This is a genomic window from Mesorhizobium sp. WSM1343, from assembly GCF_055901535.1.
The window spans coordinates 227,556-284,033 of sequence record NZ_JBVVWZ010000002.1; the positions used below are offsets into that span (position 1 = coordinate 227,556).

Below are 56,478 nucleotides of genomic sequence, written 5' to 3' on the forward strand. Positions count from 1 at the left end.
AGTTCCCGCCATTTCAGCAAAAACCAACGGAACACTCTTTGGCGCCCGAGGTTCGATGAGCTGAAAGCATCGTGACTGCATGGACGCTTCCGCCAGCCCATCGACAGCCTCTATGGCACGATCCACGATGCCATCTCCACTACGATCCTGGTTTGACCGGATGATGCTCGCGGCCGCAGGTTCCTCGACGATTGGATCGCGAGCCATCTGCCGTTTCCAGAACCGGCTCCCCCCATGGCTGCCAGCGACCTTGCGGACCAGCCGCCGGTGATGCCGGTACCAAGCCTGACGAGGTCAATGAAGAAGTCAGGAGCGTATCCGAAGTAATGTTCAAACGATGCATACAGCAACGACGCCTCACCGGCTTGACCGGTTTCTTGGCTCGCCCCTTTAGGTGGGCCGTGGGTCAAGTGGATTGCTAATACGAGGCTCAAGGACCTTTATCGTTATGCTTGTCTCTGCCGGCTGCGCCACATTCTATTGGTGGTGGAGAGACTGCTATGCCCTTCAGGGCGGGCTAGCGATGGAGCGCCTTCGAAGGTGAAAGCAATTCCCGCGTCCTCAAACGCCTGACGCATGGCCGCGATCTTGTGGGGACGCGGATTTCGAATACCGTTCTCAAAATCTCTGATCGTCATTTCGCTAACGCTCGCTTTTGCGGCAAGCCGTACTCGCGGCCAGTTCAGCAGGGCGCGTGCTGCTCTCGATTGAGCTGGTGAAAGTTGGGTTCGGTTGTCCATAGGATTTGAACATTCGATACGTCTAAAATGTTCCTTCGATCTATGCGACGATCGAAGGATCGAGCAATTCCCGTCGCGGGGGACGTCACGAGCGATGTCTCAGCAATGCATGCGACAGGCAATAGGCGGGCACCGGGACGGGGGGCAAGCAGTGGGCGCCTGAAGCGAGCGCTGCGGGTTGGCGGGCGTCCGCCGCTATCGCAACCAACCCTGTTGCGGCTCGTTGACCTATGCTGGTTGGTCCCAGCACACTCCAGAACCTGCCCGCCACTTCGCGGTGGCGGGCTTTTTGTGAATCAGCGGAACCTGATATGTCGCGGCAGGTTGGAAAAGCGGCAGCGTCCCCCGCTGCCGGTCGAGGTCCCCAAGCCTCGTCCGGGTCCGCCTCTACCCGCAAGTGGGGCGGACCCACTAAATATGTTGCGGATCAAGGCGACCTGGTTTCCGAAAGCCGTTATTGCTGGTCGTTGACGGGCGTTCAAGCTGGCGCTGCTACACACCTCCTGGCAAGCACTCTATCTTGTCTGGGCCCGACCAAAGCCCGACATGGAATCGCAAAGGTCTGACCTGTGAAACAAGGAAGCCTTTTCCACATTTGGAAATGTGACCGTCGATCATCGTCCCTTCATCGTCGGTTGGTTGATACCCGCCACGGCTCGCTTGGCGTGGCGGGTACTCATTCATGGAGAGCGTATGCAGCCTGGTGAGATCATCGCGAATGTGTTTGCAGCGGGGTTGGTAAGCGTCCTGGTAGCAGTCGTTTTCCTGATTTTCGGGAACCCGCTCTGGCCTGAACGACACGTCCGGATGGTCATCATCCCGCCTGTCCATAGAATGACAACCACCGCTATCAAAAATGCCTGGCCAGACCTGCCGGACAAAATTGATTTGAACGTTTCGCGCCCGAGGCCGGCCACCGATGAGCGGATCTGAAGCGTCCTTCGAAGCGCACTGACCTGGAGCGCTATGGCGCGCGCCCTGTGCTAGGGTGGCCGGTCAGCTTTCCGGTCTAGACTGAAGTGCATTGTGGATATGTGTTGCTGCGGTGGCGGCATGGCCAAACGCAACGGCAATTTGATTGAGGCCCTCAGCCACGTCTCCAATGGCATAGAGACCCGCAGTCGACGTTTCGAGGTGTCGGCTGACCAGAACATATCCTTGCGCGTCACACTCTGCACCGAGTGCGACGGCAAGTTCAGAGCGCACATCAGACCCCATTGCGGGGTACACCACATCCAATTCCCGCATTGGCGCACCGTCGGCCATGACAACGCCGAACCCGGTTGCTCGAGCAACAAGATCCTCGACGGTGTCCCAGATTTCGATGCCGCCTGCCGAGGCCATGCCGCGGGCGGCATCGGAAATATCCTCCGGATAGTTGGCAAGCAAGGTAACCTGACCGCTGTACTCCTTCAAAAACAGGGCTTCCTTGAGCGCCAGATGCTCTGGGCCGACGACGCCGATGCGCTTGCCCACGGCCTCATAGGCGTCGCAGACCGGACACAGTCGGACGGTGCCGGCCGCGACGGCCTCCTCCAGCCCTTCTATTGCCGGGGCCTTGTCCACGATCCCGGTTGCAAGAACCACGCGCCTTGCTCGGATGGTCCCGAAGGTGGTCGTCAGCACAAAGGTCCCGTCGCGCTTCTTGGCGCCCGCTACACGACCGTCCACTACGCCTGCACCGTATCTCTGTGCCTGGGCTTTGAGACGGCCGAGCAACTCTGACCCGCCTACGCCGTCCGGGAAGCCAGGACAGTTATGCGATTTTGGAATGAGCTTGGCTCGTGCGTCGCCAGCGTCGACCACGATCACCGAATGCAGGAATCTGGCCAGATACATGCCTGCCGCAAGTCCTGCGGGGCCGCCGCCGACAATAGCCACGTCGAATTCATGACCGGGGGAAGAAATTGGCATTTCGCCCAACATTGCAAACAGGATCTTGTTCCCTGCTTTGGCAGAGGGGATGAGCGACGGTCAGGCCTCCAAACGTGATTTACGCGGCAACTCGTCGAGGTCCCTTTCACCGGGCGATGGCGCGCGCCTCAATCTGATTTGCGCAGTCTTCGCCATCAAGCGATTCCAGCTTCTGCAAATCAGGCTTCAATTCGAGGTGCCCGAAAATGCCGACATGGCATTTCACAGGCCAACTTGTTAGACCTGCGACCGTGCGCATTTCCCAAGCCGACGCGATTCGAATCGGATCGACCTGCCGGGAAAACCCACCTGATAGCCCCGTCCTTCCGATCCGGAGGGCGCAATGCCGATCGTCTGAAGGGCCGCTCAAATTTACTGACCCAGTCGAGGTGCAGACTATCATAGTTGATTGTTGCTGCCGGTGACCTCGCATAATCAAAGGCTCACGAGGCTTTCCAACAGAGGACGGTATGTTGTATCCAGGTCGATTTTTGGAACCGAGCGATATTGTGATGCTTGCCCGTGTTTGTGCGACGGTCTGCGAACAGCGCGGCGTACCTGTTGCTTCGTGGGCCGGAGAACGGACAGCTGCGCACGTACTCAGGCTGTTTCTGAACGGCTTGACTGGGGAGAATGAGCTGATCGATGCTGAGAAGAACTGGGCTCGCGGGAGTGATCTGGCTTTCGAGGGGGCTCCTGTCAGCTACGAAAACAAAAGAGAGGCCGCGTGATTCAAGCTTCCTGAGAATCGAATGTAGCCAAGAAAACTGCTCGCCCACGGGTCAGGCACCAGAGGCACCTCCCTGCATATCGGGGGTGTTGCTGTGGCACTTCAGGTGAGAAAAAGATCTCCGCACGCCGCCCGATCCGTGGTGTCCGGGCGATTTTCCAGGTGGACTCGACATGAGGCAAGCGCATCCTTTTTGATCCCGGCTCGGCCTTCCTGGTTTGGGGCTGAAGCGTCGGATTGGTCAGAGCACATCGATGTCTGTCAAAGTCCGAAGACCGCTTCGTAAAATCCGTTTCTAAATGCTGCCGATCCGCTCCTGGCCCAACGCCGCCGGACCGCTTTGGCCCAGCAATGAGCGAAGCAACAAAAGGGGCGGTTTGGCCGTTCTCATTAGTCGCACTGGCGGGCCGGGGCATTCGAAGACATGACTACGCCGCAAATTTTGTCATTTGCCGTAACCTTCGTGATGATGGCAGCGTTCGTGTGGGGTCGCTATCGATATGATCTGGTCGCGGCTGTGGCACTGTTGCTTGCTGTCGCGGTTGGCATTGTGCCTTTTGACGAAGCCTTCAGCGGGTTCAGCGACGATATCGTGATTATTGTCGGCAGTGCTCTGCTGGTGAGCGCAGGGATAGCACGCTCGGGTATCATGGAGGCAGCGATCAAGCGCTTTGCTCCGAAATTATCGGGAGTTCGGTCGCAACTGGCGCTGCTGGTGATCGTGGTCACGATCCTCTCTGCCTTTGTAAAGAATATCGGGGCGCTCGCTATCATGATTCCGATCGCCTTCCAGTTCGCGCGCCGGTCTAACATTTCACCCTCGATATTCCTGATGCCCATGGCATTCGGGTCACTGCTCGGCGGACTAATGACGCAGGTGGGAACATCACCCAACATCGTAGTGTCCCGAGTGCGACAGGAGCTGATCGGAACCGCCTTCACAATGTTCGACTTCACACCTGTTGGAGCTGCCATAGCCGCTGCCGGAACGATCTTCCTGCTGTTTTTCTATTGGTTGTTGCCGGTGCGCGAAAAGCATGGCGGGTCACTGAATGAAGCCCTCGACATCAAGAATTACCTTACAGAGGCTCGAATTGTCGCCGACTCCACGGTGCTCGGGAAAACCGTCGCAGACCTCATGAAGCTCGCCGGGGGCGATGCAATCGTGACGTCGATCCTGCGCAATCGCACGATGCGGATGACGCCACTGCCCGACGTGGTCCTCAAGGTGGATGACATCCTGTTGCTCGAGGGCGACCCAGAAGCGCTGGATCGCCTTGTCTCCCAGGGCAGGCTCAGCGTGACCGGGGATAGGGGCGGTGGTGACGACACCACCAACGAGATGGTCGCTATCGAAGCCGTAATCGGTGAAAGCTCCTCTTTGATCGGCTGGACCGCCCAGCGCCTTGCCCTTTACGATCGCTTCAACGTCAACCTCCTGGCCGTCAGCCGTCGTGGGGAGCGCCTCGACCGCAGGCTGGCCGCAGTCGAGCTGAGGCTCGGGGACGTTGTCGTCTTGCGGGGCAGTGCAGCGAGGATGCCCGAGATACTTCGTGAACTCGGCTGCTTACCGCTGGCAGAAAGGGCTATCCTTCTTGGTAGCGTCCGCAAGGGTATCGTGCCGGTAGTGGTCCTTGCTCTCGCCATGGTGGCGACGGCGTTTGGGCTGCTGCCAGTGTCCGTCGCTTTTTTCGCGGCCGCGGTCGCGATTGTGCTTTTCAAGGTCATTCCGCTCCGCGATGTTTACCAATCGCTCGATGGGCCTATCCTCGTCATGCTCGCCGTTCTCATTCCAGTGAGCGATTCACTACGCAGTACAGGAGCTACGGGAGTAGTTGCCGGCGAGCTTGCTAGACTGGGGACCCTCCTTCCGGCGTCCGGCGCACTGACGCTCATCCTTGTCGCCGCCATGGCCGTTACGCCATTCCTCAACAATGCCGCCACCGTCCTTGTCATGGCGCCTATCGCCGCCGAATTTGCTAGTGATCTGGGCTACAGGCCCGAACCGTTTTTGATGGCTGTCGCCATTGGCGCCGGCTGTGATTTTCTCACCCCGATCGGACACCAGTGCAACACGCTTGTCATGGGGCCGGGTGGCTACCGCTTCAGCGACTATCCGCGTCTGGGACTTCCCCTGTCTTTCCTCGTAGTCATTGTTGCTGTGCCGATGCTTATGATCGTCTGGCCAATGAACTGACATCCGAAATTCGGATGCCTTCTTGGAAATCCCACACGACACCACAATCGTGAATGAGGTCGCCGCGCAAGCCTGACGCGGGCTGGCCAACCTGCGGTCAGTGTCGCCAGCAGTTCCCCTCTCGTCCCGCCCGCGGCAACAGAAACTGTGTTCCGGCCGCTCTATCGGGGCAAAGGGAAATCCAGCAAACAAACCTTAGGCCATGGACTATACACCGCAGCGAGATTGTCAGGGGCTTGGCGGAGTATTGACGTCGTTTCTCACCTAGGAAAAGCCGGTTCACCTTCGTGATGACGACAGGCCGATAACTCTTTCTTCGAGAATACGAGGCCCTTTCGGGCTGCGATCAGCATCACAAGTCGTGTGTTGCTCAGCGGCAGGGCCCTGGTGAACTGCAAGTCGTCGCGACGACCATTCGACCTTGGTGCTACCTGAGATACCAGCGTTGCACATCGCGCAGGAAGGACGAGGGCGGCTGTTAGCCGCCCAGTCATTTCATCTCACACGTTGCGACGACCTCTGGCGCTTTCCAGGTCATCACCTGTGTAGACTTCATCCGTTGGATCGAAGCCGGTCCAACCGCCTGCTTCGTATTCGGTTCGCCGATGGGCTATGTCGACGGAATTATATTGCTTCAGTATCTGTTCCGCGTCGGGGACAAGGTCGTCTTCGACCCTGGCTATAACCATTGTTCCCCCGCGCCGAACGCCTTCGGCATAAACATGTGCGTCGCTTTCCGGCACACCGGACTCTGTCATCGCGCCGATGATGCCGCCAGCTGCGCCACCGACCACGGCACCGCCGACAGCGCCGACCGCAGTCGCTGCCAGCCAGCCCGCGGCAACCACGGGGCCGAGACCAGGTATGGCCATCAGGCCAAGGCCGGTGAGCAGACCGCCGGCCCCGCCGACTACGGCGCCGACACCAGCCCCTGCTGCCGCATCCTCGCCAGCCTCCGACGCTTCGCCCGTAAGCCGGCCGCCCGAATTACCCGCCACGATGCTAATATCGTCGTGCGGAACGCCCGTGGCTTCAAGCTCGCCCACAGCGTCGCTTGCTTGATCATAATTGTCGAAGAGGCCTGTTACGGTTTTCATTTGATTTGTCCTTGGTTGGAGATCAATTCTTGCCGGCAACGACGTTGCCTTGAAAGTCGAGGGCGATGGGTGCTGCTTTGCCGTCCTTGCTCGCCGTTCCACGCCAGATGCCCTTGTCATCCTTCGTCAGGGCGGAGACGTCCGAGTAGCCCGCCTTCTCGATGGCGTTCTTGGCCTGGTCCTCGGTGAAGCTGTTGGCGCCAGGCACCGGGGCCACAGAATTTGTGGCGGCCGCATCGGACGCGGCTGGCGCGGAACTGTCGGGGGCAGGAGCGGCAGCCGCGACCTTGCCAACCATCTCCTGATGCATCTTGAGTGTCGGCAACGTCTCGCTTGCAAACGACTTGAGAGCGGAATTGTCGCCGTCCCTGGCGTAGCTTTCAAACATGCTTACAGCATCGGCATGCGCCGTCTTCTGCATGTCGGCATAGGTTGCATCGACTGGCGCCGCAGCTGACTGCAACTTGTCGACGTCGCTCTTGTGGGCAGCGTCGAGGTCGGCGGGCACCTGCAATTTCTGTTCGCCGGCAATACTCTCGAGTTTGGCGTTCGCAGCACCGTGGTCGGAGATCATCTTCTGCGCGAAATCCTTAAGGGTCGGATCCTGGAGCTTGCTTTGAGCGACCTTGCTGGACTGCACTTCGAACATCCCGCCGATCGCGGCCTTCGTGACGAAGTCCTGGGCCGTCTCTGCTGACAAGGCAGGCAGTACAGCGGTCATTGCGGTCGCGATCGACAGCGATGCCATGCGTAGTTTGGTTCTCATGCTTAGGTTCCTTGGTTGAGGAGGACGATGAACTCCAATCTCCCGGCGCCATCTTTGTTCCGGGCCTTGATAAATGTCGGATATTTTCGGGGCGCCATTCCCGCCGTCACGAGCTGGGCGGAGTGACACCGATCCCAGATTGTCCAGGAACCCCAGACCGATCGAAGAGTTGCCATTGCTCGCAGAGGGGACCTGATGGCGGAAAACCAACGGTGAGTTTGGTATGCTTGCCGGCAAAGAGCCTGAAGCAGACGGGACGGCCGACCAGAAGATCACCACACGGCGGAAAGATGTCAGTAGCGCAACAGATTGCGCTTACCCAGGCATCCCGGCGGCGTCAGCAGGTCGACATGCGTGACCTTCGCCAAGTAAAATGCCGGCCAAGGCTCGTTTCTGAGGGTTAGCTTATGAAAGCCCGCCGCCCCATTTGCGAAGCGGCGGGCTTCATCCGCCCCAACTTGTCAAAGCAACTTTGATGCCAAACCTTTTTGGCTCTTTATAGGACAATGGCCCCTCCGACAGCGATCAAACAGACATCCAAAATGCCAGCAGCAGGGCGCATAAGGACGAGACGAGGGCAGCGGTGGCAAAAAACACGCCCTGCCAATCTGGCGGTGGCTCGGATATCAACTTGTCGGGGGGCGGCTGATTGTCATTCATGAAAGCAATTTGCGACGCCAAGTGTAGTTCCCCCTGATCCTTCAGGTTGTCGGCGGAAATGCTCGTCGCCTACCGAAGGCCAAAAAAACTCAAAATCGCCAAGACGACGACCACCGCACCAACGAGCCAAATGAGATTGTTCATGATCTCTCTCCTGTTGCTTTCGAAAGTTCGCGCCTGGCAGCCCCGATCGTTTGGGACGCTTCTTCTTCGAGTTTTACAAGCTTCTCCCTGATCTCGTCCGGCTCGGCATGCTCCAATCCGACAACGTCGTTCCTGGTTTCCTTCAGTGAAACGATGATCTCGTCGAGTTTTGCGTGAATGGCGGCGGTATCGCGATAGCCTTGTAAAAGGACAACACCGGTGATCACGATGGCGGCAACCGACAGGGCATAGGTGACCGCATTTGTCAGTCCAAAAGGCACCAGGGCGGTGCACAAAACCATTGCCATGAGCATGACATAGAAGCCTGGCGGCCGAGATAGGAAGTCGGAGGCCGCGAAAAGGAACCGATTCATATGCTGGCCAAGGTCATCAAGGCGACCAGTGCGGTAATCGCCACACAAACAGGCACCGCCGCCAACAGGCCTGCCTCTAAGATCCGACTCTCCTTGTCGCGCAACATCAGGTCACCTACTGCAGGTTAAAGATACGGGTTCGGCGTCGGAAGGGACGTTTGCCCGCCGATCCACCACATGACAGCCAAGAACGAGTGCCATCACGAGAAAGGGAACAGCCGCGAATAACCAGCGTGCTTGGTCCACACTTTATCCATCTGCATTCTTCCAAATTCGAGAGACAACAGCCGCGGAAGCCAAGCGTTCCAGCCGCTGCCGCTGACAGGACCAATGCGGTTTCCAGAACCAGACTTAGGTCCCAAGGGGACTAGACCTAAGTACCTAGGGCGGAACGTTTAGGGCGGCTCCATGTTCAACTTGCCGGGCGGCGCGGGACGATGATCGTGTTGCGCCCGTCCCTACAGGAGTGCAGATATGAACATGCTTCTAAAGAACACCGCAGCAGCGATGTTGCTATTGGCTGGGATCGGCTCAGCCGCCGCGGACGACATCATCATCCAGCCGGAACAGGACACCGTCATCCGCGAATATGTGAAGAAGCAGCCCCTGGCGTCGGTCAAGCTCCCCGGCGTGGAACTGAATGTCGGGACAGCCCTGCCGGAAACGGTTGAGATCCATGAGGTCCCCAACGTCAAATATCGCTACGTTGTGGTCGACAACCGCACGGTGCTGGTGGACCCGGGCACCCGAAAAATCATCAAGGTTTACGACTGAACGAACCATCCAACCCCGCCGCCATCGCCTGGCGGCGGGGTCGAAGCTTACAAATCTCCACAATCCGGTGACGAGCCTTGAGTCCCGACATCGCAACCTTCCAAAGGTCCGGCTTTATGGATGATGGTCGCCGCCAGGCAGAGTTTTCCGCTCAACAAGCCAGTCCAGGAGCTCAAGGACTTTCAGGGCAAGATCTGTGCACGAGTAATACGCTTTATGGCGCTCCTGCCTCCGGGTGACCAGACCAGATTCTCGCATCATGCCGAGATGCTGGGAGAGTGCTGAGTTGCTAAGCCCCAATCGCGGCGCCAGATCAGAAACGGACATTTCTCCGTCAGCAAGAATCATTAGAGCGAGAAGGCGCTTTTCATTAGCCATGGCAGCGAGCAGCTCGGCGGATGGCGCATAAATGCTGGGCTTTTCGGGATTCATGATGTTCCCCTCGCTCACGCGTCGAGCGCGCCTTGCGCCGGCCTCCTTGACGGCAGCGGCGGGCGCCCCAATGAGGATGTGCCGGGATCGTCGCGTGCCCGGCGCGCTAGAACTATTAGCGTGGTGTATGTTCCATCAGAAGGGCGTCGCTGTCTCACGGCCAGCCTCGGCGGCTAAGCGCCTTAGCTCCTGGATCGGCCTTTCTTCGAAGCCTGGGGACCCTTGGCTTCGGCAGCAAGGCGTTGTTCTCGAAGTCGCGCAGTTTTCAAATAACGCGCCTCTCTCTCGGCCGCGTTAGCAACTTTTGCCTCGCGGTCTGCGCGCTCCAATCGGTCTTTGTCGACGCTTCGCTGGGACACTTTTGCCTCCTACCAGAAGACCGTTGAATTTACTGTTCGCTAAATTGTTCCCGTCAATCGGCGACTGCCTTCCTGACGCATGCCGACCCAGCCGCCGTCCGCAGCACCGATGGCCACGACGATCTCGTCGGCAGCCGGGCCGTCTGCGATCTGAAAATTGGCGGTGATGAAGTGTGAGCGGCGACCGTTCTCACTCTTGTGCATCATCGGAAGCGACAGCAGCGCGCCAGGCGCGCTGCGTGTGTTGCAGAATTCGAGATAGGTCGTGCCGCCCACGAGGTGAAGGAAATTGCTTCTCGCCTCGCGGATAATGGCGTCATTAACATGGGCTAATGCGAGAGACCCTCCGAGAGGGTATTGGAGAGCTTAGCGAAAGGGCTGAACGATGACGATAGTCGAACTGGCTTTCGATTTGCTTGCGAAGAAGCTCGCCGCCCGCACCGGCATTTCCAGCGAAGAAGCTAGTGACCTCGTCGCCACTATGGGAGCTGATTGGTCGTCACTCGTGCGAGCAGCAAGGGTAATGAAAAAATACTCCGGTGTTGCCTGACCCGCTCGGCCTGGAAGGACTTCCTCCTCGCATGAGGGCACAAACGACCAGCTTGATGGGACGAATCGTCAGGCCATAACGGAGGCCGCGTGGCACGCGCATTTCCCAGAACGCACTCGATCACCTGCCAAGAAAACATGGCGGTGCGGGTCGCCCCAAACTCCCGAGACAACGCCCGACCGCTGCCGAATGTTTCGTGGCCCGGCCCGACGGAGGTTCTCACTTCAGTGGCCTAACGATGCTTCTTGCGACTTGCGTCTTGACGCAAGATGCCGCTCTCTCAGTTCCTGTTTTCAATCGGAATGACGCTCCACGCCCGCATGAGGAACTGCCGTCATCAGACCAGGTCGTTTTGTCGTTGCCGCCCAAACAGGACGGTCACCCCCAAGACCGATACGAATATTACCTGGTCAAGGTAGTTGCTATGTGGGCCCGCGCCACGGCGGTCAGCGTGGGCCCGTACGCTGCGCTGACCGGCGCTCACTATCGCCTGCGAGCCACGATCGTAGATCAGCGCTTGGCGTTGTCACTCTCCGAGTCGGCCCGCGCGAGGAACTGCTCGGCTGTCGCTGGAATATGGCTTTTCAACCAGTCCGCCATCGCAACTTCCTCACGCAGATTCTCTTCGCAGAGCTGGGCGACCTCTGCTTCGCCTAGCGATTTGGCGGCGGCGATCAGGATTGTGTAGGAGGCGATTTCCATGTGCTCGAACGTGTAGCTTGCAAGCGATCCCTTCATCACTTCGTCCCCGGCGAACACCCCACTGAGCGACTGCGCCATTGCCGTCAGCTTGCCGCCGGCATCCTTCAGTGTGGAAGATCCTTGTCCGATGCGGTCAAGACAGGTTTCCAGCCGAGCAGCCTGCTGTCTGGTCTCCTGGATGTGCTGGCGAATCCGCTCGCTGAGCTCAGGATAGTTCTCTATCCGGTTCAGTTGCCCATTCAACATGGTTTCGGCCTGCTCCTCCATGGCGTGAGCATCCCTGAGCCATTGGACAAGCCATTCGCGTGATTCTGACATTTCATACCTCCTTCATGGGTCGGCCAGAACTTTCAAAGGGAGATATTGTTCCTCATCGGTTGAGCTGCCGAGTCAGCCTGTATTGCAGGCTCCTGGAGGTAGGCGCTGCAAGCGGGCGCTTGGCACCAGGAGAGAGTGGCGGGCGACGGGCATGGTCGCGGTGTCCGCGTTGGCAAAACGCATTCCTGCAGAAATGACGAAGCTGCTGCCTGCCGCGGGTTCCGTGATGGATGATCTCAATGAAGCGTTTCGCGTCGGCTCGCATTCCAATACCCGCACCGCGACGTGTCAGGCTGTGTCTTGCCCGAGCGCCTTGGCCGTTGCTATTCGTCTTGCGAAATCAGCCCGTTGCCGGTGCGCCCCAGCGAGGCAGGTTCAACAACGGAGATCATATCACGATGGAACGTCACGGCCTTTCGCAGGTTGGTATTGGGGTTTTCGCGCTAGGGAAAGAGCCATGACTTCTTCAGACAAGTCTTCAACTGACATATCACACCGCCCCGAGAAATCGAGCGGCAGGACCCCGTCAAAGTCGGCGACACCTTCACCGGCCCCAGAGAAAATATCCGGAGCAGGCCCTGCGGTCGCCGAGCATTCGAAAGACGCCAAGGCGCCCAGAGGCGGGCGTCAACCTGGGGCCTATGTCAAGGATTAGATGGCCGAGCTGGGTGCGTTTGTCTGGCCAACAGGAAGCGACGAGGAGGTTTTTATGCAGATGATGGGAGTTGTCGTCAGCCGAGACCAGGCTCCGGTCGTGGAATTTCGGGGCGAGGGAGGCGAGTGTATTACAGTTACCCTGCAGGCCGGGCATACTCTTCCCGACGATGAACTCATTGCAAAGGCCAGGGCTATGATGGTTCAGGTCGCTCAGTTCGGGACGGACCAGATCAACAATGCGGCGATGTCTGACGGGTCGTCGGCCGATGGGGTGATACAATCCGGAATGTCGGGATAGATAGCTTCGCTCGGTGCGGGCTACAAGGCCACGAGTCGGTAGCGGACGTGCACTCATCAGCCAGAAGATGGCGAGAGCGGCACGCAGGCAAGGCACGCAGATCGCACCCTCCAAAGCAGCGACACCGGCGATCATCGAAAGCCGAGCGTGAGCGTTGGGGCTATCAAAGCTATGGAACAAAGCTGGCGCGCACTGGTTGGGGCCAAATTCAACGCTGTGGGGAGGGGATATGTCGCGCATCTTCAATCTTGGTTTGCCGGTCCTGCTTGGCGCTGCAACGTTCACGCTCAATGTTGCTTCGGACCCGCTGCCGCCGGATCTGACGTATCGACCATTGCCAAGCTTGCCTTTTTCTGCGGTCAAGGAAACTGACGAGGCGCAAAAGCCGGCTGTGACACAACGGCAACGCGGCCTGCTCGAGAGCCGTTACGATCTGGCCGACCGGCCGATGCCCGGCGTCATGATGTCGGGCGGGCGCAAGGCTGTACAAGAAGGCTCGCGAGTGAAACTGCCGGCAGGCGAAACCTGGAGCAGCCTGGCAGCGAAAACCCCTCAGGAAATTCGTGATCGTGGTCTGTTGCCGCAAGGCTTCCTACCGTTGCCGCACGTCAAGCAGGCCGCCGGAGGTCAGGTCTTTCCTGAAAGTGAGATTAGAGAGATCGGCGCTGATGAAGGACGCGATCTGCGCCGCTTCGACGTCGATTTCGATCTACCGGATCACCTTACCCCGGAGTTTCCACCTCCAATATTTCTGACCACGCACCCGGAGCTTGGAGATGTGTCGCGAGGGGATCTGCTGACGATACGCAACTTCTACGAATACATGAACGGCATCATCACGCCCGTGCAGATGGAAGGACTTCGTCTGCTGCTGACGCCATTTCCGCAGGAGGAATTCAACCAGACCGAGGACAGGAAGGTAGCGATGCAAAGCACGGGTGTCGCTTGCCTCGATTGCCATTCCAATTTCCACACCAACGGGGCGTTTCACCTCACCCCGGACGTGCGGCCGCAAGCCGAGCGCTTCCGGCTCGACACAACCAGCCTGCGCGGCTTGTTCAACCAGCAGATCCACGGATCCAAGCGCTCGCTGCGTTCCGTGGAAGACTTTACGGAGTTCGAACAGCGCACCGCCTATTTCAACGGCGATCACGTGAGCGCCACCCGCAAGGGCGTGAACCTGCCGGATCGGCCCAACCAGGTCGCGATGATGGCGCAGATGCAGAACATCATCGATTTTCCTCCGGCACCCAAGCTCGATCCCTTTGGACGACTTGACCCGGCTACCGCCAGTGCGCTGGAGATCAAGGGCGAGCAGGTGTTCATGGGAAAGGGCCGCTGCGGCGAATGTCATGTTCCAGCCCAGTCCTTCATGGACAACAATATGCACGACCTGAAGCTCGAGCGATTCTACAAAGTTGGTCAGACGTTCAACGACCAGGTTGCCATTCCAGATGGACCCATCAAGACCTTCACGTTGCGCGGGATCAAGGATTCTCCGCCCTATCTTCATGACGGCCGTCTGATGACGCTGGGCGATACCGTTGAGTTCTTCAACCTGGTGCTCGGAACGAAGCTCGACCAATCGGAAAAGGAAGCATTGGTGGCCTATTTGCTCACGCTCTAGACATCACCCGGGAAAAACCGTGGCCGACAATTAACTAGGTATTGAATGGAGGACAGTTCATGCGTGCCGCCATAATGACAGTAGTCCTGGCAGTGTCGCCCTGCTGTGCGCTGGCGCAAATCGGCAATCCAGCCGGTCTTGCCCCCGATACCAGTATGGAGAAGCCTGGAGTTCCAGCACCGCACCAGACGAATTATCAGGATCGGCTTTTCGTACAGCTAATTACGGCAGGCGGCAGGGCCGAGATAGAGTTCGGGCGACTCGCGGCTGGAAAGACAAGCCACGAAGACCTCCGTGAATTTGCAAATCGGATGGTCGATGATCACAACAAGGCCAATGAGCAGCTGAAATCCGTGGCCGATAAAAGCAAGATTCCACTTCCCGAAGGGCTCGATCCAGATCACAAGAAAATCCGTTCCGATCTCGAAAAGCTCGACGGCGCCGCGTTTGAGCTGGCGTACCTGAGGGCGCAGATCGTCGATCACCAAAGGACGGCGCAGCTCCTGGCTTGGGAGATAGGCTCGGGCGAGGATGCAGCGCTTCAGCGCTTCGCCTCCGAAAAGCTGCCGACGGTGCTTGAACATCTTGACCTGGCCCGCACGTTGCACGCGAAGCTGGCAGGCCAAGCCCTGTTCGCGCCGGATACGCAAAAGGCCAAATGAAGCGGCGGTCATGTGGCACCTGAAAGTTCAGCTGCCTTCCGTGAATGTCAGCGCACGCGCTTCTGTTCGTCTGATTGAGAAAGTGACGCCATGGCGGAACTTCGGATCGCCGCCGCGCTTAATCCGGTGGAGGAGTTATCCGATGAACGCGACCAAAGAGTTTTTTGAAAGCTGGTTGCAGGAGAATGTCGGCACTCTTGCCGGCCAAGAGGAAGTGAGCTTCGCCGTGCTGGCTCAGCAATTCGAGCAGGATGCCGAAGCGGCCGGTTATGGTCGCGAGGTGCGTGAGGACGAGCTCGGAAACATTGAAGATGCGATCGAGCAAGCGCTCAAGAAAGCGCGAACTGGCGTGCATGGTGACGCCGCTGGCGAACCCAGCGATGTGGCAGCCCTCATGGATGCGCTGGAGGTCGAAGATGCCAAAAGCGGGCCGTAGGCCATACCAGATCAGCTCTTTTCGTTTGTCGAAGTTGCCGGGGTAGCCCCATGGAGCAGTTTCGCAAGGACATGGCCGCCTTGGCAGAGCCGGCTTTCTGGGTGACGATAGGTTTGCTTCTGGTCCCTTATGCGCTTGGAACGGTGCTGCTCGTTTGGACCTGCGGCTGCCTGTAAGGTGCTACTGACACACCCCGGTGGTGGTTCAACGGCCCTAACGCCATACAATACCCAGCTAATGCGCTCGCGGGGGAATCCTGCGCTGCAGCAATGTCCGAACGATCTCGTCGCCAGGAAGTTCATCGTCGACACCAAGCTCCTTTGCTGCCGGTAATCGCACCGCCGCGGCTGACAGCTTTTGGGAGAGGGCCGCCGTGTGCAGGCGCCGACGCTATCTGCGCTCTCAAAGTTCCAGCTACGGCCCCCTGTCACGGTTCCCCGATCACGCGCCTGAAGCGCGTTTCCTTGCCTCGAAAATAGCCCAGCAGCTTGCGCGTTGCCTTGGAACACTTGTGTCATATCGAAGTTCGGCCCGCATAGGAGAACCGAGATGGCCATCCCACAAGCGGACAACGACAACCACCTGCGCATGAAGCCGGCTCATCGAGGCAAAATCTCGCCCAAGGGGGCGATACACCAGGTTAGAGCACGACCCAGGTACAAAATGGCTCTGCGGGCGACAAGAATTAAGGCGAGGCGCTGAGATGCCGCGGACCAATAATGACGCTCGCAACGAGAAGACCACATCAGCTGCAGCAATCATTGTCGACAAGGAACGTGCTGAGCGCGCCGCCAAGACGGCGCGGTTAAAGGAAGCGCGCCTCGCACAGGCCATCACGCCGTCTCCCATAGAACGCAAGCAGCGTGTCACCAAAAAGGTTCGCAGGATTTTTGTTGCTGGCTAGGAGGTGTCCGTGACGCGCAATCATGACAAGGAAAGATACGACCGCGCCAAACGCATCAGCCAAGAGACGCTGGACGCTGAACGCGCACAACGCGCCGAGAAGACGGCGCGGCTGAGACAAGCAAGGCTTGCACAGCGTCCGGTGGAGTCGTCGCCGGCGCAGCCGCAAACTCGCCGCAAACCCATCCAGGCTCTCAAAAAGAGAAGCCGTAAGGTGATCGAAGTCTTTTAGGCTCTCCACATCCGTGCGGAACACTGGGAGAGTCCAGCGGCGAGCGCGGCTGGGAGGGAGGGCTTCCGCGACCTGATCCAGCAAGGCTGCGAAATACCTGGCGAGCAATCGCGGGGACTTTGGATCTCCGCCTCCTCGCCATTATCAGAGCTGGGAGCGAAACCTGCTCGCAAAGTAGTCGGTGACCTTTTCGCTTAGCGGACGCGCTTGCCATTCTTCCAGACTGACCTGCCTTGATCGCTTCAGGTCCTCGTTGAAAACGTCTATTTGCGTCCGCGCGAATTCCAAGCCGTAGACGTTCAGACTGGCCTCATCGTTGAGGCGCAAGGATCGCTCATCCAGATTAGCCGAGCCAAAGCTCACCCAGGCATCGTCGACGATCAAAAGCTTGGGATGGTACATTGTGGGTTGAAACTCAAAGATGCGCACACCGGCCTTGAGCAATTCGCCCCAGAAAAAGCGCGAGCCCTTTCGCACCACAGGCACATCCGTGAGCCAATTGGGAACGATGACATCGACCGAGACGCCTCGCTTCCTTGCATCAAGAATCTGCTGCAGCGCGATGTCGTCCGGCACGAAGTAGGCCATGCCGATGCGCAGATGATCCTTGGCCGCGGCTATTGCCGCCAACATCATCAACTCCATGTTCTCCGAGCCGTTTGGCTGCGAAGAAAGTATCAACTGCGCATCGAGACCGCCAGCGGCCGCAACTGCAGGGTAGAACTTCCCGCCCTGCAATGTCTCGCCGGTCGTCTCAAGCCAGTTTTCGGCGAACGCCGCCTGGAATGCGGGCACGGCTGGTCCTTCGATCCGGTAATGCGTGTCGCGCCATTCATTTGAGTTGCGTGCGTTCCCGCGCCAATCATCGGCAATGCCGACCCCGCCAGTGAAAGCGATCCGGCCATCAACGATCAGCAGCTTGCGATGAGTTCGGTTGTTTACACGGTCCAACGTATACCAGCGTAGCGGCCGATAGCGTTCGAACCGCACACCTGCCGTCGTCATGATGCGGATCAGGTCCTCGTCGAAGGGAAGGCTGCCAACCCAGTCGACGTTCACGCGGACTTCCACGCCTTCGCGGGCCTTCGTCGCCAATGCGATCGCGAACTCGTAGCCGATGGCTCCTGACCAATAAATATACGTTTCCATGTTGACGCTGGATCGAGCCGCCCCGATTGCTTGCAGCATTGAGGGAAATATTTCGTCTCCGTTGACGAGAGTTTGGACCGCGTTGGAACCGAACATCTGCCCTTGCGAATAGCTGCTCATCGTCTTGGGAAATTGGGGATCCGTAGCGTCGAACCGGTGGGGGACGATAGATCGTAGAACGCGCGGCTGTGGAGTGAGGTTTATGATCAACACCGTGAGCAGGCTGCCGATGGCGGCAATGGCCAGATAGATGAGCACCTTTCGCCAAGGCGCAATGCGGGAGGTCTTCTTGCGGGCGCCTGACGCAACGGAACCGAAAGGCTGCACGTCAATCGCCCTGTTGCTGGCGATGGCGATGTTTTTCGATCTCCTCAGGCTCTTCATCGTCGATCCGGGTGATGTTTGAAGCCGCGTGATCTGACCGCAGGATCTCGTCCAGCTTGGCGTGGCTCGCTTGAGTGTCGCGGTGCTCCGCGCGCTGGATGAACAGCGTCATCGCCCACGTGAACAATGTTGCGGCTCCATGCCAATCCAAGCTCTGTCGCTCGAAAATCATCCAAAGAATTGCGTAGGCCAACAAGACCAGGAACGCAGCGGGACGGGAAGTCAGTGTGCCGATTGTGGTAAGGGCGCTGGTGATCGGATGATTTGCCATTCCAGAGAACTCGCGGCAGTCCCCCCTGGTTCCGGCGAGACATCATACCGCCCCGCCGTGCCTGCAGTGGATTTGGGTCGGCCGCTTGAGTACATCGCCTCTGGCCGATCGTTACTTTCGATCGAGCACCTTTCGGACCTTCTCGGCCAGCTCGTCGATCGTGTAGGGTTTGGTCAAAAGCTCCGTTCCAAAATCGAGCGTGCCATTGTGAACAATCGCGTTTCGCGTGTAGCCGGTGGTGTAGAGCACCTTTAGTGACGGGTGCGATGTCCTGACCTTGTCCACCAGTTCGCGGCCTGACATTTCCGGCATGACCACATCGGTGAACAGAAGCGAAGGCACATGCCCGCTCTCCACGGCGGCAAGTGCATCTCGTGGCCCCGACATTTCCAGGACGGAATAGCCCAGTTCTCGCAGCGCTTCTGCGGCCATCAGGCGTACACGATCTTCATCCTCGACGATCATGATGACCTCGTCTGAATGTCCCGGATGCTCGCCCGCCAAGGCGGCGGCCGGGCTGTCGGGAATGCCGCCATGCGACCGCGGTAGATAGATCTTCAAGGTGGTTCCGACACCGAGTTCGGAATAGATCTTGACGCTGCCGCCGGACTGACGAACAAACCCATACACTTGGCTAAGTCCCAATCCGGTACCCTTGCCGACTCCCTTTGTGGTGAAGAACGGATCGAAGGCTCTTGCCAGCACGTCCGCAGTCATGCCCGTTCCGGAATCGGTGACCGCTATCATCACATACTGGCCCGAGGAGATCGCGTTTTCTCTCGCATACCGATCGTCAATATGGGCGTTAGACGTTTCAATCGTGAGCTTTCCGCCGCCGGGCATGGCATCGCGTGCGTTGACGCAAAGGTTGAGCAATGCGCTTTCCAATTGCCCTGCATCGGCCTCCACATGCCACAGCCCAGCGGCGAGCACCGTCTCGATTGCTATGGTCTCTCCAAGCGTTCGGCTCAGCAGTTCGCTCATGCCGGAGACGAGTCGATTAGGATTCAGGCGCGTCGGTGCCAAGGGCTGCTGGCGAGAGAAGGCAAGCAGCCGCTTGGTAAGTTCCGCAGCGCGTTGTGCCCCATCGATTGCACCGGTGACGAAGTGGTTCACGTTCGTGTCGCCGTTTCGGAGCTTGCGCTGCACGAGATTCAAACCGCCAATGATGACAGCCAGCATATTGTTGAAGTCGTGGGCGATGCCACCGGTAAGCTGTCCCACGGCCTCCATCTTCTGCGCCTGGCGCAGGTGCTCTTCTGCTCGGACGCGTTCGGCAACTTCCTCAGCCACACGCTGCTCAAGAGTGGCGTTGAGCGTCTGCAGCGCTTTGAACAGTCGGGAGTTGTCGATTGCCGTGGCGGCATGACCGGCCAGCCCCAGCAAGGCTGTCTCATGCTCTGCGGCAAAGACACCGCAACCGGAATGTCCGAAGAACAGCCCACCCAGCACTTCGCCCGATCGCGAAATGACCGGCACGGCAAGATAGGATCGCACGGGAAGATGGCCTTCCGGCATTCCCTTCCTCGGCGAATTTTTTCCATAGCGCACATCCATGAGGATATCATCGGAACGCACCACGCCCGTCCCGCGAAAAGTAGGCTCGAACACGGCCGTGTTGCGTGGCATGGGAAAATTTTCGAAAGCAGAGCGTGGCGCTCCCGACAGGGCGTAGAGCACATAGCTGTCCCCCGTGTCATCGAGGACATTGTAGAAAAAAGCTCCGAATTGCGCGCCTGACAGCGCGACGCCAGCGTCGGTGACAATCTGGACAATGCGCTCCACGTCCAGCTCGGCTGCCACGGCGGCGGCAGTCGCATTCATCATCTGAAGCTGGTTCTCCACCCGCTTTCGCGCGGTAATATCCATGACGGTGCCGATGAAACGCACCGCGCGTCCGGACCGGAAAAGAGATTCGCCCGTTGCAGCTATCCAACGCTCCTTTCCGTCGCGCAGCCCGATCGTCCGATATTCGATGTCGTAGCGGGAAGACTCGCCCGGCGCGAGCGCCCGGCGTACGGCCTCATCCGCCCGTTCACGGTCTTCTGGATGGAGACCGGCCAGGAACGCGCTCTCATATGTCACCTCCGCCTCAGGTGGCAGACCGAAGAGAGCTTTGCATCGGTCGTCCCAACGCAGCACCCTTGTGATGGGATCATAGTCCCACGTTCCGATAGCGGCTGCATCGGTCGCTAGCCTTAGCCGCTCCTCGCTCGCTCGGGCAGCCTGTTCCGAGCGGACGCGCTCGATGTGAGCCCATGACCGCTCTGTCACCTCCGCCAGCAAGGACAGTTCGCGCTGCGACCAGACGCGGCGCTGCGTGTCGTGAACGGCCATTAGCGCAGCCAGCCGGCCTTGCTTGACCAAGGGCATGCAGATCGTTGCCGTTATGCCGATATCCTGAAAGGTCTTTGCTTCCTCGGGCGCAATTTCCTCGAGATTGTCGTTGATGACGAGCGGCCGATTGGCGGTCAGATTGCCAACAGCGAGGCGACCGAAATCGGCAAGACTGTAGTATCCCCTGATGCTAGGCGAGCCAGGAGCGCTCCAGTCGCCGCGAATGGTGAAGTGGTCCTGGTCCGGCTCCATGTCAGCGTAGGCGCAAATCGAAACGCCTAGATGTTCGCCAAGTAGACGGGTGGTGACCTCCATGACAGCGTCGGCATCTGTCGCCGGGGATATCTCTCTGCCGAGGCGATCCAGAAAGGCCAGGCGCTCGGCATTTTCACGCAGGGCCTTCTCCGCACGAAGCCGTTCAATTGCGGTGCGCGTCCGGTCAGCCACTTCCGAAACCAGAGCAACCTCGGCCGGCGTCCAGTGTCTTGGCTCGGAGTGATTGAGGTACAATAACGCAACCAACCCGCCGCGCTCCGTAACCGGCATGTTGATGACGGATTGGGCGCTGATTGCTTTGAGAGCCTCGGCATGGTCGTGGGTTCGCGGGTCTGTCTCGGCATTCTCGAAGACGACCGTCTCGCCTCGTTTCAAATCATCGACATAGGAGCCGTAGTCCCTGAAGTTCAGAGTTCCGGCCAGACTTCGGATTCCCGGCGCGTTCCAGTCTCTGTCGATGACTATCGTTTCTTTCTCGAGATCGATCGTGCCATATCCGGCTCGACTGATGCCAAAATGCTTCCCAAGCAATTCCGCTGCCGCAAATGCCAGTTCGGCAGGATCATCGATCTCCCGAATCCTGTCACCCAACCCCGCCAGAAGCTGGAAGCGCTGCACTTCAGACGAACGTTCGCGTGACGTGACTCCCATTTCGCCCCCGGTTGGTCGGACTAGATAATGCCGTCAGTCGCGAAGAGTTCCAGGCGCCGGACAACAGGTCGGGGCTAGGCCGCCGACGCATTGCGAAGAAACTTGCGTCACGACAGCCAAGGACAACTCCATATGCGCCCTCAACGGGCGAACGACGCGCCGTGCATCATAGTTTAATGACACCTGCTGGGCTGTGCCGCATAAAGCCATTGTCAGCGGCTGTGTAACGGGCGCCGCTGCTTGGGAGCAATCCCACTGTAGCCGAATAGGAGCGCCTGATGCTTAGCCGACCAACCCGCACGAATACGGAAGCTCTCTACCCCAGTGACCTGAACATCCTTCGCGACGCGTTCGACGCGCTGTGCCAGGAATTTGCTATCTTGCCCGACACGGCGGCGGCCAACGCCGTAGCGAGAGAGCTGATCAGGTTGTTTGAAACAGGAATGACGGAAGCGGCCACACTGATGATCGCCGTGCGCGCACGTTGGCAAGGCGACTGGGAGATGGGAGGCAGCAATGCTGCCTGAGGTTTGATGATCAAGCGCAATCAACCCGCTGCATCCTTTTCGACACCGCCGCGTTGAGCGTCAAACCTGCCAGAAATGTCCGATGCGCTGGCACAATGACTGGAGCGACCGATGCCGAAATTCCGCTTCGAGTTTATCGAAGGCATGGCCCAGCCTGCAATCTTTGCCGATATGGCTGATCGAGATGAGGCTGTCAGAGAGGCGAAGCGTGCAGCCAAGGAGGCCATGCTCGACGGAATTGTCGATGGCGTGGACCCGACCAGTTGGGTGACGAAGGTTTACGACGAAGCAGGCTATCTCGTCGCCACTCTCGGATTCCAGGATCTGGTCGCCGCGCCCAGGGATACGGAAGAGTTCAAGGAAACAGAGGAGCCAGGCGTCTTGCGATCGGGTTGAAGCCGGTTTCTCCGCTGTCGCCCTCGAGCCAGATGTTGCGGCCGCCGGGCAGATCACGCCGTGAACCCGAAAAAGACCGTTTCTGGCTGGTGCGGACAGCCTTTTTGTTTAATCTCCGAAAGACGCGCAGAGGCTGCAACACGGCTTCAGCCCACCTCGACGCTCTCGAGACGGGCGCGCGGGAGTTGAGATGCGATGCATAGAGACGCCTTCACCCCATCAGAACTTGCCCTGCTCAGTCGCGTCTTCGCACGCAGCAAAATCAAAAACGAAACCGCAACCGAGAAGGAGCGGCGCGCATCACGTATTCTGGCTTACTACCAGGCTGGGGTCACGGATGAGGATGAGCTAGAACTGCTTTCTCGCCAACCGCTCGGAAGGTGACGATTAGTCTTCCTTCTTCAGAGCTTCCGCCTCGTCTTTGAGCTTCGGCCAATCGGAGCCATGCCTGCGAAGCAGCGTTCGTGCCTGCTTGGGGTCAATTTCCGTGAGCTCGACCAGATGTTCGACCTCAAGGTCCTGGCCTTTCGCAACCCGGCTTGCCTCGTTCGCTTTTCGTTGCATCTCGACGACCCTCTGCTGAGACAACATGAACGAGCGCTGAGAGTGCGCGTTCCAGAACTTCATACAAAAATCGCGACATCGATTAAATCAGTCGGATTGCGCCACTGAGGCGGGCATGCCCTTCTGCTGCGGCTTTCCGATTTGTCCAATGTGGAGAACCCGAGCTGGTCGCAAATGGCGGCGGCATCTTCGTGCGTCAGTCCGGCCACGCGGCATTCGGTTTCGTCGCCGCTCCGTTTGGTGTGCCGGCGTTCGGCAGCATTCTGTCGCAGCAAGTCCTATCGCACGTTATCTCATCAGCTTGATCTGAAGCGAGATGCTCAGCCTCAGAATCCTGTCGCCATTTTCGTTCCGCACTTCAACAAATACTTGCTGCCCGTCCACCTCGGTCAGTGCATCTCTCGTAAGGTCGATAAGGCCTTCGAAGCCTACGCGGCGCACCTCCTCCAGACCGGCACATTCGATGCCGATTTCGTCCTGGATGACCACATCGTGATCGCCACTATCAAAGAAAAATCGTGCCATCCGAAAGCTTCCGTCACCACTAAGCTGCGGGGTTCCTTTGGTGCAGGTAGGTCGTTTCGAAATCACCTGCACGAGTGAGGCCGGGCCAATCAAGAGCCTGCACCCTTGGGCCTGTGGTGGCGATGAGGCCTCTACGTCGAAGTTCCTGAAGCATTCGGTTGACGTGGACTGTAGACAAGCCCAATGCATCGCCAAGTGCTGCCTGGGTAATGGGAAGATCCGCGACGTGATCCTGGATGCGTCCAACCGAGCGCAAGCGAAAGATCAGTTCGCACAAGATGTGAGCCATGCGCGTATAGGCCTCTCGTCGTCCCACATTCGTTACCCATTCCCTGTAAATCGCTGCATCGATCAGCGTCGAGCGCCAAAAAGCCGTCGCGATTCGGGGATGCTGTTCGCAAATGGCTCGAAGAGCGTCATGTCGCATGAAGCCCAGTCTGGCTGCTGTCAGGGTCGTGAAATTGCAATCCATGACCGACAGATGCAGTCCATGCAGATCGGGAATGTCCCCAGCCACAAAGAAGGATGTAATCTGCCGTTTGCCATCGCCGGTAAGTTTGGTGGAACCGAGCAGGCCATCCAAAACCACGAACGAATTGACAGGGCGGTCACCCTCACGCACCAGGTCGTAATTGGCAAGAAAATCCTTCTCCTGAATTTGGATGTCTTTCAAAACATCAATATCGCCCTCTCGGAGATCCGAGATGCTCTGGAGCTTGCGGATAAGTACATCCGAGGATGAAGTGGGTGACAAAGTGGCTACCTAGCTGATGTTGGTTATCGAACTTGCATCCGCGTCAAAAGTTCCGGATAGCCGTAACGAGGCGCCGGACTGCTGGTCGGGAACTGGGAATTCAGGATGCCGAGGCAGGTCCTTGGCCGGGACTTCATTGCACGGGGCACAGGAGTGCTGCACACCCATAATCGAGCCCCTCGAGCAGCGCATTAACCTATGACATAGGCTGCGCTCGCAATGGTCGCTGCGACATCACATGAGGTGGTTGATCCGCCAAGGCCTGACGCTGCAACCTCACCTATGAGGGCCAGATGGCTCCGGCCAGGCATCAGGCAAAAGGCGTCTCACCTGAAGCGAGAAATCCGGCCTTGCAAATGGGCATCTCAACGAGCCCGCTTGAGGTGCGGCCGCGCAATGTCGCTACACGGTTGACGAGCGGCTATCTATTGGGGTCACTCATGGTTCATCAGGCGTCTCCAAAATCCGGCCTGGTGGGGAATGGAACTTTCTGCCGATCAGTGGGCTTTCGGATATGTCCTTCGGAAACGATGTGGAGAAATTGATGCGGAACCTTATACTGGCCTTCGCAGCACTTGCCCTACCCGCGTGCCAATCGGCTCCTGAACCGCTGCAATCCGCCGCTATCGAACCTGCTGCCATTCCCTCCCAATCCGCCTTGGATCCTGCCGTTGTTCCCCCCGGCCCGGCAATAATGGATCAATCCGTGGCAATCATTCCTCCTTCAAAGGGCGTTCCAACAAAGTACGCCGCTTTTTCGGGCAATTGGGTCGGGCGATTGGAAGGCACATATGAAGGTAAACTGTCTGTTCAATCTGTTTCTTCAAACGGAAAGGTGACCGTAACCTACGCATGGGGAATTCTGAGCGATGACAATCCGGGTGAGGCCGCGGGCGAAGGAAAAATTGTAGGGAATACGTTGAAGCTGGGGCGCCTCCCGAATGGCGCGGACGTCAGTTTTAGGATGATGCCCGACGGCACGCTGTCCGCAACCCATACGCTCGCCGGCCAGACCTATACGGGCATGTTCATCAGGCAGTGATCAAAGAAGATACGGCCGCGTTCCCGCGGTTTTTGATCCGAGCATCCCGCGCCCTTGGACCATCTCCCATAGCGGCCCTTGAAATACCAGTCCCTGGCGTCATAGTCGCTACGTTCGAGGACCGTGGCGGCCCCGGACCGAAGCATTTCCTCAACATGGGGGTCAGGAGACCCCCCTGACCGCCCACGTCCCAAAACACACCACCGATGCCAATCCCCATTAATTCTGAGGGGCTGCGGGGCGTTTCGGCGCGGCTTGCATGGGTTTCGCGCAGGTTCTGTTGGGACCGGTTTGCGTACGTTATCGAAGGTGTGTGGTGTTGGATCGCCCCAGGTGGACCTGCTTTGCACCGCCTGCGACAGTCCCTAGCGAATGGCGCTATCCTCGCTGCCGCGAATCGGACGCGGGCTTTTTTCTTGTTTCGTGAAACGAAAGGTCGTGAGCCTTGACCGTGGATTCATCTGCAGTGACTGGCAAAGGTAAGATCATCCGAGCCGGCGCCGTATCCCTCCATACAGCTTGCGGCTTGCTCAACTGCGACTGATTTATGCCGATCGTCGGCGCGTTGCGATGGCACCTCGCAGGAAGGGTCTGCCCGGATAACCGGCTCCAGATCGTGGGGGAAGTTCGGCGCATGGACAGGCAGTGCTTCGGCCGAATTGTCGCCCGTTTGAGCCATCGCTGGAAGGATTTCAGCGATCTCGACCAGGATTTCCTTGAGCAGATGTCTCATCTGCGCGCCCGCCCTGCGGCCCCTTGCTATGGCGATCAAACTTGCTGACGTAGCCAATGTTCCCGCTTGAGCTGAATGGCGCGCGCTCTGCCGGCAAAGATCGACGGAGCGGCTTGACGCGACGGGCCTCGTCCCTCTCGCCTGCATGATCGATATTGGAAAGTCGAAATTTGAACGGACTGTTGCCTGCCTTCGCCGGAGCGTTGGATGATCCGATCACGGCATGTGCCTGACCCCCGACTTGCCTCGCGCAGCTTCTTCCCTGGCTGCTGTCTGCCTCTGACGGGGTCGACGGGAACAAAGGCTCGATCATCCGGTTTGGAACCATCCCGTTAAGCACAGGACGAAAGTGCAGCCTGGCGGATGAGATACGGCAGCCGGATTGCTCATGGCTGCTTCGATCTGCATTCGGCAGCCGAGACTGAGCCCAAATGCCTGCAGGAGACTTCGTATGAGCGAAGCACGACACAGCGAAGGCAATGAGGTGACTTCGATTGCGGGCACGTCGCCCTTCGCCAGTTTTTTCATGGCTGGTTTTGAGTGCTCGTCGCACCGGCGCAAGGACGGCGTCCGCCTCGATCTTATCCGTGCGACCTCGCATTATTTGCACGCCCTGGGCGACTACCGCGGTTGCGCCGAACTCGGTCTTCGTACCGTCCGCGACGGGTTGCGCTGGCACCTGATCGAAACCGCTCCTGGAAACTATGACTGGTCAAGCTGGACGCCGATGGTCGAAGCAGCGCAATCGGCAGGTGTCCAGGTCATCTGGGACATCTTCCACTACGGATGTCCAGACCACGTTGATCAAGGGTCGATGCATTTCATCGATGCCTATGCCTCGTTCGCTGCAGAAGCTGTGAGGGTTCATCGTTCAATCGCCGGTACAGCGCCATTGTTGTGCCCGATCAACGAAATCTCGTTTTTCGCCTGGGCTGTTGAGGTTGGCTATTTCCCGCGCGTTGGCCCGAAGAAGCGGGGATGGTTCAAGAGGCACCTCGTGAGAGCTGCAATAGCTGGCGTTCGCGCGATGCGCGAGGTCGATCCCGCTTGCAGATTTGTCTGGGCCGAGCCGCTTATCCACATTGCCCCTCGCGACCGGACGCGGACCGAACGGCGTCGGGCCGAAAATGCCCGTCTCGGACAGTTCGAAGCTTACGACATGCTGCTGGGCCGGGCAGAGCCTGAGTTGGGGGGCAGCGACGATGTTGTCGATGTCGTTGGCCTGAATTTCTACCCGCACAATCAGTGGTACCTCAACGGGCCGACGATTCCCATGGGGCACCACGAGTACCGTGCCCTATCCGAGATGCTGATCGAGGTCGCGCATCGATATGGCAAGTCGATGTTCATCGCCGAGACCGGCTCCGAGGGATCAGGCGGGGCGGCGTGGCTCCATTATGTCTGCGACGAGGTGCGTGCCGCAATTGACCTCGAAGCGCCGATCGAAGGTATTTGCCTATACCCGATAACCGCCTATCCGGGCTGGGACAATTCGCGGCATGCGGAGGTGGGATTGTTTTCGGTCGTCCAGGCGGACGGCAGTCGGCACGTCCGCAAGCCCATCGCGGAGGAATTGGCCCGCCAGCGAGCTTTGTTCGCGGCGAACCTGACGCGTTAATACATGAGCGGCACGAGGGATGTTGCGAGCGCCTGTCGGCGCCGCCTTGCCACGCTCGATGCTCCCAGGTACGTCCGGGTGGGCGAGCTACAGCGCCCCTTCGGCCAACGACGCCTTCCCCGCGCTCGCCCATTCCGGGACGCTCTTCTGGATGCGGGCGAAGGTTGCCAGGGCCTGCCCGACCACCTGATCCATGTTGTAGTAGCGGTAGGTTGCCAGTCGACCGACAAACCACACGTCGGGACAGGTTGCGCCAAGCGCTTCGTAGCGCTTGAAGAGCTCTTCGTTTTCGGCCCGCGGCACCGGATAGTACGGGTCCCCGATATCGGTGGGATATTCGTAGGTCAGACTGGTCCGCGCGTTCTGCTGGCCGGTCAGATGTTTGTACTCGGTGATGCGGGTGTAATCTTCCGTCTGGGGATAGTTGACGACGGCAACCGGCTGAAACTGCTCTTGGTCGAGGGTGACGTGCTCGAAGCGGAGCGAACGATAAGGAAGACGCCCCAGCTGCCAGCCGAAGTACTCGTCGATCGGGCCGGTATAGATTAGGCGGTTGAACGGTATCTCGTCACGAATTTCGCGGAAGTCGGTCTGCAGCATGATCTTGATGTTCGGATGGTCGAGCATGCGCTCGAACATCCTCGTGTATCCGCCGGCAGGCATCTTCTGGAAGCTGTCGCTGAAATATCGGTCATCGCGGTTGGTCCTGGTCGGCACTCGTGCCGTCACCGATTTGCTCAGCTGGTTCGGATCCACGCCCCATTGCTTTCTGGTGTAGCCACGGAAGAATTTTTCGTAGAGTTCGCGTCCCACGGTGCTGACGACAACATCCTCGGCCGTTCGCACGTCCTCTACCGTTTCGCGTCGCGACGCGAAGAACTCCTCCAACTGTGCAGAATTCAGTTCGAGGCCATAAAGGCGGTTTATCGTGTCCAGATTGATCGGGATGGGGAGCAGTATCCCATCCACCGCCGCCAGAACCCTATGCTCGTATGTGCGCCATTGGGTGAACTGCGAGAGGTAGTCCACGATCGACTGGCTGTTGGTGTGAAAAATATGTGGCCCATAGCGGTGGATGAGGATGCCGGCTTCATTATAGCAATCATAGGCGTTGCCGCCGACATGGCTGCGGCGATCGACCAAGAGAACGCTTTCATGACGCTGCGACGCTATTCTTTCGGCAAGCACGCTGCCGGCAAACCCCGCGCCGACGATCAGCCAATCGAACATGGCTATGCGCTCCTGCGCAACGGGACGACCTTCTTGCGTCGGTAGGCGCCCTCAATGTGAGCGGCCATGGCCGTCCATGTTCTTTCCCACGACATGTCAGCCAGATAGGCATCGACTTGCGGCAGCAGCATCTCACGCGGTCGCAAAAGCATGGAGCGCAGCTTGCTCTCCAAGTCGTCACTGTCGGCGATTTCCACCAGTCCAGCAGCGCCGTAGCTGCGCACGACGTCAACGATCGCCGTCGAGATTACGGGCAGGCCCGCAGCCAGGAACTCTGGCGTCTTGGTTGGGCTGATGAACCGGGTCGCTTCGTTGAGTGCAAACGGCATCCAGCCGGCATCCCAATGGCGCAGATAATCGGGCAGGTCGCAGTAGGCCTTGGCACCCAACCAATGCAGGTTGTCGGCCTTCGGCAGGATTGCAGGATCGATTTTGACCACGGGGCCAATCATGACGAAATGCACGTCCGGCATCGTCCGCGCCGCTAGCGCCACGAGTCCGGCGTCCAGCCGCTCGTCGATGACGCCGAAATACCCCACCCTCGGGTGAGGAATGCCGGCCTGATCGACTGGGTCCTTTCCTGGCAGCCTTGCCTTGTGAAAGTGCTTCACGTCGATGCTGCTCGGAAAGGGGTAAATAGCCTGATGCAGGCGGCGCTTGGTCTCGAACAGGCTCAGACCACCGGTGAAAACGAGATCGGCACGGCGCAGAAGTGCCTTTTCCATCTGCGCCAGTTCGGGCGGCGCATTCTTGAAAGCGGAGAGTTCGTCCATGCAGTCGTAGACGCATATGTCTGGGTCAAGGAACTCCGTGAAGCGGAGAGCCATCGGCGTGTAATACCAGGCGATCAGCCGGCTGTGCGGCATAGAAGCTATGATCTGCTGAACAAATCTCCGCTGCACGGCATCTGATTTCGCGGCCGACGCGCCGAGCGGCAGCACTGGTGTCACGATTAGAATGTTTGGCGACGCCTCGCTCGTCCGCATCTGCGGCTGTGGCAGTTCTTCGAAAACAGGCTCCTCAAAGTAGACCACTCTCTGCTGCTCGGATGCGAGGGTGAGGATATGCTGCGGCCGTTGATGAACGAAGTTCCATCGCAAGTGGGAGAAGCAAACCAGTAGATTTTCCCTGCCAATGTGTTTACTGGCGGATACCCTGCCCAAGGCTGCTTCCATTGAGATGTTCCTTCTCGTAATCTTTAGTTTATGTTATGACTAACATTTGTTAAGCGCGGATCGAGGAGAAATAGACTTCGATGCCAGCTCCTAACTTTCCAGCGCGTGAGTTGTTCCAAGGTGAAGTGAAGAGCTCTCAGTCACCGCTCGGATCACGGATGCGACCATATTTCCGCGAAGCTGAGAACGCCCGCCACGCATCGCCGGGCTTTGAATGCGTGAGCGACGGGGGAATGTCGGTGGAGAACGGACCTGCCGTATTTGCGTTGAAGTCGCTGGCTATAAAATGCGCAGGACATCAAGTTGATTCGCCCGCATCGCTGGCGAGTCCGTGCCAGGCGAATTCCGGGGCTGATATGAAGATCGACTTTGCGACCAACGTTTTTCCGCTGTTTCATCCGCAAAGCGTGGATGATCTCAAGGACCCTTGCCCCGTCTTTGATGGCAGCCTGTGGCACGTCTTCGGCTCGAGCGGCACGGTGACCACCGAGACGTGGACGATACTGCACGCCACGGCGCCGGACCTTTATGGGCCGTGGACCGAGCATCAGTCGATCGAGCTTCCAATCAATGGGAGTGGTGTTGCGGCTCCGGGGGTCATCCACGAAAGCGGCGTCTTTCACATGTTCATCCAGACCGAGTTCATGAAGTCTGGCGGCCGCTGCGAGCATGCGGTTTCCAATGACGGGTTCCAGTGGGTGGTTCTTAGCCCCGCAATCCTCGCCATCCCGGACACCGAGGAAGATGGCATTTACGATCCGCATCCCGCACTTATTGGCGGCAAGCGCTACCTCGTCTATTCCGCCATGCCGAAATTCACCAGGGTGCCGCAGCCCGACATCTATCTCGCACGCAGCCAATCCGACTCATGGTTCGGTCCCTGGAAGCGGATCGGCAAGATCCTCGACCACAATGATGTGCCTCACCACAACACGAGAGAGGATCCCGACTATGAATGGGGCATTGAGGGCGCACAACTGGTCGAATTGCCGGACGGTCGCGTGCTTCTCAATGCCACTTGCTTTCTGCCCAATGGCCTTCGCGGGAACCGGCAACGCGTGTTTTTTGCCATCGCGGATAACGTTGCTGGACCTTACGTCTCGATCGGCCCGGTGCTGGAACCAGGCCAGCCGGGAGAGAACGGCCACTCGACAGTGATGATCGAAGGCAGCCAGCTTTCACTGTTTTATCAGAGCCGGGTCGCCACGACTGATCATCGGTGGCGCTACGGCTTGGCCAGATGTGACGTCGCTCTGCTTTCCAGGGTCGCGTGATCCGGTCGGCGCCACTCGCACCGACTGCATCAACGAACTGGACGGCTCGCATTGCGAATAAGCGTCCGTGGCTCGAGACATTCCCGCGGAAAGCCTGCCGGAATTAAGTGTTCCTCGCACGGAACAATGCATCAGAGCTGAGGTTCGGCTGACTTCCAACCAGGAGTCAGCCATGTATTACACCGACAAGAAATTGCAGTACCCGGTTCGTGTGGAAACGCCCAATCCAGTCTTTGCCCGTGCCTTGCAGCAGGCCATCGGCGGAGTAGAAGGCGAAATCCGCGTGGCCTTGCAGTATTTCTTCCAGGCATGGGGATGCCGCGGGCCGGCCAAATACCGCGACCTGTTGTTGAACACGGCGACCGAGGAGCTCGGCCATATCGAAATGCTGGCGACTGCGGTCGCCCTCAATCTTGAGGGTGCACCACTTTCGCTGCAGGAGGACATCTCGTCGGACACGGTCGGCGGCTCGGTCCTCAACGGGATGAACTTCCGCCATATCTTGTCGACCGGCCTGGCCGCACTGCCTGAAAACGCCAACGGCGTTCCCTTCAATGCTTCGCATGTCTATGCCAGCGGCAATCTTGCCGCGGATATGGTCGCAAACGTCACCGCGGAAGGAAGCGGCCGCGTGCTTGCGACCCGCCTGTACAACATGACCAGCGATCCCGGCATGAAGGACATGCTGTCCTTCCTTATTGCGCGCGACACCATGCACCAACAGCAGTGGCTCGCGGCAATCGAAGATATGGGCGGACTGAACGCGTCTCTGCCGGTCCCCAACTCCTTCCCGCAGGAAAAGGAGCATCAGGACGTATCCTATGCCTTCATCAATTGCTTCGTCGAAGGTGTCGAACCAGCGCAGGGACGTTGGAGCGAAGGACCGTCGATGGACGGCAAGGGCGAGTTCTCCCTGGTCGCCGGTTCGCCAATGGGCGAGGAGCCCATCCTGTCGCCGCCTCGGCCAAGTTCCGGCGCCCAGAGCGAGCAGATGATCGACAGGCGGGCAGCCGAATAGGCAAAGATAGCAATGCCGGAGGCAGCCGGCACTCGGCTGTCTCCTGCTAGCGGCTCCTGCGGAGTAGGGCGCACCCATTGGTGACTGGTGCGTGCCTGACGAAGCTCTCCATTTCCGCTTCGACATAAATGCTTCACCTAGGGAACATCGCCGGCTCCGCGAAGTTGGACAGCCACGGAGGACGTGCACATGAACAGTGTCATCTATCTTATCGGCGTTATCGTTGTCGTGCTGGCGGTCCTCTCCTTCCTCGGTCTTCACTAGGTGGCCCCATGCAGCATGAAAACGATCAGGGCGGACAGCCCGCCGATTTCGACAAGGCGAAAAGCGACGTTTCCGAAAGGCTTCGCCAGGAAAATGAGCGTGCCAGCGAGTTGCTTCACGACGCGCGTGACACGGTCACCCGCAAGGCTGGCGACTATGCATCTGAAGCCAGGGAGGTCATCTCCGACAAGGCGCAGGAAGCGCAGCGCGACATCGGATCGACTCTGGCGGCGCTGGGCGGCGCACTGCGCGCGGCCAGTGATCACCTGGCCAACAACGATGAAAGGAACGCATCGAAGTTCGCATTGGATGCTGCCGGTGGCTTGGAGCGGCTTTCATCGTCATTGAAACAGAAGCCGTTCGGCCAGGTCCTGGAGGACGTGCAGTCCTTTGGCCGGCAAAATCCCGGTGTCCTGCTTGCCGGATCGGTATTGGCCGGATTGGCTCTCGGGCGGTTCATCAAGGCCTCGCCGCCGGCGGGTCCAGAATTTCAGGATGCGCCGGGAGACCTCAAATCCCACACCGATCAGGCACAGGGTTGGTCCGCTGATCGGTCGCAGGATTCTGGCGTCGTCGGCGATGATGGGGCCATGCAGAGCACGGAGCAGGACAGATGAACACCCAGGACAACCCAAGCCTTGCCGGGCTGATCACCGACTTGGCCCAGAATGTCACCACTTTGGTGCAAACCGAGGCCAGGCTGTTTCGGGCCGAGCTTTCTGAAAAGCTTGCCAAGGCCGGAGCAGGTGCCGCGGAAGTGCTGGGCGGCGCGATCTGCCTGCTCGCCGCGCTAATGGTGTTGCTGCAGGCACTCGTTATTGCACTGACGCGGGCAGGACTTGGCGCGGGGTGGTCTTCCCTGCTGGTCGGCGTGGTCGTGGCGGCCCTCGGCATTATCCTGCTGCGGACCGGGACGGCCAGCATGGCGCCTTCGGAACTTACCCCCGACCGCACCCAGGAACAGCTCAAGCGCGACGCGAGCGTGATCAAGGAACAAGTGAGATGACTGAGAAATCCGCAGCCGAACTTGAACGCGAGGCCGAGGCAGCCCGTGCGCGGGTGATGGAGACCGCCGAATCCATTCGAGGCAGGATGTCGCCGGGACAATTGCTGGATGAGTTCACCGGGCTGTTCTCGGGAGGGGAGAGTTCGGCCATGCTCGCCAACCTCAGAACGCAGGTCCGAGACAATCCTTTGCCGGTCACCATGGTGGGAGCGGGTCTGGCTTGGCTGATGTTCGGCAGTGGTATCGCAGACACCGCCCGCGGTTCGGCTGGCTACTCAATGCCCTCGGCGCCGGGACGACATGATGAACGGGAACGTGGAGGCCTGGGCAGCACGCTTTCCGATGCCGCCGCATCTCTGTCATCAGCTGCCACCAGCGTCGGCGATACCGTTTCCAGCGCGGCAAGCAGCGCCGCGGAGGGTTTGACGGGCAGCACGGCCACTGCAAGATCGGTGACCGGCGACATGGCGGCGAAAGCCACCCGCTCCGCGCAAGATCTGTTGGAGAACCAGCCCTTGGCCATAGCGGCCGCGGGTCTCGCCATCGGCGCCGCCATAGGTGCAATGCTGCCCCATACCGCAACGGAGGATGAGCAGCTAGGCGCCTATGGCGACAAGCTTCGCGATACCGCCGAAACCATGCTCGACAGGGGTCTCGACGAGGCCAAGCAGGTCGCCGCCGAAGCCTATGGAACCATCAAGCAGGAAGCTGGCCGGCAACATATGGAAGCAGACACGATCGCCGATCAGCTCGGCGAGATCGTGAAGTCCACAGCAGACAAGACCGAGCACGCCGTGCGTGAACGGATTTCCGATCCATCTCAGCGTCAAACCTAGCTTGAATGGATCAACGATAGTCGGTCTCGTCAGAAGGGCCGGCGTTGTTGTTCAGACGATGAACCGCTCAATCATTTCAGAGCGTAGAGGTAGGCCGCGATATCGCGCGCCTGCTGCTCCGAAATTCGGGTCGATGGCATGGCCGTGCGCGGATTGATTTCCCTGGCAGATCGTATCCAGCGGATCAGGTTCTCTGGATTGTTGGCCAGCCCGCCGCCGATAAAGGTGCGGTCAGCAAGACTGGCGTCGAGGCGTGGACCGACCTGCCCTTGCGCGCCCGGCACGCCCGAAATCGTATGGCAGCCGGAACAACCATTCGCAGTCATGATCGGCATGGCGCGCGCAATGTCACCTCCCGTGGCCGCCTCCGCCTCGTGGCGGATGCGCGCCGCCTGATCGGACCACCAGGTCATTCCGGCCACGCCCGCAACGAGCAGCACCAGCGCGACGCTGGCGCCGGCAAGCAGCTTAGACAAGCTCGTAGGCATGCGCAGCCTCCCCCCTTCCGCTCGCCTTGATCCACAGCGCGGCCAGCAGCAGCGCTGCGCCGCCATAGATCAGTCCAGCGGGAACCCACATCACCAGCCCGGCAAGTTGCTGGTCTTCCAGGGGGCTCAAATTCCATAGTGCCGCACCCACCGCGTTCTGCGGGTACCAGAGCCGCGGCGAGAGCAGCAGGAGCACGCCAAGCAGGCCAGTGTGCAGCGAGGTGACGACAAGATGCATCACTGCGGTCCCATAGGCATGCTGGCGGCCGGGACGCGGCAAGAGTACCCACCAGAACAGCAGCCCTGTTCCGAAGAAGCTCGCGTGCTGTGCATAGTGCATCACGCCGCGTTCGAGCGCGGCCTCGAACAACGCCGGAAGGTGCCAGATCCATATGGCCAGGCCGTGGGCAATGGTCGCGCTGAGCGGTCGAGTTACGAAAGACCAAACCGCATTCAGCCATCTGCCGTGCGCGGCCATTCCAAGAATGCGCCGGACCCCGGCGGGAAATCCCCACATCAAGGCCGCAGCCGGGCTGGCGGAGACCAGCAGCGGCGCCGCCACGGCCATCAGCAGTTCATGCTCGATCATATGCGCCGCAAAGATCTGCTCACCGAGTGCATGAATCGGGCTGACCAACGCGGCCGTCAACACGCCCCATCCGGCCGTGAACAGCAGAGCCTGGCGCAGCCGCAGAGTCCTGCCGCGGCTGCTGCGCCGCCAAAGCCGGCCAGCTCCAACGACATATATCAGGGCAAGCACCGCAAGTGGCAGGGTGATGGGCAGCGCGAGCGTCCACCCGGCCTCGGGTGCGCCGGCGCCGTAGCAGATGGAAGTAGAGAACAGCCCGTCCAGATTCATCGCAGGCACTCATCCAGGATCAGCGCCGCGCTGCCTTGCATGAGGATCACAAGCGCAAACAGCAACGCCGACAGCATGCCGAGATTGGCGACGAAGCGCTCTGTGGCGCGCGTACGCTCCGGCTTGAATGCGGCACCGCCTCGCCGCTTCGCCCGCCACGACAGCGCCCCGCCGAGCAGCGACAACAAGACGAGCAGCAGCGCCACGGGAAGCACGACCGGCACCTGGCGATTGCATTGCCAGGGCACCAGCGCATAGTTCAGCTGTGTCGAGACCGCCCACGCCAGCGGCCCTGACAGAAGACCACCCCAAGACGTTCCCAGGCGTAATGCACGCATCTCAGCCTAGCCTCGGCACCCAGTAGATGAGCAGATAGATCGGAATCCAGGTCAGGACCACGAAGTCCCAGTAGAAGACATTGTCGCCGACATCGCCGAAGCGACGGCCGCTATAGCCGTGGCGCGTGAACATCAGCACAGTCAGCACGATGGTGTCGCCGACATCGGTGATGAGATGGGTGGTGTGCAGCCCGAGCAGCACCCAGAGCATCGATCCATAGGCATTGGTGTCCCAATAGATGTTGAGGGCCGGGAATTCGAACCAGCGCACGACGAGCGGAGCGATGCCGAGCAGCGACATGACCATCAGCCCGATCCGCACCGGCACCATCGAACATTGCTTGGCATAGCGGTGGAGGATGTGGTTAGGCACAAGGCTGACGATGAACAAAATGGTGACGATCGTTCCGGGCCAATGGTTCGGGCGCGGTGCGCTGAGGGGCCAGTCTGGCCATGACTGCGCAAGGTAGAGATAAGCGCCGGCCGCCAGCGCGAAGCCCGTGCCTTCCAGCGCCATGAAACCCAGCGTGCCCCACCAGGTCGGGCTGCGCGGACCGTGCCCGAAGGTGGGCAGGCCAGAAAGATCGGCGGCGGCGCGCTGCTTCATTCCTCGTCCTCCGGATCGCCCTTGGGCCAGAACCATCCGATCAACGTGATGGCGATTGGCGCGGCGCCCCAGACGATCGCCCAGGGCGTGAAGATTGAAAAGAGAAACGTGCCGCCGACGGCCAGCGCCGCTAAAAGCGGCCAGATTGAAGGGGCGGCCGATTTCTCGCGAATGTCGGGTTGAGCTTCGGCCACGGTCGAGATGAGGAGTTCGCGCGCGTCGACGCGGAGCCCGGTCGCTACAGGGAGCGCCTCGCGCTCGGCCCAGAGCGGCTCGATATGAGTCACGATGGGAATGCGCGCGAAATTATAGCTCGGCGGCGGCGAGGATGTTGCCCACTCCAAGGTTCCTGCGTCCCACGGATTGTTGCCGGCCGAGGTGCCTTTCAACGCGCCATGCACAAGGTTGAAGGTGAACAGGACAAAGCTCAGGAAGAAGAGTAACGCCCCAGCCGAGATGAAAAGGTTGATGTTGCCCCAGCCAAGCTCGGCCGGATAGGTGTAGACACGTCGTGGCATGCCCCACAGGCCGACCAGATGCATCGGGAAAAAGGCTGCATTGAACCCGATGAAGGCCAGCCAGAAATGCCACCGCCCGAGGCGTTCGCTCATCATGCGGCCGGTGACCTTCGGGAACCAGAAATAAGCCGCGCCAAGCAGCGGGAACACCGAGCCGCCGATCAGCACGTAATGGAAATGGGCGACGATGAAATAGGTGTCGTGGACCTGAAGATCCAACGGCACTGAGGCGAGCATCACGCCCGTCAGCCCGCCGATGACGAAGATGAAGAAAAAGCCGAAGACGAACAGCAACGGAGTTCGGATCACCGGTCTGCCGTCCCATAATGTTGCCAGCCAGCAGAAGATCTGTACGCCGTTCGGGATGGCGATCATCATGCTGGATGCGGTGAAGAAGCTGGCGCCAAGCTTTGGCAGGCCGGTGGCGAACATGTGATGGACCCAAAGCCCGAACGAAAGGAAGCCGACCGCGATCAGCGACAGGACCAGCCCGAGATGACCGAATGTCGGTCGCCTGGCGAAAACAGGAATGATCGAGGACACCATGCCCGTCGCCGGCAGGAAGATGATGTAAACTTCCGGATGGCCGAAGAACCAGAAGAGGTGTTGGAACAGCAGAGCATCCCCACCTTCGGCCGGGTTGAAGATGTGCGTGCCAACCAGCCGGTCAAGGATCAGGAAAGTCGAGGTGATCATCACCGCCGGCATCGCGAAGACGACGACGAAGGAAGTGACCAGCATCGCCCAGACATAGAGCGGGATCTTGTCCAGCGACATGCCGGGGGCTCGCTGCTTGAAGACCGTGACGATGGTCGCCACCGCGACGGCCAGTGACGACACTTCGGTATAGGTGATCATCTGCGCCCAGACGTCAGCCCGCTTGCCCGGTGCGAATTCGGGGCCGGACAGCGGCACGTAGGCGAACCAGCCCACATCAGGGGCCATGTTGAGGGCGAAGGACACCCAGGCGAAAGCGCCGCCCGAGACGTAGACCCAATAGCTGAACGCGTTCAGGCGCGGAAACGCGATGTTGCGGGTGCCGACCATCAGCGGCACCAGGTAGATCCCGGTCGCCTGCACGATGGGCACGGCGAACAGAAACATCATCGTAACGCCATGCATGGTGAACAGCTGATTGTAGAGGTCGGGCCCGATCAGCCCGCGTTGCGGTCCAGAAAGCTGGATGCGCATGACGACAGCGTTGAGGCCGCCAAGACCAAGGAACACGAAAGCGGTGATCAAATAGCGTCGTGCGATCACCTTGTGATCGACGCTCGACAAGGCTCCGACGATGCCGGATGGCGTCCGCCAGGTGCGCTCGAGCCAGCGATGCAGGCCGGCATCATCCATGCCGGTGTCGCGCGGTCCGTCATGCTCGGGCGCGATGTCGCCTTTTGCAGATACCTTGCGCTCCGGCGGCAGGTCGCGTTGGCTTGTGAGATCCGCGCTGCTCATTTCAGACCCTCGAGATAGGCGACCACGGCATTGAGCTCATCGCCGCTGAGCTCCACCACCGGCATGTGGGAGCCGGGCTTGATGCCTTGCGGGTCGGCTATCCAGGCGGCGAGATTGCCGCGGCTCATCGTCAAGGTCCCGGCAGCGAGCGTCTGCCGGCTGGCTATGTGGGTGAGATCGGGAGCCACCGTTCCGCCGGCCGGCGTCCCCCCGATCCTGTGACACATCACGCAGGGGCGTTTGAGGAACAGGTCCGCACCGACCTTGGCTTCGCCGCTCGCCGGCGCGCCGGCCGGCTGCAACTGGTCGTTCAGCCAGGCATCGAATTTCGGGCGCGGCTCGGCGATGATGAAGGTGCCCATGTTGGCGTGCTGCGCACCGCAGAATTCAGCGCATTGACCACGGTAGACGCCTGGCTTGTCCGCCTTGATATCCAGCACGTTCATGTGGCCCGGGATAAGGTCGAGCTTGCCGGCCAAGCTTGGGATCCAGAAGGAATGGATCACATCGGTCGAGGTCAAAAGCAGCCGCACCGGCTCGCCGGCAGGGATATGAATCTCGTTTGCCGTCGTCAGGATGCGGCTCGGCGTAGCATCCTCGTAGCGCACCTCCCACCACCACTGGTGCCCGGTCACCCTGATTGTCAGCGCAGCCTCCGAGCCGATCGCAGCCAGCGTCCTGTTGGCGAAAAAGCTTAGCAGCGTCAGTCCGATCAAGATGATGGTGGTCACTCCGACGGCGGACACGACCACGCGCATCTTGCCGCGTTCGGCCGCTTCGTCGAGTAGGAGGGGTTCATCGCCGGAACGCGATCGCATGACCAGCGGTGCTGCGAGAGCGATCATCACCAGCGCCCAAACAACCGCGCAAAGCGCGGTAAAGAACCAGATGAGCCAGGCCAGCTCGCCGGCTGCGGGGCCCTTCGGGTCAAGCGCCGACTGCCAGCCTGCGCATCCCTGCAGAAACAGGACACAGAAGGCGAAGGCCATCGAGGCCGGGCGCTTCACGGTGATTTGCCCAGTGTCGCGGCATCCGGCAGGCGGTTTTCCGAGGGATGCACCATCATGTCGTCATTGCGTTGCGGCGCGGCGGAAGACGGCGCGTTGCCGCCCAGTGCGCGCACGAAGGCCGCCAGCTCCCATATCTGGTCGTCGGGTATCTTCTGGCCGAAGCTTGGCATCCCGTTGGGCCTGCCGTCGCGGATCGTGGCGTGGATGCTTTCCATCGAGCTGCCATAGATCCACTTCTCGTCCATGAGCGCCGGACCCATGCCGCCACCGCCATTGGCATGGCAGCCCGAGCAGTTGAACCAGCCGAACAGGCGTTTGCCCTCGCTCATGTGGAAGGCGTTGGCCTCGAAGCTCGCCGCCTTGTTGTCGGTGGGGGAGGGTCGCTGTCCGCCCGGCTCCAACGTGGTCACAGGCGTCGGCTGCTCACCTGAGCCGAGCGCCGATTGCGGTCGCGTGTCGCGCTCCTCGCGCTGGCAGGCGACCAGGGCCAGTGTCAAGGGCAGCAACATCGCCAGAGCGCGCCTCATCGGGCCGGTCTCCCGGCCATGTCCAGACGCGGTACGCCGTATCGCGCCAGAACCGCGTCGATCTCGGCCTTGTGTCGGGCAAGTGCGCTATTCACATCGCCACGCAGCGCATCGTCCTCGCGTCGAACACCCATTGAGATGTCGTACATCAGCGGCAGTTGCGGTCCATCGATGCGAGGCGTGACCGGCGTGATCCGGAGCGGCACCTTTTGCCTCTGCGCGAAATAGCCGGCGAGCGGACCCCAGACCACGGCAAGGTCGATCTCGCCGTTCGCGACAGCTTCGACGATGCGCGCCGGCGGGTTGGGAGCAGAGTAGTCGCCATAGACGGGGTAGCCGATGAGGTGCCCGACAATGCCGCGGCGGCCAAGCGCCTGGACAGGCGGCGAGTTGGCGCCATCGTCGCCGATGAGCTGAACACCGATGCGCAATTCTTGCAACCGCGGGTCGTTGAAGGACGTCACGTCCGGGCCGTCCTGGCGGGTCACGAAGACATAGGACGAACGGTAGTAAGGCGTGGTGGTGCGCAGCATTTCGAGATTGGCAGGCGTGCCGGGCACGAGATCGCAAAGGCCTCCCTTCAGCGTGTTGCGGATGAAGCCACGGCGCTGCGCCCACCAGGTATACGTCAGCTTGGCGCCAAGATCAGTGGCGACAATTTCCGCGATCCTGTTCTCGAAGCCTTGACCGGCCGCATTGGAAAACGGCATGTTGTTCGGGTCGGCGCACACTCTCAATTCACGTGCGTTGGCAACAGCCGGAAAGAGCAACAAGGCGAGCCCGGCCATGCCGATCGCCACCCGTTGGAACGCCTTTCGCGCCGGACGTACGGTCAAGTTCAATCCATCAAGGCAGCCGGAACACATAAAGCGTGCCTCCCGCCGTGGTAGCGTTCTTCAGATCCTTCATCGCGTTGACGAAGCCCAGTGCCGCGGTGGCATCGCGTGGGTCTAAGTCGCCCGAAACGATGGCGCCGGCCCAGCCACCGACGCCTGACAGAATTGCGACATACTGGTGCCCATCGGGGCCGCGATAGGTTATTGGCTGGCCGATGATGCCGGACGACGTCTTGAACTGCCAAAGCAGATCGCCAGTCCTGGCGCTGACCGCCTTGAACCAGCCTTCCATGGTCCCGTAAAAGACGACATCGCCGGCAGTGACGACGGTGCCGCTCCATACCGGAAAGTTCTCCTTCAGGACCCAGGCCGGCTTGGCGGCGGAAACATCCCAGGCGGTAAAAGCACCACGATTGCCGCCCGGCCCGGGGATCATGCGTACGTTCATGCCGACATAGGGCGTGCCTGCGATGTAGTTTACCTCGACGCCTTCTTCATCCATGCAGAGATTGTTGTGGGGGATATAGAGCAGGCCGGTCCTCGGCGAAAACGCCGATGGCTGCCAGTCCTTGAGGCCGGATGCCGTCGGACAAATGTCTCGGACCACCTTGCCGGTGCCGGTTCTCTTGTCAGGGTTTGCAATCAGGCGGCCGGTCTTCAGATCGACGCCTTTGCTGGAATTGACCGGGCCATAGGCTGTGGCCGATAGCACCTCTCCAGTGGTCCGATCGAGGATATAGAGGTAGCCGTTGCGTTCCGGTCGGACAAGGACCTTGCGCGGCTTGCCTTGCCAGGTCATGTCCAGAAGGATCTGCTCGTTGATGCCGTCATAGTCATGGAGGTCATGCGGGCTCCACTGATAGAACCACTTCGCCGCTCCGGTATCGGCGTCACGCGCGAAAATACCGGACGTCCATTTGTTGTCGCCTGGCCGCAAATCCGGATTCCACGGTCCTGGATTGCCCGTGCCGTGGAAGATCAGGTTCAACTCCGGATCGTAGGAGATCCAGCCCCACATATTGCCGCCGCCGATCTTCCAGGCTTCCGGTGGCCATGTCGTCACGCCAAGGTCTGTGCCCCTGTCCATGTCGTAGTGGGGCTTGAAGTCCGGGCCGATCAGCACATCCTTGTCGGGTCCAGTGCCATAAGCCGTCCAGACAACATGCCCGTCTCCGGCATCCAGCGCCTTGACCCAGCCGCGGACGCCCATTTCGCCGCCGGAATTGCCGACCAGAACTTTGCCCTTCACCACCAGCGGCGCCATGGTGATGGTCTCGCCGATGTTGATGTTGCCGATATGAGTGTTCCAGATCGGCTTGCCCGTATTGGCATCGAGCGCGATCGTGTGGCCGTCCAGCGTGTTGAAGAAGATGCGTCCGTTGGCGAAGGCCGCTCCGCGGTTGACGACATCGCAGCAGGCCACTCCTTGTGCCGCCGGCTCGGGGTTGGGCTCGTACTTCCACTTCATCGGCGCGCCCGGCCTGGAAAGGTCGAGCGCGTAGACGATGTTGGGAAAGGGCGTGACGATGTACATGTTGTTGCCGACGACCAGCGGCGCTGCTTCCTGGCCCTTGTTTACGCCGGTCGAGAAGGTGAAGGCGACCTGCAGGTTCTTGACGTTGCCTTCGTTGATCTCGCTGAGTTCGCTGAAGCGGGTCGACGCGTAGTTCTTGGCCGGCATTGTCCATTGCCCGTCATCGGGTGGCGCCGCGGCGGCGGGCGGCGCGATAGCCGCCGCCGATGCGGGCTCCGAGGCACCGCTCAGAAACAGGCCGCATGCCAGCAGCATCACCGAGAGTATGCCCGTGCGAAAGGAATTCTCGGTCGCCAATGCGCGGGCGCCGTGTCCTGCGTCAACGCGCGCTGGTGCCGGGTGCAGCATGCCTTTCATTTGTGGATCGAGCCTCCCACGCCGGCGCCGAGCTCCGCCGCGATGTCAGCCTCGGTGCCGGCACAAAGCGGATGGCCCCAGCCCGAGGCGCTTTTGCCGCCGGGATCGACATCGTAGACGATGGCGTCCTTGCGATTGGGATTGACCCCGGCGGGAACCTTGTCGAGGCCAAGCGCCGCGCGAACACGCCAGGCGACATTGTGATCGGCGCATGAGGAATCTCCTGAGACCCCGAGGCCTCCGACGATGCTCTTGCCGTCATAGAGGGCAAGCCCGCCGCCAAACACGACGACGCCTCCGATTGGCTTGCCGACGAGAGGATCGCTGGCACTTCCAAACGTTTTGGGATCGCCCGCATAGGCTGCGGCCTGGTTGACCGGGTTGGTCTCCTGCAAGCCGAAAAGCGGCCCGCCCGGCTGCGTCCCCGCGTAGAGATTGGCCGTCGATAGGGCCATTTGCGCCAGGCTGAGCCCATTGGCTGTATTGGCCTTCTCCGCCGCGACGAGGCGACTGCCTGGCCATTGCGAATCGGCGGTGGGACCGCTGAAAGCGATCGCGCACACCGCGCCGTCGCGAGCAACGACAGCGGCCCATTCGTTGGTCTCAAAGCCTCCGTTGGCAGGTCCGCCGCTTGCTTTCACATTGGCCTTGAGTGCGGCGAGCAGCTTATCGTGGTCGGCCGGGCAGGGCGCCTGTGCCATGGCTGGGCCCTGTGGGAACAGGCCACTCGTCAACAACACCAGAGCAAAGGCTGATAGCAAACGCCGACAGCGATACATTGTCCTGCCCATTCGTTCGAGCATCAAAGAACCCCGGAGCATTCTGGCAGCCTGGAAAATGCGAAAATGAGTCCGTGGTCCAATGCCGTCGCTATTTAACTTGGGCGATGCAGCTATGTTCCTGCTTTTGCAAAAAATTGCGCAGCCGCGTGCGCCGATGCAAGGTTGCCGTCTGTCCGTGTCGCTGGCGCAATATCCGCGGCCGAGATCGTGTTACCATTGTGCCGGCACCTATGAACGCTGCGCCAGCATCGCCAAGGCACCTGCAGGCCTGTAGGCCTCTGGCAATGGGAGAAAACCTGCATGTCTTGAGGACTCGGGCACGCCTTTGCTTGGTCGAGGCTCGCCTACATCCAACCAGACGCCTCCAACTGCGGCGGTGTCACGGGCTGGCTGCGGGTGGCAGCACTTTCACGCAAGGCCAGGATTCCCATCTGGAGTCACGGAATGCAGGAACTTCCTGTCAGCCTGGTTCACATTTGCGCCTTTGCCCGCAGCGTCAGCCGATGGAACATGATGCCGGTCGCCGCCGTTGGAAAAGCTTGGAGGCGGCCGCATGCACCTTGTCCAGATCCTGCTTCCTCGTTCCGACAACGCGGGTGAGCCCTTCGCCAAGGAAGACTTCGATCGTGTGAAGGACGAACTCGCCAATACGTTCAAAGGTGTCACCGCGTATTTTCGGACGCCCGCGGAAGGGGTATGGAGGGAGGGAAAAGAGTCCGACATGGACGAGATTGTCATCTTCGAGGTGATGACGGAAGAAGTCGATCTGCCCGATTGGCGAAGGCGCCGAGCGGAGTTGGAGCGCCGTTTCCGGCAGGACGAGATCATCATCCGCTACCTACCGATAGCATTGGTCTAAAGGTCCAGGCGCCTCCGGGATTGGGTTTTGCCACCCTCCTTCCCGAGCTGAACTGCATTCGAAATCTGGAATGGCCTATTAGAGGTTTAATTACGATCCTTTGGACCTGCGTAATTCATTCAGTGGGTCTTCTGTAGGGCATAATATTGCGCATCGGTCGAATTAGAGAGGAAGGAAATATAACATACGTTCCATCAACCATTTAGACCGTTTGTCGATGTTTGTACTGATGACACTGTTATTTTACTGGTTGCAAGCCTTGCGAGTCGACCTGACGGGGTCAGTCTGGACAGGACCGAACCGCCTGCTTCAAAGGGTTGACCGGAAATGGGCGCATTGTTGGCTGTCCAGTGACTACGCTCCTACGGCGTCGGTCATTTTTCTTTTGCTGCCGCCGATCGGTTCTGGCCGGTCGGCGCCGTTGTCTTCGCGTCTTTCGAATGCGCTGCTATTGCAGGACCCGCGCCAGTCGACTTGCGCATATCGCCGTTGCCAGCGGGGCCGGGCTTCTTGCCGAGTAGTCTTGAAACGAGCGTACCTAGATATCCCATTGATACCTCCCGTGAGATTCGCGTAGCGACGGGCCAGTCTTCGCCTGGTGGGGCTACTACACGTTTTCGGCAGCCATGTTGACAGCCGGTTCAGCGAGTTGTGTCAGCGCCTCGTCGGTCGCCTTTTCCTCTCCAAGGGTTAAATTGAGGAGCGAAACAGCTTCATCCAGCCCCAGTTCGGAGGCCCAGGTCTTCAGTGTGCCATAGCGTGAGATTTCGTAGTGCTCCACAGCCTGGGCCGCAGCCAGCAGGCCAGCGTCCAGGGCAGGTGTGCCCTTATATTCCTCCATGATCTCGGCACCTTCATCGGTGATGCCCACAATAGCCGCACACGTCTTTCCCTGCGGCTTCTTGCCGATCACTTCGAAAACCTGTTCGAGCCGGGCAACGTGTTCTTTCGTTTCCTCGCGGTGCTTTTCGAACGCCGCCTTCAAATCTGGGCTTTGAGCGGCCTTTGCCATTTTCGGCAGCGTCGCAACGATCTTCTTTTCGGCGAAATAGATGTCCTTCAACGTGTCGTGGAAAAGTTCGTTCAGGCCCTTCGGTGATGCCTTCTTAGTGGGTGCCATCCTGTGTTCTCCCGTTCGCGCTCAAAAGCGAGGCGGAATAGCAACTCGATGCGGGGCAACTGGTTCCGGAGGGTGTTCTCTGATTGCAGTGAAATTGAACGCGACCAATTTATTGCGGAGCCTTGACGCTCAAGATCTGTCTCCCAGCACCCGCCGCCCGACGCTCAGGTAGTCCTAGCTGCAACGGTGGAAGCATCGGCACGGGTGATCGACAAGCTTCCGTGAGTCCATAATCGTCATAGATCAGACGCTTCCGACTACTCACGACGGTAGCTTGCGAAGGGTCTTCCGCATTTGCACATGTTAACCGGCCATCATTCAATGTCTCATGTGCCGCAGAATGTCTGTAGGACGCGTTCATCCGGGCGTGGCGGGTCAGCATAGCGTTCCATGTCCGGCTGCTCATCGAAGGGCCGGCTGATGACCCTCAAAATCTCCTCGAAAGGTGTGAAGTCCCCGCCCAGCGCCGCCTGGATCATAGCCTCGATGCGATGGTTGCGAGGGATGAATTTGGGATTGACGGCATGCATGACCGCCCGGCGCGCGGCCGTGTCGGCAGCATCGCTTGCGATGCGCTCGCGCCAGCGCGCCGACCAAACATCGAATGCGCCTGGATCCTCAAACAACTGCCGCGCCCCGCCCTGATCGTCCGGGGCGGCGAGGTCGTCGCCCAGACGCCGGAAGGCGAGCGTAAAGTCGGCTTCGCCGCGAGCTAATACATCCAGAAAATCAGCCGCGAGCTGCAAGTCGCCTTCCGCCTCGGTCAGCAATCCGAGTTTTCTGCGGAAGCCGCGCTGCAACACAGTCTCATATGAGGACTGGAAAGACCCAAGCACCTCTTCGGCTTCAGAGACGGCTTCACTCTCGTCCGTGCTCATGAGCGGCAGCAGAGTCTCGGCAAAGCGTGCAAGATTCCATGTCGCCACATGAGGCTGGTTGGCATAGGCATAGCGGCCGACACGGTCGATCGAACTGAACACCGCGCTCGGGTCATAGGCGTCCATGAAGGCGCATGGGCCATAGTCGATCGTCTCGCCCGAGATCGTCATGTTGTCGGTGTTCATGACGCCATGGATGAAGCCGACCAGCATCCAGCGCGCCACCAGATCGGCCTGTGCAGCGACAACGGCCTCAAGCAAAGCGCGGTACGGCCGCGCTTGCCCGACCAGCTGCGGGAAATGGCGTTCAATGGCATAGTCGGCGAGGATCTTGAGGCCTCCGGTATCGTGGCGCGCAGCGAAATATTGGAAGGTGCCTATCCGGATATGGCTGGCCGCCACTCTTGTAAGGACAGCGCCGGGCAGCCGGACCTCGCGATATACCGGGTCCCCGGTGAGCACAGCCGCCAAGGCTCGAGTCGTCGGAATGCCCAGCGCGGCCATTGCTTCGCTGACGACATACTCGCGCAGAACCGGGCCGACGGCTGCGCGGCCGTCGCCATTGCGCGAGAACCGCGTCGGTCCCGATCCCTTCAACTGGATGTCACGGCGAATGTCGTTAACGTCCACCACCTCGCCAAGCAGCAGAGCGCGCCCGTCGCCGAGCTGAGGCACGAAGTTTCCGAACTGGTGACCTGCATAGGCCAGGGCGATTGCCTGCAAGCCTTCCGGAAATCTATGGCCAGAGAGCATATCCAATCCATCCGGGCTGGTAAGCTGGTCGGCATCGAGCCCGAGTTCCTCCGCAAGTGGCCGGTTGAATCGGATCAGCCGGGGTTCGGACACCGGCTTCGGATCCGTGTGCGCGAAGAAGCGCTCGGGCAATTGCGCATAGCTGTTGTTGAGGGCGAGAAGCCGCATCTGAATGCCCTGGGTTTATTCGGCGGTCGCATAACAGCTCCCGTCTCGAGGAGACTGTCTTCACTTGTCATATAGGACACAATCTCGCTGGTACCATTCGGATCCATCAGGCCGGCACCGGATAAGCTTTGAACTACCCGCCTACGTCGCGTTCGGGACTACCGTGCGACGAAAGGCGACAGGCAAGCTGACCCCTTCTGCTGTCTCGACCACCGATAGGCCTTGTGGATCCATTCCGCCCTTTGTCCATGACGCCGATCTTGTCGGTCACCCTCATGGCCGTACTAGGCCGCAGGCGAAGGAAAAACTGTCGAGACTACGTTGCAGCTGGGGCGCCTCCCGAATGGCGCGGACGTCAGTTTTATGATGATGCCCGACGGTACGGTGGCCGCAACCCATACGCTCGCTGGGCGGATCCGTACGGGCATGTCATCAGGCGAGATCAAAGAAGATACGGTCGCGTTCCCGCGTTTTTGATCCAAGCGATCGCGCGCCATTGGACACAATCACCCTAAGGGGGTCCTTCAAATGCCATCCTTGGCGTCATAGCCGCTACTTTCGAGGAGAGCATGGCGGCCCCTAACCGAAGCCTTCCTTGGTGGAAGGCCCTCCGGGCCCACCATCGGCTTTCGCCGCCGTTGATTTAATTGGGTTTTTTGTACTTTTTTGTCCCGCTCTCGTCCACCCCCTCCAAAAGTGGGACATTTTCGTTCTCGTTTCGATCGGATACCAATAGCGTCCGGGCAGACTGCGCCACTACCCGGCGGCGTGCCTTGCGGATGTAATGATCGGGCTGCTGATACGTCGTCCAGCCGTAAATCGCCTTCAGCTGTTCATGCGTGGCACCGTTTTCTGCGGCAACGGTGGCGCCTGCCTTGCGGACCCCGTGGGCGCTGCAGCCCGGGAGCCCCGCTTCGTCGCACCATTGGCGCATCTTGTTGCCAAGGCCGTTTTCCGAGAAAGGCCGACCATACTCGGTGACGAGGAATGTCAAGTTGCCGGCCGGGGCGAAGGAAAGCTCATCCTCGAGTTCTGGGAGCAGAGGCAGTTCGACGACAATCGCTTCCTTGCGCACCTTGCTCTTGTCGGTCTTGCCAGGCTTGATCCTGATCCACTTCTCCCAGGTCCCGGTATCCTTGTTGCGAACCTGGGTAATGTGTTGTCTGCCAAAGATTGCTGCATCGGACAGTCGCAAACCTGTGAACATGAAAATCGCCAGCGCCATACGAGCCATGGTGCCGCGCGCATGCCGTTTCTCATACTGGACGATCTCCGACACTTCCCAGGTGTGGAAACCTTCGCCATTGCCCGAAGTCAGGCGCTTTATTCCGTTTGCCGGATTGACCTCGACCAGCTCGGCATCCTTGGCCCAGGCGAACATTGCGCTAATGGCTTTTGTAATATTGTTGGCTGCCCCCGGAGCGTCTGACCGGGTATCACGAAGCTCCTTGACGTGAGCCCGCTTCATGGCCGCGAATGGTAATGAACCCTTCGTCGAAAAGTCCGGATTGACCGGCCCGCTCAGCGGGTGAGGCAGTTTGCACACGCCTTCGAGTATCGTTCGTCGTCGAAGCATCGTGCCTTCGCCGACCTCTGCGCCACCGCGCCGGAAATACTCCTGGCAAAGCCACATCAGACTGCCCGGCGGGGCCACTGGCCTCACTACAGGCCTGACCACATTCTGAGCCGAAGCATAAGGAACGCCATCGCGCGCGCAGCGCACTTCTTCGTGGAACTCGGCTGAACCTGGCTTTTCTCGCAGACGGATCTTTTTTCTACCCGGTGCGCGGAAGTACAGCCGGATATTCCCGTGCCGATCCCTGTCTTCGACAACGCCTTTCAGATTGAATTTCACCATGGTGCTCGCCACGTCCATCATCTGCGATCCCAAGGATTATCGCTGGAGGACACGCCGTCAAGTTTGCTGTTGCGGTGTGGTAGCCGCCGGAATGCCTCTGCCAGTTCCTCCACGTCCCAGACATAGCGCTCTTTGCTGGGCATCCGCGGTTGTGGCATACGGCCATCCGCGACCATCTGGTCGAACGTCGTTGGACTGACGCCGATAGCTACCGCTGCCTGTTCTCGATTAATGCCGAACAGCAGGAGCCCGCCAAGTGCGCGTTTCATTGCTTTTCTCGCTGCACATCGCCTCGCGGGCTGAGTTCCGCGACGGTGGAGCATTCACCTAAGAAGCAATCACGCTACCCTTTCCTTGCAATGCCTGGAATGGATCTGTCCGGCCAATGCGGCAAACGGCGGTAGCGGCGTGAAAATAGGATAGCAGACCGCGGCTGCGGCGGTCCGAGTCGGGAGAACGCCACATCGCACCACCCACTATAGAAGAGACGTTCTTCTGCTATCGGATGCACGCGGCTTAGCAAACTTTCCAATTTGGGGGCAGAGGCTAGCTGATGCCCTCCGAAGGCAGGTCACAGGTTCGAATCCTGTCGGGTGCGCCATTTTTACCATAAACATCAGACAGTTAGCTGAACGCGATTTTGGCAAGCATCCTCGCTCTTTTTGCGCGGAAGCACCACGGAAGCAGGAGAGATCGTAGCAATTTCGCCGCAAACCTCTTGTGGAAAAAATTGCATCGACGTCGGCTCGATGATGACGCGGTGACCGAAGGCCGCCCCATTCGGGGCGACTAGAATGCATCGGCTCATGAGATTGGTGGCCGTGATGGATCTGGCTCGGTGCTGCAAAGACGTGAACGGAACGCCTGACTAGAAGCCGACGTTCGCCCCCACGACGAAGGACAGCTCTGCGCCTCATCCCGGCCATTCTGGCAGACTGCTCTTTGGCCGGAAGCTGCCTTCGCCGCTGATCATCGATGATGGTCGATCAGAGGTCGAAAACGGACTGCCGGTTTCGGTTGCTCGGTGTCGAAAGCCCGTCAGAGCCAAGGCGATTGGGTCTGCCTCATGATTCTTGCGCCATAAAGCTTATCCTGAAGGGTTTCGCTCCTGCTCTTGATGGCTTGGTTCAGTACGGTCAGGTTCGTGTCCCAGTGTCGCCCTACGGGAGTCGTGAGCAGCTCAATATCCTTACTCTTGATCCAAAGGTTGCCTCGCCCGTCGATCGTCTTCGCGAGAACTTCGTGGGCGGCAAATGCGGTCGCATGATCTGCGGCGTGTAGGTAGCGTCGATACCACTCGCGCGCCCATCTGTTTCGACGATAGTGATCACTGCCAGTCGCGTAAACCTCGGCCAGCCAGCCTGTTCGTGGCTTCCTCGCCTCGAATTCGGTCCACATCTTTTCGAATGCGGGTGTCAGATCGCAGAAACCCAGGAGCGTATAAGCCCGCGCGATCCGGGCCGCATCGCCACTGGCCTCGTCATCTCGAATGGTGGCGTCAAGCCAGCTCGATTGGCCGTGCTGGATGGCGGCCCTCGCCATGTCAAGCAACACATTGTCAGTCGTGCAGAGGTCAAGAGCCTCTCGGCGTCCTTCATCTCCGGCAGCGCATGCTGGCGCCTCAATTGGCAACAGGGTTATCCGGGGGTTCTTTATGATGCCTCGGTCCCTTGCGTCATTCAACTTCCGCCACAACGGGATGCCAGCCGCGGGCAAGGATCGAATGAGTCCCTCACACAGGGCAATGAGAGGAAATTCATCGAGCGTATCAACGTTCGAAATGTGGTTACGCTCGTCGAGCCAAGCGTCCAACCAGGCCACGAGGCTCGCCCCTTGCTTCGCAATCAAGATGGTCATCGGCAGGTCGTGGTTTGCCCAATATCTCGGGTAGGACCAGGAGCCTCCCTTTTGATCCAGCCTATCGAAGGCACCGCGAACGAAGTCATGATATTTTTGCAGCGCGACCTGATCTTCAGGATTTCGTTGAAGCATGACGGCCCAGATTTCGGGATCCGCCTCTTCCATCAGTTCCGGGCGTTGCAGAATCTCGCTTGCAGCCAGCAACGCCAATGATCCCCGGCAGCGGTCTTTGAGGTTCTTCGCTTCCGCAGCTTTCCATCCGCTATCGGCGATCGCCTGCAGCACCTGAGTGTCGCGTGTCTCTGGTGCCAGTTCGAAGGCGGCGCCGCGTATTTCTGCGTCCACGCTGCTGACAAGTGGCGCCAAATCTGACCAACCATCCAGAGCCTCTTCATCAGCTATGGCGCCCAGGAGCAGAAGCCCGCCGAGCACGTCATCGCGAGGACCGGTTAGCGGGAATCTGGAAAGGCGCGATCGTATGGCTGATTGTCCACAACGCAGCAGCACCTTCTCGATCCTGGCGAGGATCGGCAGCTTCAGACAATCGTCGAGCACTCTATCCAGCAGTTGTTCCGATTCGAGGTCCCAAAGACGCAATTCCAGCTCGCGTGCTCGCCACCAAGGAAGATCATCGTCCTTGGCGATGGCCGAGGCGTCGATCAAATCCTTGATGGCATCGGCGATTAGAAGTCTCTCCTCCTGTCTATACAGTAGCGAAAGTCGGTTGGCCTCGGCCACAAGACGTTGCAATTCGAGTTCGTTTCGCCCTGGGGCGCTCAGGGCGGCCAAGCGAACGATTTGTTGCAGGAGATTTGGGTCTGTGCGGGCCAACATAGCTTTTAGGCGCTCAAAACGATTGTCGTCATCACTCGACTGGCGCCCGAGCAGCCAAAGCTGGTCGCCTGCGAACTTGGCATCATGGTTCGCTACGCATGCGTTCGGATCAAGCGGACTTTGGGTATCCGCGCGGTCTGCAAAGACTGTAGGTGATTTGTCCTTTACTAACGCAGCCAAGTGCGTCCCGGCGACAGCGTCTCCAAGAGCCTCCAGAAGCCATTGCCCGCCAGTTAGCGTAATGTCATCATCTGTTGCGGTCAGTTCGTCCACAGCTTTCAGCAGCGCAGCATGAAAATCGCCAGATTTGCCGCTGCCCAGGCGCAAGACCCAGGCCAGCTCATCGAAATGATTGGCGGTGGCCATGATTGCGCGGCCGATTGCCCAGGCCAGGAACGCGTCAGTGAATGCCTGCAGCGGCAGGAACGAAAGAATTCCGAACACCCGGTGAGCGAGCCAACTCACGTCGCCCGTGGCCACGAGCTCAACGGTCGGGCAGGTCGACGATATCGGCGAGTCATTCCATCGTTTCAGGTTGTCATGAGTTCGCTTGCGATTTGTGACCGATCGCTCGGAGTTCGGATCAATCTCACCAAGGAAGCGTCCGTCGTCTGGGTCTGCCCAGAGCCATCCCAACCAGATCGTCACCTGCCTGACGAGGCGTGGCGCGATCTCTGCGAAGGAATAGGCTCGTGCCAGTCCCTTGATCAGGATTTCATCCATCGATCTGTTGCCGGACCGGGCGAGCCAGGTCTCCTCAGCAATCTGGCAAAAAAGCTCAAAATCCAGGCCGATCAAACGCCAGAAAGCGTCATAGTCCACCTGAGAGAAGTTTTGTTCGGCTACCCACCGATGAACGATGGCACGCCGAGCAGGCCGGCCGACAAGCCCGTCCAGGAGCGCGATTGTTGCTGTCGCTCGCAGGATCGAAACGCCGAGCCGTTGCCCCTTGTAGGGATCTACGAACGTGGCGATGATGGCAGCGGCCTCGCCTTCATCGCCCAGGCCTCTCAGTTCAGCCGCCAACAGTAGGCCGAGCACGAAAGGCGTAAGCTCCTTGCGGAGTTTAAACCGATGAGGGCCGTCACCTGCTTCCAGCCAACGCCCGGCGATCAGCTCCGCCACGGTTTCGCGAAGGTCGTCCTGGCCCTTGCCGCTCTCCCGGCCCAGTTTCGCAACCAGATCAGCGCGGGTGAACATTGCGTCATCGAGCGAAACCTTTACGCCGCTGCCGAGATCGCGGATGAAATCTCGGAATTCCTCATCGGAAATCGCCAGCGCTGCTCCGCGCCGACCTACCCTGTGCTTCCAATCTTCGTATGCGAGCCGCTCGGGCGTTATATCGCCTGTTGGCGCGAGGGCCTCACGCCGTTCGATAGCCAACTGGGAGAGACGCGGCACCTTCATAAGATCCAGCATCCGATCACCAAACGCCTCACCCTCCACCGCGTGCACCTTCAACAGCGCTTTCAGCTCGTCGTTGCTGAAGGGACCAACACGAATTTCATCCGGACGGGGAGCCAACGGCGCCAGCCTGTGCAGATCGGCCCAATGGTCTGGCCAGCAGCTGGCCAGAACGGCAAAGCGACCTTTCCAGCGCTCGTCGTAGAGCGGTTGCAGGAAATCCGACCAATCGCGTTTTCGCCAATTCTGGTTCAGTCCATCGAGAACCAGAATGAACTGCTGACCGGCGAACTCGGCGCGCTGCCAGAGCCCAACTCTGCGTAGCCAGAACGTCGCATCGCCATGACCGAGCCGTCTGGCTAGAACCTTGGCCAGCAGCTCCTCGGCGTTGTCGTCCCGGACGTCATTGGCCGAGACGAAAACCGACAGAGGCAGATTACGGCCGTCTGCGGAATTCGCTGCCCACCAGGACAAGAAGGACCAGGTTTTCCCCATGCCTTCATCGCCGAGCAGAACCGCAGGTCGACCGCTGATGAGCCATCTGTCGAGCTGTTCGTTCAGCGATGGCCGTAAGACTTTCCTCACGGCAGGGTCATGCAGATTGTTAAAGCTCCCGCCAAGACGTGATGCCGCGTTCATGGGATTGGACAAACCAACCTCAATCCAGGTCTTCATGGCGCTCACAGCTGCCGCATATCCGATATCGGCGTCCTGCAGCCTTTGGCGGACCCTCTCGCGAGACTTTGCGAAATCCGGGTGGGATCCAATTGCTCTGACCACGTCCCGCAGAGATCGGTCGTTCCCCAAGTGGCGCGCCATGGTGACTGGCGCTTCAAGGCAAAGGACCGCCAGGTCGGGAAGCGAGTCTTTGTGGCTTGGCCAATCGAGGACCAGCACAGCTACTCCAAGGCGGTTTCCAATGTCTCGGAGCGCTTCGATATCGGTGACCGGGATCTCCCGCGAGGCAGCCAGTATCCATAGATCGACAGGGTCGCTTTGAAGAGCGGAGTCGACGACCTTTGCCTTCATCTGATCAAGGCTAAGCCGTGTTTTCGCGCCATATCTTTTGGCCTCCAGACCGACGCGAAATGTATTGTGCTCGATAGCCCGGACATCGGATCCTGCCTGCGGGCCAGATTTGGCCAACCTGAACAGCTGACCTGTGGTTTCTGACAGGACGTCTCGCATGAGACCTTCAAACCCACGCGTGCCGGTCGCATCGAGTTTGCGAAGTCGAGCCGCCAACAAAGTTTTCGCGCGAGCAAAGTCCACCAAGCTTGGTTTTTGGCCGGCGGAAGTGGTCATAAATCCCCCATGGGTTTCAGTCATTGATCGTTGTACTCGCGCAGACGACGTGATCTGCGGAACCTGAATGCGAATGCTGAGATTCGAGGTCGAATTCATGAGTAAGCTGACGGAGGCGTTGAGCCAGGACAAGCTCAGTGTTTGCCTTAAATTGGAGGCCTCCGAGGTCAAGCGCGTCTATAGGACCACTGAACTCCTTCCCGACTTCGATTTCATCCCGTACGACGGGGGAACCGATAAGGACTACCCAGTCTGGCACGAGTTCGATCTCTCGGACGAAGCGATTTTCATCCATAGTTTGATACTGGACGACTATGGGTACTTCGTTGACGATGACCCGCACGATGATCCCGAATACGAGCTACCGAAAGCAACTTCTGAAAGCACAGGGAAGCTTGCCTTGGAACTCCAGATGGCAGACCGCTTTGGGTGCCGAGCACTGGTCAGGGGAAGCTTATCTGGTACTTCCATGGAAATGAACATGGGTGTGCGCTTCAATTTCATCGTGGGCTCCTACTCCGGAGAAAGCAGTCGTATCGGATATGCTGCGGAAGCGATTGCCGAAGGTTTCGCGTTCGAGGAAGAGGGAAAGCTCAAGCAGGCATTTTTCTCATATTTTTCGGCATTCGACAGCTTCGTTGAATCGGAGCGTGAGAAACTCAACAAGGGGCAATCCGATGATCAGCGGATCAAACCTGACATCCGACTGATGCAGAAACTGCAGGCGATCATAAAGGCGAACATGCCACCGTCTGTCGGCGGCCTCGATAAAGTGAAGATATGGGGAGACGTTAAGAACGGTTTCGACAAGTGCGAAAAGCTCAGAAATGCTATCGCTCACAACACGAAAACAGAGCCGATTGCTAAGGCCGACGTTGATCTGTGCTTTGCCGTCGTCGCCATCATCGTGGCGATGGTCAATGATGATCTCTACGAAGAAAAAGAGATTAGGAAGCACTACGTTGTAGAAAGCGACTGAGTCGGCGCTACGAAATTAAGGCGGATCTGGCAGCTTGCGGCATCCACTGGCTGCTCAAATTCGATGGCTAGTGCCGGCTCGCGGTCGACATCCCACCGGGCCATCCGCCGTGCAGGCTTACCAGGAAAGCCGAGGCACAAAGTCCGCTAAGGGCTAAAAGCAGTCCTCCCTGAGCGAAGCAGGAGCGGCGGCAATGGGTTCGTTCACCGGCCCCTTTGCGGTCATTCCATAATTCGTGTCTGAATTGCTGCCGTAATCAAAAGCCGAGGGAGTCCACGGAGGCGCAGGCGCGGACCGCCTAAGTGGTGCGTCTCAAGCTGCTTTCGAAAAACGGATTGTCCGTCGTCGGACTCGCTACTGTCTTTGAATATTCCGACCCGCAAATGGCGCGCTACGGATGTTTATGTAAGCTTATTACGCTTTGACTGCCCCAAGACCTCAGCGGGGAGTTCGCACAAATGCCGGTGGTATGTAAGAATCGTATTGACCACCTGAGCCATCCTGCAGACGCAACGCTGATTTCTCCGGCACTCTCATCTTTAGTGCT

General features: G+C 59.4%; 52 protein-coding genes and 2 pseudogenes (1 of these 54 cut by a window edge). 21 read left to right on the forward strand and 33 right to left on the reverse strand.

Annotated elements, in window-relative coordinates; translation table 11 throughout:
• The 3 genes from AC0NIL_RS31635 to AC0NIL_RS31645 form a co-directional block, all read right to left on the reverse strand.
• Positions 1-207 carry the 5' portion of a hypothetical protein gene (locus AC0NIL_RS31635; protein WP_024504642.1) on the reverse strand. It extends 45 nt beyond the left edge of the window, so 207 of the gene's 252 nt are visible here — the first part of the coding sequence; it begins with the start codon at positions 205-207; its stop codon lies off the left edge, out of view.
• Positions 208-446: 239 nt separating this feature from the next.
• Entirely contained in the window at positions 447-740 is a 294-nt protein-coding gene (locus AC0NIL_RS31640) for a helix-turn-helix domain-containing protein (RefSeq protein ID WP_013525096.1), read from the reverse strand.
• Between the two features lie 996 nt (positions 741-1,736).
• Positions 1,737-2,666, reverse strand: a complete 930-nt coding sequence (locus AC0NIL_RS31645; RefSeq protein ID WP_224673150.1) for an NAD(P)/FAD-dependent oxidoreductase — start codon at positions 2,664-2,666, stop codon at positions 1,737-1,739.
• A gap of 1,142 nt (positions 2,667-3,808) precedes the next feature.
• On the opposite strand from AC0NIL_RS31645, the gene AC0NIL_RS31650 reads away from it, so the two are divergent.
• Entirely contained in the window at positions 3,809-5,581 is a 1,773-nt protein-coding gene (locus tag AC0NIL_RS31650; protein ID WP_473573651.1) for an SLC13 family permease, read from the forward strand.
• A 500-nt stretch (positions 5,582-6,081) separates the two neighbouring features.
• Here AC0NIL_RS31650 and AC0NIL_RS31655 read toward each other — a convergent pair whose 3' ends face one another.
• From AC0NIL_RS31655 to AC0NIL_RS31665, 3 genes are all read right to left on the reverse strand, one after another.
• Positions 6,082-6,678, reverse strand: coding sequence for a hypothetical protein (locus AC0NIL_RS31655; RefSeq protein WP_013525101.1), 597 nt, complete (start codon positions 6,676-6,678; stop codon positions 6,082-6,084).
• A 22-nt stretch (positions 6,679-6,700) separates the two neighbouring features.
• Complete coding sequence (locus AC0NIL_RS31660) at positions 6,701-7,444, reverse strand: DUF4142 domain-containing protein (RefSeq protein ID WP_024504639.1); 744 nt, start codon at positions 7,442-7,444, stop codon at positions 6,701-6,703.
• An 800-nt stretch (positions 7,445-8,244) separates the two neighbouring features.
• On the reverse strand, positions 8,245-8,622 hold the full coding sequence (locus AC0NIL_RS31665; RefSeq protein ID WP_024504638.1) for a low affinity iron permease family protein: 378 nt from the start codon (positions 8,620-8,622) through the stop codon (positions 8,245-8,247).
• Positions 8,623-9,096: 474 nt separating this feature from the next.
• Between AC0NIL_RS31665 and AC0NIL_RS31670 the strand changes: the two genes are divergently transcribed.
• Entirely contained in the window at positions 9,097-9,396 is a 300-nt protein-coding gene (locus AC0NIL_RS31670) for a DUF1236 domain-containing protein (protein WP_013525105.1), read from the forward strand.
• A 114-nt stretch (positions 9,397-9,510) separates the two neighbouring features.
• Here the strand turns inward: AC0NIL_RS31670 and AC0NIL_RS31675 are convergent, their stop codons facing one another.
• Together AC0NIL_RS31675 and AC0NIL_RS31680 are read right to left on the reverse strand one after the other, a co-directional pair.
• Positions 9,511-9,828 carry an ArsR/SmtB family transcription factor gene (locus tag AC0NIL_RS31675; RefSeq protein WP_050580505.1) on the reverse strand — a complete coding sequence of 106 codons (318 nt, stop codon included), beginning with the start codon at positions 9,826-9,828 and terminating at the stop codon, positions 9,511-9,513.
• Positions 9,829-10,226: 398 nt separating this feature from the next.
• Positions 10,227-10,475: pseudogene (locus tag AC0NIL_RS31680) on the reverse strand (amino acid synthesis family protein); the annotation flags it as partial.
• A gap of 97 nt (positions 10,476-10,572) precedes the next feature.
• On the opposite strand from AC0NIL_RS31680, the gene AC0NIL_RS31685 reads away from it, so the two are divergent.
• Positions 10,573-10,737, forward strand: a complete 165-nt coding sequence (locus AC0NIL_RS31685) for a hypothetical protein (protein WP_164752019.1) — start codon at positions 10,573-10,575, stop codon at positions 10,735-10,737.
• Positions 10,738-11,247: 510 nt separating this feature from the next.
• Here the strand turns inward: AC0NIL_RS31685 and AC0NIL_RS31690 are convergent.
• Entirely contained in the window at positions 11,248-11,757 is a 510-nt protein-coding gene (locus AC0NIL_RS31690) for a ferritin-like domain-containing protein (protein WP_024504634.1), read from the reverse strand.
• Positions 11,758-12,412: 655 nt separating this feature from the next.
• On the opposite strand from AC0NIL_RS31690, the gene AC0NIL_RS31695 reads away from it, so the two are divergent.
• From AC0NIL_RS31695 to AC0NIL_RS31720, 6 genes are all read left to right on the forward strand, one after another.
• Positions 12,413-12,712: a hypothetical protein gene (locus AC0NIL_RS31695; protein ID WP_024504632.1), complete on the forward strand. Its 300-nt coding sequence runs from the start codon at positions 12,413-12,415 to the stop codon at positions 12,710-12,712.
• A 229-nt stretch (positions 12,713-12,941) separates the two neighbouring features.
• The gene (locus tag AC0NIL_RS31700) at positions 12,942-14,339 is read left to right on the forward strand and encodes a cytochrome b6 (RefSeq protein ID WP_013525109.1); all 1,398 of its coding nucleotides are present in this window, start codon (positions 12,942-12,944) and stop codon (positions 14,337-14,339) included.
• Between the two features lie 59 nt (positions 14,340-14,398).
• Complete coding sequence (locus tag AC0NIL_RS31705) at positions 14,399-15,001, forward strand: DUF4142 domain-containing protein (RefSeq protein ID WP_082826787.1); 603 nt, start codon at positions 14,399-14,401, stop codon at positions 14,999-15,001.
• A gap of 142 nt (positions 15,002-15,143) precedes the next feature.
• Positions 15,144-15,437 (forward strand): DUF768 domain-containing protein, encoded by a 294-nt coding sequence (locus AC0NIL_RS31710; protein WP_013525111.1) that lies wholly within the window; start codon positions 15,144-15,146, stop codon positions 15,435-15,437.
• Between the two features lie 703 nt (positions 15,438-16,140).
• On the forward strand, positions 16,141-16,341 hold the full coding sequence (locus AC0NIL_RS31715) for a hypothetical protein (RefSeq protein ID WP_013525113.1): 201 nt from the start codon (positions 16,141-16,143) through the stop codon (positions 16,339-16,341).
• Positions 16,342-16,350: 9 nt separating this feature from the next.
• A complete protein-coding gene (locus AC0NIL_RS31720) occupies positions 16,351-16,572 on the forward strand; it encodes a hypothetical protein (protein WP_013525114.1) in 222 nt (73 codons plus the stop codon).
• A gap of 144 nt (positions 16,573-16,716) precedes the next feature.
• Here AC0NIL_RS31720 and AC0NIL_RS31725 read toward each other — a convergent pair whose 3' ends face one another.
• The 3 genes from AC0NIL_RS31725 to AC0NIL_RS31735 form a co-directional block, all read right to left on the reverse strand.
• Positions 16,717-18,105, reverse strand: coding sequence for a phospholipase D-like domain-containing protein (locus AC0NIL_RS31725; RefSeq protein WP_224673152.1), 1,389 nt, complete (start codon positions 18,103-18,105; stop codon positions 16,717-16,719).
• Positions 18,050-18,376 (reverse strand): low affinity iron permease family protein, encoded by a 327-nt coding sequence (locus AC0NIL_RS31730; RefSeq protein WP_473573652.1) that lies wholly within the window; start codon positions 18,374-18,376, stop codon positions 18,050-18,052. The genes AC0NIL_RS31725 and AC0NIL_RS31730 overlap by 56 nt, the downstream gene beginning before the upstream one ends.
• A gap of 111 nt (positions 18,377-18,487) precedes the next feature.
• Positions 18,488-21,640 carry a GAF domain-containing protein gene (locus AC0NIL_RS31735; protein WP_050596225.1) on the reverse strand — a complete coding sequence of 1,051 codons (3,153 nt, stop codon included), beginning with the start codon at positions 21,638-21,640 and terminating at the stop codon, positions 18,488-18,490.
• Between the two features lie 278 nt (positions 21,641-21,918).
• Here AC0NIL_RS31735 and AC0NIL_RS31740 point away from each other — a divergent pair, with 278 nt between their 5' ends.
• Together AC0NIL_RS31740 and AC0NIL_RS31745 are read left to right on the forward strand one after the other, a co-directional pair.
• Entirely contained in the window at positions 21,919-22,167 is a 249-nt protein-coding gene (locus AC0NIL_RS31740) for a hypothetical protein (protein WP_013525118.1), read from the forward strand.
• A 111-nt stretch (positions 22,168-22,278) separates the two neighbouring features.
• Positions 22,279-22,563: a DUF6894 family protein gene (locus AC0NIL_RS31745; protein ID WP_027161872.1), complete on the forward strand. Its 285-nt coding sequence runs from the start codon at positions 22,279-22,281 to the stop codon at positions 22,561-22,563.
• A 387-nt stretch (positions 22,564-22,950) separates the two neighbouring features.
• Here the strand turns inward: AC0NIL_RS31745 and AC0NIL_RS31750 are convergent, their stop codons facing one another.
• From AC0NIL_RS31750 to AC0NIL_RS31760, 3 genes are all read right to left on the reverse strand, one after another.
• Positions 22,951-23,190: a hypothetical protein gene (locus tag AC0NIL_RS31750; RefSeq protein WP_032808429.1), complete on the reverse strand. Its 240-nt coding sequence runs from the start codon at positions 23,188-23,190 to the stop codon at positions 22,951-22,953.
• 225 nt (positions 23,191-23,415) lie between these two features.
• Entirely contained in the window at positions 23,416-23,652 is a 237-nt protein-coding gene (locus tag AC0NIL_RS31755) for a DUF6894 family protein (RefSeq protein WP_013525122.1), read from the reverse strand.
• 19 nt (positions 23,653-23,671) lie between these two features.
• Positions 23,672-24,406 carry a Crp/Fnr family transcriptional regulator gene (locus AC0NIL_RS31760; protein ID WP_013525123.1) on the reverse strand — a complete coding sequence of 245 codons (735 nt, stop codon included), beginning with the start codon at positions 24,404-24,406 and terminating at the stop codon, positions 23,672-23,674.
• Between the two features lie 544 nt (positions 24,407-24,950).
• On the opposite strand from AC0NIL_RS31760, the gene AC0NIL_RS31765 reads away from it, so the two are divergent.
• Positions 24,951-25,448 carry a hypothetical protein gene (locus AC0NIL_RS31765; protein WP_013525124.1) on the forward strand — a complete coding sequence of 166 codons (498 nt, stop codon included), beginning with the start codon at positions 24,951-24,953 and terminating at the stop codon, positions 25,446-25,448.
• Positions 25,449-25,905: 457 nt separating this feature from the next.
• Here AC0NIL_RS31765 and AC0NIL_RS31770 read toward each other — a convergent pair whose 3' ends face one another.
• On the reverse strand, positions 25,906-26,181 hold the full coding sequence (locus AC0NIL_RS31770; RefSeq protein WP_473573653.1) for a hypothetical protein: 276 nt from the start codon (positions 26,179-26,181) through the stop codon (positions 25,906-25,908).
• Positions 26,182-26,632: 451 nt separating this feature from the next.
• Here AC0NIL_RS31770 and AC0NIL_RS31775 point away from each other — a divergent pair, with 451 nt between their 5' ends.
• Entirely contained in the window at positions 26,633-27,799 is a 1,167-nt protein-coding gene (locus AC0NIL_RS31775; protein WP_013525128.1) for a beta-glucosidase, read from the forward strand.
• Between the two features lie 87 nt (positions 27,800-27,886).
• Here the strand turns inward: AC0NIL_RS31775 and glf are convergent, their stop codons facing one another.
• Together glf and AC0NIL_RS31785 are read right to left on the reverse strand one after the other, a co-directional pair.
• Positions 27,887-29,029: a UDP-galactopyranose mutase gene (gene glf / locus AC0NIL_RS31780; protein WP_024504623.1), complete on the reverse strand. Its 1,143-nt coding sequence runs from the start codon at positions 29,027-29,029 to the stop codon at positions 27,887-27,889.
• A gap of 2 nt (positions 29,030-29,031) precedes the next feature.
• A complete protein-coding gene (locus tag AC0NIL_RS31785; RefSeq protein WP_027161876.1) occupies positions 29,032-30,204 on the reverse strand; it encodes a glycosyltransferase in 1,173 nt (390 codons plus the stop codon).
• Between the two features lie 158 nt (positions 30,205-30,362).
• Between AC0NIL_RS31785 and AC0NIL_RS31790 the strand changes: the two genes are divergently transcribed.
• The 5 genes from AC0NIL_RS31790 to AC0NIL_RS31810 all read left to right on the forward strand — a co-directional run bounded on the left by AC0NIL_RS31790 (position 30,363) and on the right by AC0NIL_RS31810 (position 34,602).
• Positions 30,363-31,478 carry a glycoside hydrolase family protein gene (locus AC0NIL_RS31790; RefSeq protein WP_245267566.1) on the forward strand — a complete coding sequence of 372 codons (1,116 nt, stop codon included), beginning with the start codon at positions 30,363-30,365 and terminating at the stop codon, positions 31,476-31,478.
• A gap of 172 nt (positions 31,479-31,650) precedes the next feature.
• The gene (locus AC0NIL_RS31795; RefSeq protein WP_063170783.1) at positions 31,651-32,496 is read left to right on the forward strand and encodes a manganese catalase family protein; all 846 of its coding nucleotides are present in this window, start codon (positions 31,651-31,653) and stop codon (positions 32,494-32,496) included.
• Positions 32,497-32,768: 272 nt separating this feature from the next.
• Complete coding sequence (locus AC0NIL_RS31800; RefSeq protein ID WP_473573654.1) at positions 32,769-33,377, forward strand: hypothetical protein; 609 nt, start codon at positions 32,769-32,771, stop codon at positions 33,375-33,377.
• Entirely contained in the window at positions 33,374-33,766 is a 393-nt protein-coding gene (locus tag AC0NIL_RS31805) for a phage holin family protein (RefSeq protein WP_013525134.1), read from the forward strand. The genes AC0NIL_RS31800 and AC0NIL_RS31805 overlap by 4 nt, the downstream gene beginning before the upstream one ends.
• A complete protein-coding gene (locus tag AC0NIL_RS31810; RefSeq protein ID WP_127412908.1) occupies positions 33,763-34,602 on the forward strand; it encodes a DUF3618 domain-containing protein in 840 nt (279 codons plus the stop codon). Before AC0NIL_RS31805 ends, AC0NIL_RS31810 begins: the two co-directional genes overlap by 4 nt.
• Before the next feature lie 71 nt (positions 34,603-34,673).
• On the opposite strand, the gene AC0NIL_RS31815 is transcribed toward AC0NIL_RS31810, so the two are convergent.
• From AC0NIL_RS31815 to AC0NIL_RS31860, 10 genes are read right to left on the reverse strand one after another with little or no spacing between them, the layout of a single operon-like run.
• On the reverse strand, positions 34,674-35,090 hold the full coding sequence (locus tag AC0NIL_RS31815; RefSeq protein ID WP_063170780.1) for a c-type cytochrome: 417 nt from the start codon (positions 35,088-35,090) through the stop codon (positions 34,674-34,676).
• Positions 35,071-35,949 carry a cytochrome c oxidase assembly protein gene (locus AC0NIL_RS31820; RefSeq protein ID WP_473573655.1) on the reverse strand — a complete coding sequence of 293 codons (879 nt, stop codon included), beginning with the start codon at positions 35,947-35,949 and terminating at the stop codon, positions 35,071-35,073. Before AC0NIL_RS31820 ends, AC0NIL_RS31815 begins: the two co-directional genes overlap by 20 nt.
• Complete coding sequence (locus tag AC0NIL_RS31825) at positions 35,946-36,287, reverse strand: hypothetical protein (protein WP_013525138.1); 342 nt, start codon at positions 36,285-36,287, stop codon at positions 35,946-35,948. The genes AC0NIL_RS31820 and AC0NIL_RS31825 overlap by 4 nt, the downstream gene beginning before the upstream one ends.
• A gap of 1 nt (position 36,288) precedes the next feature.
• Positions 36,289-36,894 (reverse strand): cytochrome c oxidase subunit 3, encoded by a 606-nt coding sequence (locus tag AC0NIL_RS31830; protein WP_013525139.1) that lies wholly within the window; start codon positions 36,892-36,894, stop codon positions 36,289-36,291.
• On the reverse strand, positions 36,891-38,867 hold the full coding sequence (gene ctaD, locus AC0NIL_RS31835) for a cytochrome c oxidase subunit I (protein ID WP_473573656.1): 1,977 nt from the start codon (positions 38,865-38,867) through the stop codon (positions 36,891-36,893). Before ctaD ends, AC0NIL_RS31830 begins: the two co-directional genes overlap by 4 nt.
• Positions 38,864-39,856, reverse strand: a complete 993-nt coding sequence (gene coxB / locus AC0NIL_RS31840; RefSeq protein WP_013525141.1) for a cytochrome c oxidase subunit II — start codon at positions 39,854-39,856, stop codon at positions 38,864-38,866. Before coxB ends, ctaD begins: the two co-directional genes overlap by 4 nt.
• Before the next feature lie 14 nt (positions 39,857-39,870).
• Positions 39,871-40,404, reverse strand: a complete 534-nt coding sequence (locus AC0NIL_RS31845) for a c-type cytochrome (RefSeq protein WP_013525142.1) — start codon at positions 40,402-40,404, stop codon at positions 39,871-39,873.
• Positions 40,401-41,270 (reverse strand): substrate-binding domain-containing protein, encoded by an 870-nt coding sequence (locus AC0NIL_RS31850; protein ID WP_473573657.1) that lies wholly within the window; start codon positions 41,268-41,270, stop codon positions 40,401-40,403. Before AC0NIL_RS31850 ends, AC0NIL_RS31845 begins: the two co-directional genes overlap by 4 nt.
• Positions 41,251-43,131: a methanol/ethanol family PQQ-dependent dehydrogenase gene (locus AC0NIL_RS31855; protein ID WP_473573658.1), complete on the reverse strand. Its 1,881-nt coding sequence runs from the start codon at positions 43,129-43,131 to the stop codon at positions 41,251-41,253. Before AC0NIL_RS31855 ends, AC0NIL_RS31850 begins: the two co-directional genes overlap by 20 nt.
• Complete coding sequence (locus tag AC0NIL_RS31860; RefSeq protein WP_013525145.1) at positions 43,128-43,832, reverse strand: heme-binding protein; 705 nt, start codon at positions 43,830-43,832, stop codon at positions 43,128-43,130. Before AC0NIL_RS31860 ends, AC0NIL_RS31855 begins: the two co-directional genes overlap by 4 nt.
• 356 nt (positions 43,833-44,188) lie before the next feature.
• Here AC0NIL_RS31860 and AC0NIL_RS31865 point away from each other — a divergent pair.
• Together AC0NIL_RS31865 and AC0NIL_RS31870 are read left to right on the forward strand one after the other, a co-directional pair.
• Positions 44,189-44,384, forward strand: a pseudogene (locus AC0NIL_RS31865) (enolase C-terminal domain-like protein); the annotation flags it as partial.
• Between the two features lie 82 nt (positions 44,385-44,466).
• Positions 44,467-44,772: a hypothetical protein gene (locus AC0NIL_RS31870; protein ID WP_013525146.1), complete on the forward strand. Its 306-nt coding sequence runs from the start codon at positions 44,467-44,469 to the stop codon at positions 44,770-44,772.
• 607 nt (positions 44,773-45,379) lie between these two features.
• On the opposite strand, the gene AC0NIL_RS31875 is transcribed toward AC0NIL_RS31870, so the two are convergent.
• The 5 genes from AC0NIL_RS31875 to AC0NIL_RS31895 all read right to left on the reverse strand — a co-directional run bounded on the left by AC0NIL_RS31875 (position 45,380) and on the right by AC0NIL_RS31895 (position 54,952).
• Positions 45,380-45,892: a YciE/YciF ferroxidase family protein gene (locus AC0NIL_RS31875; RefSeq protein ID WP_063170775.1), complete on the reverse strand. Its 513-nt coding sequence runs from the start codon at positions 45,890-45,892 to the stop codon at positions 45,380-45,382.
• Between the two features lie 326 nt (positions 45,893-46,218).
• Entirely contained in the window at positions 46,219-47,691 is a 1,473-nt protein-coding gene (locus tag AC0NIL_RS31880) for a protein adenylyltransferase SelO (RefSeq protein WP_275954783.1), read from the reverse strand.
• A gap of 643 nt (positions 47,692-48,334) precedes the next feature.
• Positions 48,335-49,570, reverse strand: coding sequence for a tyrosine-type recombinase/integrase (locus tag AC0NIL_RS31885; protein ID WP_473573660.1), 1,236 nt, complete (start codon positions 49,568-49,570; stop codon positions 48,335-48,337).
• Positions 49,567-49,818: a helix-turn-helix transcriptional regulator gene (locus tag AC0NIL_RS31890; protein WP_127415242.1), complete on the reverse strand. Its 252-nt coding sequence runs from the start codon at positions 49,816-49,818 to the stop codon at positions 49,567-49,569. Before AC0NIL_RS31890 ends, AC0NIL_RS31885 begins: the two co-directional genes overlap by 4 nt.
• A gap of 769 nt (positions 49,819-50,587) precedes the next feature.
• Positions 50,588-54,952: an NACHT domain-containing protein gene (locus tag AC0NIL_RS31895; RefSeq protein WP_473573661.1), complete on the reverse strand. Its 4,365-nt coding sequence runs from the start codon at positions 54,950-54,952 to the stop codon at positions 50,588-50,590.
• A 97-nt stretch (positions 54,953-55,049) separates the two neighbouring features.
• Between AC0NIL_RS31895 and AC0NIL_RS31900 the strand changes: the two genes are divergently transcribed.
• Positions 55,050-55,931 carry a hypothetical protein gene (locus AC0NIL_RS31900; RefSeq protein ID WP_473573662.1) on the forward strand — a complete coding sequence of 294 codons (882 nt, stop codon included), beginning with the start codon at positions 55,050-55,052 and terminating at the stop codon, positions 55,929-55,931.
• Positions 55,932-56,478: the final 547 nt, after the last annotated feature.

Coding starts and splice junctions, on each gene's coding strand:
- AC0NIL_RS31640 (WP_013525096.1), bottom strand. CDS start 740: ATGGACAACCGAACCCAACTTTCACCAGCTCAATCGAGAGCAGCACGC.
- AC0NIL_RS31645 (WP_224673150.1), bottom strand. CDS start 2,666: ATGTTGGGCGAAATGCCAATTTCTTCCCCCGGTCATGAATTCGACGTG.
- AC0NIL_RS31650 (WP_473573651.1), top strand. CDS start 3,809: ATGACTACGCCGCAAATTTTGTCATTTGCCGTAACCTTCGTGATGATG.
- AC0NIL_RS31655 (WP_013525101.1), bottom strand. CDS start 6,678: ATGAAAACCGTAACAGGCCTCTTCGACAATTATGATCAAGCAAGCGAC.
- AC0NIL_RS31660 (WP_024504639.1), bottom strand. CDS start 7,444: ATGAGAACCAAACTACGCATGGCATCGCTGTCGATCGCGACCGCAATG.
- AC0NIL_RS31665 (WP_024504638.1), bottom strand. CDS start 8,622: ATGAATCGGTTCCTTTTCGCGGCCTCCGACTTCCTATCTCGGCCGCCA.
- AC0NIL_RS31670 (WP_013525105.1), top strand. CDS start 9,097: ATGAACATGCTTCTAAAGAACACCGCAGCAGCGATGTTGCTATTGGCT.
- AC0NIL_RS31675 (WP_050580505.1), bottom strand. CDS start 9,828: ATGAATCCCGAAAAGCCCAGCATTTATGCGCCATCCGCCGAGCTGCTC.
- AC0NIL_RS31685 (WP_164752019.1), top strand. CDS start 10,573: ATGACGATAGTCGAACTGGCTTTCGATTTGCTTGCGAAGAAGCTCGCC.
- AC0NIL_RS31690 (WP_024504634.1), bottom strand. CDS start 11,757: ATGTCAGAATCACGCGAATGGCTTGTCCAATGGCTCAGGGATGCTCAC.
- AC0NIL_RS31695 (WP_024504632.1), top strand. CDS start 12,413: ATGGCCGAGCTGGGTGCGTTTGTCTGGCCAACAGGAAGCGACGAGGAG.
- AC0NIL_RS31700 (WP_013525109.1), top strand. CDS start 12,942: ATGTCGCGCATCTTCAATCTTGGTTTGCCGGTCCTGCTTGGCGCTGCA.
- AC0NIL_RS31705 (WP_082826787.1), top strand. CDS start 14,399: ATGCGTGCCGCCATAATGACAGTAGTCCTGGCAGTGTCGCCCTGCTGT.
- AC0NIL_RS31710 (WP_013525111.1), top strand. CDS start 15,144: ATGAACGCGACCAAAGAGTTTTTTGAAAGCTGGTTGCAGGAGAATGTC.
- AC0NIL_RS31715 (WP_013525113.1), top strand. CDS start 16,141: ATGCCGCGGACCAATAATGACGCTCGCAACGAGAAGACCACATCAGCT.
- AC0NIL_RS31725 (WP_224673152.1), bottom strand. CDS start 18,105: ATGAAGAGCCTGAGGAGATCGAAAAACATCGCCATCGCCAGCAACAGG.
- AC0NIL_RS31730 (WP_473573652.1), bottom strand. CDS start 18,376: ATGGCAAATCATCCGATCACCAGCGCCCTTACCACAATCGGCACACTG.
- AC0NIL_RS31735 (WP_050596225.1), bottom strand. CDS start 21,640: ATGGGAGTCACGTCACGCGAACGTTCGTCTGAAGTGCAGCGCTTCCAG.
- AC0NIL_RS31740 (WP_013525118.1), top strand. CDS start 21,919: ATGCTTAGCCGACCAACCCGCACGAATACGGAAGCTCTCTACCCCAGT.
- AC0NIL_RS31745 (WP_027161872.1), top strand. CDS start 22,279: ATGCCGAAATTCCGCTTCGAGTTTATCGAAGGCATGGCCCAGCCTGCA.
- AC0NIL_RS31750 (WP_032808429.1), bottom strand. CDS start 23,190: ATGAAGTTCTGGAACGCGCACTCTCAGCGCTCGTTCATGTTGTCTCAG.
- AC0NIL_RS31755 (WP_013525122.1), bottom strand. CDS start 23,652: ATGGCACGATTTTTCTTTGATAGTGGCGATCACGATGTGGTCATCCAG.
- AC0NIL_RS31765 (WP_013525124.1), top strand. CDS start 24,951: ATGCGGAACCTTATACTGGCCTTCGCAGCACTTGCCCTACCCGCGTGC.
- AC0NIL_RS31770 (WP_473573653.1), bottom strand. CDS start 26,181: ATGAGACATCTGCTCAAGGAAATCCTGGTCGAGATCGCTGAAATCCTT.
- AC0NIL_RS31775 (WP_013525128.1), top strand. CDS start 26,633: ATGAGCGAAGCACGACACAGCGAAGGCAATGAGGTGACTTCGATTGCG.
- glf (WP_024504623.1), bottom strand. CDS start 29,029: ATGTTCGATTGGCTGATCGTCGGCGCGGGGTTTGCCGGCAGCGTGCTT.
- AC0NIL_RS31785 (WP_027161876.1), bottom strand. CDS start 30,204: ATGGAAGCAGCCTTGGGCAGGGTATCCGCCAGTAAACACATTGGCAGG.
- AC0NIL_RS31790 (WP_245267566.1), top strand. CDS start 30,363: ATGCGACCATATTTCCGCGAAGCTGAGAACGCCCGCCACGCATCGCCG.
- AC0NIL_RS31795 (WP_063170783.1), top strand. CDS start 31,651: ATGTATTACACCGACAAGAAATTGCAGTACCCGGTTCGTGTGGAAACG.
- AC0NIL_RS31800 (WP_473573654.1), top strand. CDS start 32,769: ATGCAGCATGAAAACGATCAGGGCGGACAGCCCGCCGATTTCGACAAG.
- AC0NIL_RS31805 (WP_013525134.1), top strand. CDS start 33,374: ATGAACACCCAGGACAACCCAAGCCTTGCCGGGCTGATCACCGACTTG.
- AC0NIL_RS31810 (WP_127412908.1), top strand. CDS start 33,763: ATGACTGAGAAATCCGCAGCCGAACTTGAACGCGAGGCCGAGGCAGCC.
- AC0NIL_RS31815 (WP_063170780.1), bottom strand. CDS start 35,090: ATGCCTACGAGCTTGTCTAAGCTGCTTGCCGGCGCCAGCGTCGCGCTG.
- AC0NIL_RS31820 (WP_473573655.1), bottom strand. CDS start 35,949: ATGAATCTGGACGGGCTGTTCTCTACTTCCATCTGCTACGGCGCCGGC.
- AC0NIL_RS31825 (WP_013525138.1), bottom strand. CDS start 36,287: ATGCGTGCATTACGCCTGGGAACGTCTTGGGGTGGTCTTCTGTCAGGG.
- AC0NIL_RS31830 (WP_013525139.1), bottom strand. CDS start 36,894: ATGAAGCAGCGCGCCGCCGCCGATCTTTCTGGCCTGCCCACCTTCGGG.
- ctaD (WP_473573656.1), bottom strand. CDS start 38,867: ATGAGCAGCGCGGATCTCACAAGCCAACGCGACCTGCCGCCGGAGCGC.
- coxB (WP_013525141.1), bottom strand. CDS start 39,856: ATGGCCTTCGCCTTCTGTGTCCTGTTTCTGCAGGGATGCGCAGGCTGG.
- AC0NIL_RS31845 (WP_013525142.1), bottom strand. CDS start 40,404: ATGAGGCGCGCTCTGGCGATGTTGCTGCCCTTGACACTGGCCCTGGTC.
- AC0NIL_RS31850 (WP_473573657.1), bottom strand. CDS start 41,270: ATGTGTTCCGGCTGCCTTGATGGATTGAACTTGACCGTACGTCCGGCG.
- AC0NIL_RS31855 (WP_473573658.1), bottom strand. CDS start 43,131: ATGAAAGGCATGCTGCACCCGGCACCAGCGCGCGTTGACGCAGGACAC.
- AC0NIL_RS31860 (WP_013525145.1), bottom strand. CDS start 43,832: ATGGCACAGGCGCCCTGCCCGGCCGACCACGATAAGCTGCTCGCCGCA.
- AC0NIL_RS31870 (WP_013525146.1), top strand. CDS start 44,467: ATGCACCTTGTCCAGATCCTGCTTCCTCGTTCCGACAACGCGGGTGAG.
- AC0NIL_RS31875 (WP_063170775.1), bottom strand. CDS start 45,892: ATGGCACCCACTAAGAAGGCATCACCGAAGGGCCTGAACGAACTTTTC.
- AC0NIL_RS31880 (WP_275954783.1), bottom strand. CDS start 47,691: ATGCGGCTTCTCGCCCTCAACAACAGCTATGCGCAATTGCCCGAGCGC.
- AC0NIL_RS31885 (WP_473573660.1), bottom strand. CDS start 49,570: ATGATGGACGTGGCGAGCACCATGGTGAAATTCAATCTGAAAGGCGTT.
- AC0NIL_RS31890 (WP_127415242.1), bottom strand. CDS start 49,818: ATGAAACGCGCACTTGGCGGGCTCCTGCTGTTCGGCATTAATCGAGAA.
- AC0NIL_RS31895 (WP_473573661.1), bottom strand. CDS start 54,952: ATGACCACTTCCGCCGGCCAAAAACCAAGCTTGGTGGACTTTGCTCGC.
- AC0NIL_RS31900 (WP_473573662.1), top strand. CDS start 55,050: ATGAGTAAGCTGACGGAGGCGTTGAGCCAGGACAAGCTCAGTGTTTGC.